The sequence below is a fragment of the Pseudomonas sp. R15(2017) genome (assembly GCF_002112685.1).
GTDB lineage: Bacteria > Pseudomonadota > Gammaproteobacteria > Pseudomonadales > Pseudomonadaceae > Aquipseudomonas > Aquipseudomonas glycinae.
Genome location: NZ_NEII01000012.1, coordinates 184,686 through 229,712 on the forward strand (window position 1 = coordinate 184,686; position 45,027 = coordinate 229,712).

The following is a 45,027-nucleotide window of genomic DNA, read 5'->3' on the forward strand; positions in this document are numbered from 1 at the left end:
CACTTTTCTCTGGTCGTCCTCGGTCTCTGAATTGAATGCGTCTCCCGGTGATGTTCTCAATTTCGTCGACGAATTTCAGGTTTCCAGTCAGTTGGCCCCGCCGACGTGCTCCTCTTATGAGTTGCAATTCATTGGTGGGTGTCGCCATCTCAACAAACGATTTATAGCGTTCACGCCGTTTGGCATCCGTAAGCCCTGGCTCCATAAAGCAGGGATCTTTTTCCAGCCATGTGGATTCAGAAAAATCGCATAGACGCAGAGCAAAACATGACCAACGATAATCTTCTGCTAGCGCCACCATGCGGGCTCGCTCTGGGTTTAGCTAGATGTAGCGACCGCAAGCCAATAGATAGGTGTCGGATTGAACGACGCTGGATTGGTAGCGACGTTCCCACAGCGTCCCGGTCCTCCCCTCAACCTTGTTGCGATACCGGGTCATCCGCCCGGCGAGGGCTTTCATGAGCTGTCCAAGGCTGGACGTTGATTCCCCTGGGGGGGCGAGCAGCAAGATGGATGAAGCTTAGAAGGTGGCGACGTATAGACAAGCAGGATGTGTCAGAGAATGTATCCGCCTGAGCTGAGGGAATGAATTAAATAAGTCTGTCTCTGCGACTTCTTATGGTTTTTCAGAATTTTGGTTGTTCTGAATCAGTATTAAAAACTGTTATTTCTGTCAGGTGTGGTTGTGGCTGTCTCTGCTGATACTTTGATTGTGGATGCGCAGAAAATAGATCTGTCCACCTTGTTTTTGTCCCCTCTGTTTGCCCTTGTTTGTCGTTAAGGAGAAAAGTCATGTTTTTACGAGTTGAAGAGGAAGTGTCAAGTCCATATGGTCCCACCGATAAAACTTGGCAGTACGGATATAGCAAAGATCAGCTAAATGAACTTAAGGAGTATTACAGGGATGGAATGCTACGTTACGTTGTCCGGGCAACGTGGAGTGTCGAGAATAATGGATGGATGGTGGAGCACGTTTCGCTGGAGGCCTATAACAGCTATAAATCTAAAGGGAGGGTTGGTTGAATCGATTTGATTTATCGTGTTTTATTGTTTTGAGGGTGGGTTTAGTAAGTGGCTATGGCTACTAAAACGCTTTTTATCAAATGGGGGCGGGTTTATTTAATCGTCCCCTTTTGACGTTAAGTTATTTTCTCTGGTCGTCCTTGTTCTCTGAAAAGAATACGTCTTCCGGTGATTTTTTCGATTTCGTCGACGAATTTCAGGTTTCCAGTCAGTTGGACCCGCTGAAGCGCAGCGCTTGTGAGTTGTAATTCATTTGAGGGAGGGGTATCTCGACGACTTGTAGCGTTCACGCCGTATGGCATCGGCAGGTCCTGGATCCAGGACGCAAAGGTCCTTATGAAGCGACTTTCCCATGGCGTGCCTGTCCGCCCCTCAACCTTGTTGCGATACCGATTCATCCGCGCGGTGATGGCTTGCATGAGTTGTCCAGAGTGCACGGCGCTTCTCCGGGGGCGACAGGCAGGTGGACATGATTGGTCATCAAGCAGTAGGCAAAAACTTTTATGCCCAATGCTTCCTTAAGCTCGAACAGGTCAATGTATCCGCCTGGGGGGGAGGGAGTCACTAAATGAATATGAGTTGTTTGCTTCTTATGATTTTTTAGAATTTCTGTGGTTCTGAATAAGTATTAAAAACTGTCATTTCTGTCAGGTGCGGCTGCGGGTGTTTGTGTTGATACTTTTGGTAGGTGGGGTTGGAAAATAAATCTGTCCCCGTTGTTCAATAGAATTCAAGGAGGTGCGGCAATGGCTACTAAAAAGCTTTTGGTCACGGAGTTACCTGAGGGGGCGACGCCTGAGAGTGTCAAGGCTGCAATTCAACGCAAATATGATGTGCGTGTGTTAGAGGTGGGACCTGTTAGTCGCAAGGGAAGTATTACGTCATTACAGGCTGTCTACGTCCCCGCAGATGATTTATCTGACCCTGCTGCCGCTACTACTTTTGCACAATTAAATCAAAATGGGTCGAATTCAGAATGAAGGGGTGAAGGTTACTTTAATCAAATAAAAAGCAGAGTAAAGGTAGGGTTGGCAAATAAATCTGTCCCCTTTGTTGCTGTTCCCTTTGTTGCTGATGTGGAGAAGGACATGGAAAACACCAAAAAAATCACCATATTTGACTTGGCGTTGGGATTCAATCAATCAGCCTTGTGTGAGCAGATTGCGAAAAAATATGGGGTTAGGGTTGTTGGTATGCAGTTCGCCCCGGATGGAAAGAGCGCTATTGCGTCTGTGGTAGCTCCGCAAACTAATAGAATAAGGAGGGTGGATTTGGAGGGGTTGGAGGAGTTGGAGGAGTTGGTGGGGTTGGCGCCCACAATCAGTTATAAAAGTTTGATGGCGTAATAAGCAACAGAGTAAAATTGAAAAATAATAAAAATCAAAATAATCAAAAGGGGACAGATTTATTTAATCGTCCCCTTTTGATCTTGATTGGCAGCAAAGATAACTTTCGCTGGTGCGACCTATTCCGTCGGCACAATGTTATCCAGCACCTTGTTCACTGCCAGTTCCGCCAGCATCACGATCTGCGCGATGCCCTGCGCGGTTTTGCGGTGGGGGCCCTGGAGGGCGTCGACGAGGTTGTTGAGCATCACGTTGGCCGAACCCAGGGTTTCGCAGGCGTCGGCGAGCAGGGATTCGTTGTTGCTGGCCGGGTTGGCCTGGTAGAGGCGGTTGGGGTAGTAGGGCGCGGCCATCATGTGGGCTGAGATCGGGCCGAGGTGGTAGTCGAGGGCGCGGTTGGCGGCTTCGTTGAATCTCTTGGAGTCAGGGCATTCGTAGGGGGAAGTTGGGTCGGTGATGCTGGCCGGTGCGATAACCGGGGGATTTGGAGAAGGTTTGATCATTTTCAGGTTCCGAAATGATGCTGAAACCGCTTCTCTGCTAAAAGAAGGGTGGCAGCTGGACGCAGGTTAGCAGACCGGGGAACCTAAGGAAGCCGGCGCGCCGAAGCGCCCTGCGTACAGCCGCCATCAAATGCAGGCATAGAGCCTGATTGATAGTGCGCATACGACCTTAGGTTGACCACGGGCTGCTAAACCCGATCACTGCGAATCAGTGACCCGATCCAAGTTACCGGCCGACCCCAAGGCGCACAAGCCGGCGGATTCTGGCGTAGCGGTAGGCTCTGGCGCAAGGATTTGTAGGCATCCGGACGCATTCCGACATGTCTTTAAACGGCACGATCCAAACCTGTTTATCGATCCTCTACCAAGGAGGAGAAGCCTGACGCTTTACGCCCCAAAGCCATTCGTCGCCAGCCCCGCACTCATCACGCCGACGCTCGCTCAAAAGCTGCATGACCAAAACCATCAACGCCCAAGACTTGCACATCGACCTGCATCCGCTGAACGAATCAGCCCTGTTCAAATGGCTGCTCGCCAGTTTCCTGATGGGTAAACCAATCCAAACGGGCAGGGTACTGTTTTGATTGCGTCGTCGATCTTCATCGGTTGCGCCGGCTGGAGCCTGCCCCGCGAATACTGGCCGGACTTCCCGGAGCAGGGCACCCACCTGCAACGCTATGCCGCGCTGCTCGATGGTGTGGAAATCAACAGCTCCTTTTACCGTCCGCACAAGCTGCAAACCTATGCCCGATGGGCCGAGTCGGTGGCGGACGGATTTCGCTTCTGCGTGAAGATGCCAAAGTCGATCAGCCATGAGCGACGCCTGCGGGACTGTGAGCGTGAGCTCGACGCCTTTCTCGAACAGTGCTCGGGGCTGCGCGATCGTCTGGGTTGCCTGCTGCTGCAGTTGCCACCGTCGCTGACGTTTGACGAAGCGCTTGCAGAGGCCTTTTTCATCGGCTTGCGCCAGCGCTATTCCGGGGCCGTGGTGCTGGAGCCGCGCCACGCATCCTGGGCCGCCGCCGAACTGTTGTTGATGGCGTATCGCATCGCACAAGCGGTGGTTGATCCCTCGCGAATCAGCACCGATGCAGCTCCGTGCGGCTGGCCGGGCGTGCGCTACTGGCGGCTGCACGGTTCGCCACGGATCTATCACAGCCCCTATGATTCGGCGTATCTGGAAACGCTCGCCGGCGATTTGCAGGTGGCGGCTGTCGATGGCATCGACACCTGGTGCATTTTCGACAACACCGCCAGCGGCGCGGCACTCGGCAATGCGCTGGAACTGCGGCGGATACTGGCGCAGGGCTGACACACCGCGTCGGGACTTCCCACCGGCGACCGGGTCTGTAAACTGGCCGCCCGAAACGGCGCGCGATGGCGCCGTCCTCACTGCCAGCGAAGGACTTTCCCATGGCCAACCAAGACATCACCTACACCCCGGACCCGGATGCAGACTCGATCTCTTCGGACGTGACCGAATTCAACGGCATCCTGATGTCGACCCAGATTCCGACCCGTGCCGACGGCAGCCTGGAACTAGGCGACGTCACCGCGCAAAGCGAATGCACGTTGCAGGCACTGAAAGTGGCGCTGGAAAAGGCCGGCAGCTCGATGGACCGCGTGCTGCACCTGACCATTTATCTGACCGACATGGCTGATCGCGCTGCGTTCAACGAAGTGTACAAGCGCTACTTCGCCAAGCCATGGCCGGTGCGTGCGGCGGTCGGCGTGGCGGCGCTGGCCGTTGAGGGGATGAAGGTGGAAGTCACCGCGATGGCCGCCAAGGCCTGACTTCAGCACAGTTGCTCCCCGCAGGAGCAGCTGTTCCAAGTCAGTCATTCATTGCTGCTGTATTGTGCCGGCGTTTTTACGGGCAAACTTCCCTACAGACCAGCGCAGCCAATACGGCCGCTCCGAGCCTGGCTGCGCTTCGAACTTTCTATTAAGGCTATTAATCGTCCAGTGGGCCGGTGGCATTTACAAAAAGTTTTGCGTTTTTCACATGGTATTCGGCGCCTTCATAAAAAACATGCATTTCAAAGTTTGCTTTAATAGTGTTGCTGATCCTGTCTCTTTCGAACGTAACCTTTCCGTTAGAACCCAGCACGATATAAAAGCCTGCTGTTAGGGAGCCCGTTACAACGTCAGTACCTTCGCGCTCTATTGGGTATGTACCGTCGTTCAGCGTTGTGGGGAATATGATCCCGAGCTGTACGAGTTCCCCATTTGTCTCGCTACGACCCAGGACACTTAAAGAACCTGGGACTAACGAAGCATAGATGAATTTGGTAGCTGAAAACTTTTCCCCTACGCCCGGAATGGGTGGGCTGAACGTTGCCTCGAAATAATTGTTCCTTACTGAATGTGCATCACCGGGCGTCATGTCTTTTTCATTAATATTTAATGCTTTGTAAATTTCAGTGTTCATCATCGATATCCTTTTTTATGAATCGAAAAATGGAGCAGGCATTGCAATACGCTGGAGTGCCTGGGGAAAGCGTGCTTCATATAATCCGACTCAACAACTGACAGAACTTACAGTTATGCCATTCCTGAAACTGTGCTAGTGCCTTTATGCATCACATCGCCCCATGGGTGCCGGTCAGGCCTTTCGCAGGTACAATGCGCGCCTCGACCGTGACAGCCTGACTAAAAACTATATATGTCCTTGCCCAAACATCACCTGGAACTGCTCAGCCCCGCCCGTGACGTGGCCATCGCCCGCGAGGCCATCCTGCATGGCGCTGACGCGGTGTACATCGGCGGCCCGAGCTTCGGCGCGCGCCACAACGCGTGCAACGAGGTGAGCGAAATCGCCGAACTGGTGGAATTTGCACGTCGCTACCACGCGCGCATCTTCACCACCATCAACACCATCCTGCACGACAACGAACTGGAGCCGGCGCGCAAGCTGATCCATCAGTTGTATGACGCCGGCGTCGATGCGCTGATCGTCCAGGACCTGGGCGTGATGGAGCTGGACATTCCACCCATCGAGCTGCACGCCAGCACCCAGACCGATATCCGCACCCTTGAGCGGGCCAAGTTCCTCGATCAGGCCGGTTTCTCGCAACTGGTACTGGCCCGTGAACTGAACCTCAAGGAAATCCGCGCGATCGCCGATGAAACCGATGCCGCCATCGAGTTCTTCATTCACGGCGCGTTGTGCGTGGCGTTTTCCGGTCAATGCAATATTTCCCACGCGCAGACAGGGCGCAGTGCCAACCGGGGCGACTGCTCCCAGGCCTGCCGTCTGCCGTACACCCTGAAAGACGAAAAGGGCGGCGTGATCGCCTACGAAAAACACCTGCTGTCGATGAAGGACAACAACCAGAGCGCCAACATCCGCGCGCTGGTCGAGGCCGGTGTGCGTTCGTTCAAGATCGAAGGTCGCTACAAGGACATGGGCTATGTGAAGAACATCACCGCCTATTACCGCCAGCGCCTCGACGACGTGCTCAACGACCGTCCGGACCTGGCCCGCGCCTCCAGCGGCCGCACCGCGCATTTCTTCATGCCGGACCCGGAAAAGACCTTCCACCGTGGCAGCACCGACTACTTCGTCAGCGAGCGCAAGATCGACATCGGCGCGTTCGATTCGCCGACCTTCACCGGTCTGGCGGTGGGCGTGGTCGAGAAAGTCGGCAAGCGTGACATGCAGGTCATCACCCACGAGCCGCTGTCCAACGGCGACGGCCTCAACGTGCTGGTCAAGCGCGAAGTGGTGGGGTTCCGCGCCAACATCGCCGAAGCCAAGGGCGAGTTCGAGGAAGAGGGCGAGAAGCGCTACCGCTACCGCGTCGAGCCGAACGAGATGCCGGAAGGCCTGTACAAGCTGCGCCCGAACCACCCGCTGAACCGCAACCTCGACCACAACTGGCAGCAGGCCTTGCTCAAGACTTCTGCCGAGCGTCGTATCGGCGTGAGCTGGTTGGCGAAGTTGCGTGAAGAGCGTCTGGAACTGACCGTGACCAGTGAAGAGGGCATCAGCGCCAGCGTCGCGCTGGAAGGCCCGTTCGGCGTCGCCAACAAACCGGAGCAGGCGCTGGACACCTTGCACGACCTGCTTGGCCAACTCGGCACCACCGAGTACCACGCGACCTCGATCAAACTCGATGCGCCGCAAGCGTTCTTCATCCCGAATTCGCAGCTCAAGTCGTTGCGCCGTGAAGTGATCGAGGCGCTGACTGCCGCCCGCGTTGCCGCCCACCCGCGCGGTTCGCGCAAGGCCGAGACCACGCCACCGCCGGTGTACCCGGAAGCGCACCTGTCGTTCCTGGCCAACGTCTACAACCAGAAGGCTCGCGACTTCTACCACCGTCACGGCGTGAAGCTGATCGACGCGGCGTACGAAGCCCATGAAGAGGCGGGCGAAGTGCCGGTGATGATCACCAAGCACTGCCTGCGGTTCTCCTTCAACCTGTGCCCGAAACAGGCCAAAGGCGTGACCGGCGTGAAAACCAAAGTCGCGCCGATGCAGCTGATTCATGGCGACGAAGTGCTGACCCTGAAGTTCGACTGCAAACCGTGCGAGATGCACGTGATCGGCAAGATGAAGGGCCACATCCTGAATCTGCCGCAGCCGGGCAGTGTGGTGGGGCATATCAGCCCTGAGGATCTGATGAAAACGATCCCGCGCGCGCCGCACTGATTCAGAGGCAATAAAAAACCGGTGACGAAAGTCACCGGTTTTTTTATGCCCGCCAGAAACTCAACTGGCTTCGAAGCGCGATCCCGTTGGCGGCGCCGCTTCGCCACTCAACGCATCGACCATTGGCGGATGTTCCTGTGCTGCCTGACGCAGATCTTCGGTCACCCGCAGTTCGGCGCCGGTTGGCGAGAACGTCGCTGCCGCCGCAAACGGGGCCGGGTTGGCCGGCACCGGACGTTTGCCGCGACGCCAGAAGAAGAACGTCACCATGGCCAGGTTGACCAGCGCGAAGGCCCAGAACAAGCCGGTTTCGCCATGGGCGTTCATCGCCGGGGAGATCAGCAGCGGGCTCATCGCCGAGCCCAGCGAATTGATCAGCAGCATGCCCTGAATCATCGGCACCAGGGTTTCGACTGGCGCACGGTCGGCCGCGTGGCTGACCGCAACCGGGTACAGCGCGAACACCCCGCCGCCCAGCAGGAACAGCATCGCCGCGAGCAGGGCCGAGGACAGCGGCACCAGCACGATCACCAGCGACAGCACGGTGCACGCGGCGCACAGCACGGTCAGCACTTGCAGGCGATCCTTGCGGTCGGACCAGCGCCCGACCGGGTATTGCAGCAGCATTGCGCCGAGGATCGTCCAGGCCATCATGCTGCCGACTTCGCCGACGTTCAGGCCAATGCGTTGCAGGTACAGCGGCAGCAGGGTGTAGATCGCCGCGATGGTCACGCCGGAGCCGAAGCAGCCGACCAGACCGGTAGGCGATACGCCCAGCAGCGCTCGTGGCTTGAGTGGTTCGACCTGTTCCAGCAGCGGCGAAACCCGCGGCAGGATCACGATCGGCAGCACCGACAGCGTCGCGAGCATGCCGGCAACCATGAACGGCGCGGTGTCACCCAGCCCGGTGATTTTCCCCAAAAATGCCTGACCCAGCACCCCGGCGCCGTAGAGGACGATCATGTACAGCGCCAGCAGACGGCCGCGAATTTTCGCGTCACCGGCCAGCAGCAGCCAGCTCTCGATCACCAGAAACACGCCGACCGTGGCCCAGCCGTTGATCAGGCGCAGGACGACCCAGCCCCAGGTGTCATAAAACAGCCCTTGCAACAGGATGGTCGCGGCGATCAGCGAGGCGAAGCTGCTGTAGGCGCGGATGTGGCCGATGCGCAGGATCAGCCGGTCGTTGAAGATCGCGCCCAGCGTCAGGCCGATGAAATAGGCCGAGGATACGATGCCGATCATCGTCGCCGATTCGCCGGCGGCGCCCAGGCGCAGGGTGGTCAAAGAAGACAGAAAGCCGTTGCCCAGCGCAACAATGAACAGCCCGAGCAGGGGCGCCAGCGCCATGGCCAGCAAACGCGGTGTCATAAAAACCTCAAGTGATCGAACAGCGGAACGTGCGCCTCTGCGCATGCGAGTGCCAAGCCGAAGTGTGTTGAAGACAAACGACCGCCGAACGGGCAGGACGATTGAGCCTGGCGCACTTCGTGAAAGTCGCCGGCTGTTCAAACCTGAGGGTTGTCATGGCTGCGGGCAGGCGCCGGTCGGGCGACTGCAAGAGGAGGCGCGATTTTAAGCCTTGTGTGGCGTTTGCCAAGGTGCCCGGCCTGCGACGTTGGGACGCAGGCACGTTCGTTCAGGCTGACTGATCGTTCCCACGCTCCGCGTGGGAATGCAGCCCGGGACGCTCCGCGTCCCTTCCAACGGCGGACGCAGAGCGTCCACGGAGGCATTCCCACGCGGAGCGTGGGAGCGATCTACCTTGTGGTGCTTGCGTCGTTTGCGAGTAATTTGCTGCGGCGCCAGTTAGCATGGCGCCATAACAACGAAACGATGGACCCCACCTTGATCGAACGACGCCAATTCAGCGGTGGCATGAAGGGCAAGAACCTTCGCTACCTGAACGAGCCCGCCAGCGGGCCGGGACGCATGACCCGCACCGGGTTCGTGCTGCTGGAGCATTTTTCCCTGCCGGCCTTCACTCAGGCGCTGGACACTCTTGTCACCGCCAATCTGCTGCGCCCCGGTCTGTTTTCCACGCGCACCTTCGGCCTGAGCGACGGCGAAGTGATCAGCGATCTGGGGCTGGTGATCCGCCCGGACTCGCGTCTGGAAACCAGCGTATTGCAGGAACTGGATCTGCTGGTGATCTGCGGCGGTTACCGCACGGAACTGAAGGCGAGCGACGAGTTCATCAATCTGCTGAAAATGGCCGCCGAGGCCGGCGTGATACTGGCCGGGTTGTGGAACGGCGCGTGGTTCCTGGGCCGGGCAGGGGTGCTGGAAGGCTACCGCTGTGCAATTCACCCGGAGCATCGGCCGGCGCTGGCGGAAATTTCCAAGGCGACCCAGGTCAGCAGCGAACCCTACGTGATCGACCGCGACCGGTTGACCGCGTCCAGTCCGTCCGGCGCGTTCCACATGGCCCTGGACTGGATCAAGGGCCTGCACGACAAGGCGCTGGTCGAAGGCATCGAAGACATTCTGGCGTTCGAGGAATCGCGTTACCGGCGGATCAAACCGACTGAAAATATCTGCGTCAGCGCGCCGCTGCGTGAAGTGGTGAAGCTGATGGACGCCAATCTGGAGGAACCGCTGGAGCTGGAACAACTGGCAGTGTATGCCGGACGCTCCCGGCGTCAGCTGGAGCGGCTGTTCAAGGAACAACTGGGCACCACGCCGCAGCGTTATTACATGGAACTGCGCATCACTGAGGCCCGGCGCCTGCTGCAACACACCGAGCTGTCGCAGGTGGACGTGCTGGTGGCCTGCGGATTCGTGTCACCGAGTCATTTCAGCAAGTGCTACAGCGCCTATTTCGGTTATCGCCCGTCCAAAGAAAAACGGCTCGTCAAATGACGAGCCGTCTGGCGTGCCGCTTCAGAGGTGATCGGCGTCGATGATCGCCTGAGCGAAGGCTTTCGGGTCTTCCTGCGGCAGGTTGTGCCCGATTCCACCGTTGATCAGGCGGAACTGATATTTGCCGGTGAAGCGTTTGGCGTAGTCCTCGGGCGCCGGGTGCGGTGCGCCGTTGGCATCGCCTTCCAGGGTGATGGTCGGCACGCTGATCGACGGTGCGGTGGCGAGTTTCTGTTCCAGCGCATCGTACTGGCTTTCACCCTGCACCAGGCCCAGACGCCAGCGGTAGTTGAACACGGTGATGGCGACGTGATCCGGGTTCTGCAACGCCTTGGCGCTGCGGTCGAAAGTGGCGTCGTCGAAGGCCCATTTCGGTGACGCCAGTTGCCAGATCAGCTTGGCGAAATCATGGGTGTTCTTGGTGTAGCCCGCCTCACCACGGTCGGTGGCGAAGTAGAACTGATACCACCATTGCAGTTCGGCCTTGGGCGGCAGCGGGTTTTTGCCGGCGGCCTGATTGCCGATCAGGTAACCGCTGACCGACACCAGCGCCTTGACCCGCTCCGGCCACAGCGCCGAAACGATGTCTGCCGAGCGCGCGCCCCAGTCGTAGCCGCCGAGCACAGCTTGCTTGATCTTCAGCGCATCCATGAAATCGATCACGTCACTGGCCAGCGCCGCCGGCTGACCGTTGCGCACGGTCTTGTCGGACAGGAAATGCGTGTCGCCATAGCCACGGGCATACGGCATCAGCACCCGATAACCCTTGGCCGCCAGCAGCGGCGCGACGTCGTCGTAGCTGTGAATGTCGTACGGCCAGCCGTGCAGGAGAATCACCACCGGACCATTGGCCGGGCCGGTTTCGGCGTACGCCACGTCCAGCAGGCCGGCCTTCACATGCTTGAGCGGGCCGAAGGGCAGATCGGCCTTGACGCTGGCGGTTTCGGTCTTGACCGGCTCGGGGGCTGCGGTTTGTGCCTGGGCGAGCGCGCCGAATTGCAGCAGCGCAGTCGCAAGAATCGACAAGCCCAACAGGCGACGACGGTTTTTCCCGGTAGTGACGGTGGCGTGTGGTGCGTGCTTCATGGCAAGTCTCCTTATGATCGGCGAGGGCCGGGTTCTGACTGAACCCTTCGAATCTGGAGCCCATTAAAGACTGGCCACGTATCTGCGCTGTTTCCGTTTCCGCTGGCTGATGCGCGGGCATGTATCCGGGAGGCGTTCGTACACACTGCGATACAAACCAGCGGCCAACAAAAAGCCCCGAATGTTCGGGGCTCCTGCTTGCCTTGGGTTTTCAGGCCTGAGTAACCTGCTTGGGCCCGGCCAGCGCCCAGGCGATCAGCCCGAACAGCGGCACAAATACGATCAATACGATCCAGACACCTTTGTTGCTGGCTTTTCCCTCACTCTTGCGCACCCTGTTGATCGCCCACAATTCGATGAGCAAAAGCACGACGGCCAGTACGATCCACGTGGTTTCAATTTGCATGAGCTACCTCCTGATGGTCTCTGACTTAGGCGGGCCGTGGCACTCAGGGTTCATTAAATTTGCTGGATCGTCTGCCTGGCTCACGTGCACAAATGTTCTAAACCCATCGGCAAAGTCGCGGTAACGTAGACGTCCTTGACGAACAACCACTGCCTTCGGAGCCTTGCGTGGACAAACGCAACTGGATCGACTTGTCTCAGGATGCCGACACCGGGATCGAGTCGATTCGTGCCCATTTCCAGGGCCATGCCTACGATCCACACTGGCATGACAGCTTTCTGGTGGGCGTCACCGAGCAGGGCGTGCAGCAGTTTCATTGCCGGCGCGTGCGCCATCTGAGTACGCCGGGCAAGATTTTCATGCTGGAACCGGGGGAGATCCACGACGGGCACGCGCCGACGGAGGAGGGTTTCACCTATTCCATGCTCTACCTCGACCCGCACTGGCTGGAGCGTGAATTGCGCGTGCTGTTCGAGCATGCGCCGGACAACAGCCAGCTCGGATTCACCGATACCCTGAGTCAGGATTCGCGCCTGTCCACGGCCATCAATCAGGCCTTCAACGCCCTGCATCAAGGCGACTTGCGCATCGTGCGCCAGACCGCCATCGACACCTTGCTCGGCGCGCTGACATCCCACCTCGACTGGCGCAAGCGTCAACCGTTCGATCCGCGCCTGCCACGCGTGGCCCAGGTGGCGCGGGACTATCTGCATGCGCATGCCTTCGAAGACATCGGGCTGGACGACCTGGCCGAGGCCTGCGGGGTTGATCGCTTTCGACTGACCCGTGCATTCAAGGCCGCTTTCGGACTGGCGCCCCATGCCTATCTGATTCAGTTGCGCCTGGCCCGCGCCCGCCAATTGCTGGCGCGCGGCGAAACACCCGCGACCGTCGCCAGCGCCCTCGGTTTCGCCGATCAAAGCCATCTCGGGCGCTGGTTTCGCCGTGCCTATCACCTGACGCCGGCGGATTACCGCAAGCGCTGCTCAAACCTTCCAGACTGAACCCCGCGCAACCGCGACCATGACCTCCTGTTTTGATTCGGGAGCCCTGTCATGGAATCGTTGTTGCCTTTTCTGCTGTTTTCCTTCGTCGCCTCGATCACCCCGGGGCCGACCAATATTCTGGTGATGAGCCACAGCTCGCGGCGCGGTCTGACGGCCACCGTGCCGATCATCTTCGGTGCGTGTGTGTCGGCGGCGCTGGTGGTGTTGGTGGTCGGACTCGGCGTGGGGGAAACCTTGCTGCGCTATCCCCGCGTGCAGCAGGCGATGGCCTGGGCCGGGGTGTTGTGGCTGAGCTGGCTGGCGTGGCAGATCTTTCGCAGTACGCCGCCCTCGTTGGACTCGGCGACAGCGGCCGATGAAGGCTTCAGCGTGTTCGGCGCCGCAGGGCTGCAATTGATTAATCCCAAGGTGTGGATGATGGCCGTGGCGGTGGTGAGTGTGTTTGGCGGCAACGGCGACGACAGCGCGCGGATGCTGCTGTTGTCGGCGGTTTTTCTAATGGTCTGCCTGCCGTGCATGACGGCGTGGGCGCTGCTGGGCGTGGGCAGCGCGCGGTTCTTTGGCTCGCCACGGGCGTTTCGGCGCATGAATGCCGTGCTGGCGGTTTTGTTGTTGCTGTCGGCTTGGTTGGCGGTGTTGGTCTAGCCGTGGCGTTCGGTCACATAAATTTGAAATGCCCGCCGTTGCCCCCCAGAATCGCGCCCCGATCCGGCCACCAGTGCCGGGCGTTCAAAGTGAAAGGGGTTGCGGTTGAACGAACAGACATTGTCCATGCGCCTGGAGCGGGTGGCGGCGCACGTGCCCGCCGGTGCTCGGCTGGCCGATATCGGCTCGGATCATGGCTACCTGCCGGTGGCGCTGATGCGCCGTGGTGCGATCGCGGCGGCGGTGGCGGGCGAGATGGCCGAGACGCCGTTCCGTTCGGCGCAACGCACCGTGCGCGAAAACGATCTTGAACAGCAGATCACCGTGCGCCTGGCCAACGGCTTGAAGGCCATCGAACCGGCAGACCGGATTACGGCAATTACCGTGTGCGGCATGGGCGGCGAGACCATCCGCGACATTCTCGACGCCGGCAAGGCACGCCTGAGTGGCCGCGAGCGCCTGATCCTGCAACCCAACGGCGGCGAACAACCGCTGCGCCAATGGCTGATGGACAACGACTACCGAATCCTCTGTGAAGAAGTGCTGCGGGAGAACCGCTTCGACTACGAAATCATCGTGGCCGAGCGGGGCGGGCCGGTGGCGTATACCGCCGAGGAACTGTACTTCGGGCCGCTGCAATTGCAGGCGCGCAGTCCGGCGTTTGTCAGTAAGTGGCAGCATCGGCTGCGGCACAAGCAGCAGACATTGGCTCATTTTGGGCGGGCACGGCATGGCGTTTGCGAGCGCAAGGTGCAGGATCTGACGCAGCAAGTGCGCTGGATCACTGACGTGCTGGGGTGAAGCACGCCCAACGCTGATATCATCCAACCACTTTCAAGCAGGCCAAAAAACACCATGAACCGTCAGAAAAAACTGCAACAGCTCTTCAAGGAAAAATCCAGAAAGGCCAATGCCAAACTGGCACCCAAGAGCAACAAGCCGAAGTACATCAGCAAGGCGGATCGTCTGAAACTGGCGACTGAAGTGGTTCCAGAGTCAACTGACACCCCTGAGGCCTGATCGAGCGGGCGCACAGCGATACAGACCCCATCAGGTTTTTCCTCAGGTACTCGGCGGCTTCGCCAGCTCAATCCCCGCCGCCCCCAGCCGTTTGAGAATTTCGAACAACAGATCACTCTTGGTCGTCCCGACAATCCTCGGGCTGGCCACATACCCGGTCACCGTCAACGTAATCCCTTCCGGCGTCAGCTTGCTGAAGCGCACGAACGGTGCCGGTTTCTCGAGGATGGTTTCGTGTTCCTTGTAGGTGTCGAACAGCAGGTTCTGCACCTGTTCGGGGTCGATATCCAGCGGGAACATCAGTTCCAGCGTCGCCACGCCCTGGGCGCTGCCGCCGAGGGTGACGTTGCGCAGGTTCTGCGAGATCAGTTGCGAGTTGGGCACGATCACGATCGAGCGGTCGCTGAGCTGGATTTCGGTGGCGCGCACGTTGATCCGGCGGATGTCGCCCTCGACGCCGCTGATGCTGATCAGGTCGCCGACCTTGACCGGCCGTTCGGTGAGCAGGATCAGCCCGGAGACGAAGTTCTTCACGATCTCCTGCAAGCCGAAGCCGATGCCCACCGACAGGGCGCTGACGATCCACGCCAGGTTGGTCCATTGCACGCCCAGTGACGACAGGGTCAGCAGGATCACCACCGCATAACCGATGTTGGAAAACAGCGTGCTGAGTGAGGCGCACATGCCCGGGTCCATATCGGTCTTGGGCAGGAACTCGTTGTCGAGCCAGCGGCGCAAGGCGCGGATCAGGTAGATGCCGATCAGCAGCGCGAGCATCGCGTTGAGCAAATGGCCGGGGACGATGTTCAGTTTGCGCAGGCCAGCGCCGCCGAGGATCGTGCCGATGTTGTTGGCCAGTTGGCCCAGGGTGGTGCCGATCCCGCCGACAAACAGCGTGATGACGGCCAACAGCAGCAGCGCAGCCCTACCGAAACCGGCCAGCAGGGTCGAGGCCTGTTCGAGACGCCGATCACCCACGCCGAGCAGCTGTTTCAGCGCCTTGCCGCTGGAGTGGCGGGGCGAGAAGAAGTACTCGCAGCTGTCCTTGAGCAACTGCATCAGCAGGTAAAACCCGGAAAACACGATAAACGCCCAGACCAGTTCGTAGGTGATGAACCGCGCCAGCGACACATACCCCGTCAGCAGGGTGCCGAACGACAGCACCATGGCCAGGGTGGCCACGGTGTAAATCACCCCGGCGAAGGTGTTGCCCGCCACTTGCGTATCCCCGGCCGCCGCCAACACTTTGCGCACTTTACCGACGCGCATCAGCAACGTTGTGATGATGACCAGCACCACCAGCGCAATGATGCCTCGGCCTGCGAGCACGATCTGGCTGCTCATGCCGGAGGCGTTGCTGACCTGCACCGCCGTCACCAGCACCAACAGCGCGGCGGCGAGGATTCGCGCAAACGGCTGCAGCGCGTTTGCCACCTCGTCAGCCACCGCCGGCAAGCGCCACGACGGGTGCTCGGTGGACAGCAGGGCGCGGCTGAGCCCTGTGATCAGCACGCAGGCATAAACCACTTTCCCGAACTCATCGGAAAATGTCGCCAGCATCGGCGGCAACGGCACGTGACGGGTGCAGGCGTAATAGAGCAATTGCAGGGCGATGGCGGTGGTTGCGAGTGTCGCCAGCGCGGAAGCGAAAGCCAGCGAACTGCGGCGCAGCCGGCCTTCCGGCATGCGGTGAATGCACACCCACGCCAGCCAGCGATCGGCCAGCCGCCGGCCCAGCGTCCAGACGACGAAGGCCAGCACCACCAGCAGGGCGGTGTAAAAACGCTGGCCGGGTTGCCAGGCTTCGGCACCGGTCTGTTGCACCTGTTCGACGAAAAAGCGCAGACGCTGGCGGTCGTCCGCTGACGGATTGACAAGGGGAGCCCAGAAACCGGGATTAAGAATGCTGTCGGTGCTGAGCGTCAGTTCGCTTTCGAGCAAGGTGCGGCGGATACCGGCGATCTGGGTGATCAGCTCCGTGGCGCTTTGCTTGAGGATGGCGAGGTTCTTCAACGCCGTATCGACTTTGGTTTTTTGCTCGATCAACGTCGCCCGCTGCGCCGCGATATCGGCTTGTTCGGCAGCGACCGCTTCGGCCGGCGCGGCACCGAGCACGCCCAGTTGCACGGCCAGTTGCGCCTGCTGCGGCAACAGCGACGCCGACAGCCGATCAATGTCCAGAATGAACGTCTGCACCCGATCCTGCGGGCCTTCGAGCTGGTTGTAATTGTTGGCGGACGAGATTTGCTGCTTGAGGCCGTCGAGGCGCAGTTGCAGGGCTTGCAGATCGCTTTGCGAGACGCCGGGGAGCGGGGCGCCGACATCGGGCGTGCCGGGCAAGTCGGCGGCCGACACCATCGAGACACCCGGACAGAGCAGCGTCAGGGTGATGAACATCAATGACTTCAATGCATTACGCATGGGAATGGGCGAGTCCGGTTGATCACACAAGCATTGAGGTTAGGTGATCGGGCGCCTGCTGCATCATTTTCTGCTGCTAATCCTGGCTTAATGCGTGTCCGGTGAGATCGCCGGGCAGCCGATTGTAGGCGCCCGTTTTCACGACTAGACTCCCGGCCATGAAACGCTATCTGCGGTTTTGTCTCGTTTTCCTGATCAGCCTGGCGCTTCCCCTCAGCGGGATGGCGGGCGTGCAGGCACCGACAGAACCGTGCCCGATGCAAACCATGGGCATGGCGATGATGGACGGCATGAACATGGATTGCTGCAAGGACATGAAGAGTCCTGCCGACCATGGCTCCCCCTGCAAACCCGGCCAGGAGTGCAAGACCGGCGGCCTGCTGCAAGTCGCGATCCTCAAGCCGCCCGTTACCGTATTCAGCCCTGTCACGCATTCGTTCTTCAGTGATTCCCTGCCGCTAGAGGCCCCGTCCGGGGTCTGGCGACCGCCCCGCACCTGATTCCTGTCTCCCCTTGAAGCTCATTCCGCCCAGGCGGAGTGATTTGGCTGTGCGCGTGTTTTTCGCCGCGCGCAGTGGACGATCACAGGAATCGTAAACATGACATTCAAGTGCAATTGCACGGGTTGGCCTCTGGTGGCCGGCCTTGCGGCAAGCGTGCTCGCGTGGCCGGGTTTCGCCGCCGCGCTGACACTCGATCAAGCGCTGCGGCTGGCCGAAAACAATGCGCCGTCGCTGACCGCACAAGATCAGAAAATCCAGGCCGCCAGCAGCGCGGCCATTCCGGCGGGCGAGTTGCCCGATCCCAAGCTGTTGCTCGGTTTGCAGAACTACCCCGTGGGCGGCCCGGATCGCTGGAGCGTCGATCAGGACTTCATGACCATGCAGATGGTCGGTTACCGGCAGGAGATGCCCAACGCAGACAAACGCAAGGCGCGCATCGAAGTTGCCGACGCCGCTATTGAGCGCGCGGCGGCCGAGCGCAGGGTCGAGCGTTTGAAGGTGCGTCAGGCGACAGCGCTGGCGTGGATCAGCGGCTATTCGGTCGAGCGTAAGGAAGCGCTGTTCCGGGATCTCTTCAAGGAAAATCGCCTGCTGAGTGAGACCGTCCGGGCGCAGATCGCCGGTGGCCGCGCGCAACCTGCCGACGCAGTGACGCCGAAACAGGAAGCGGCCCGACTCGCCGAGCAACAGGACAACCTGACCCTCGAGCGTACCCTGGCCCGAGCCGCGCTCAAACGCTGGATCGGCACCGCCGCCAACGACAAGCCCGAAGGCGGTTTGCCCGTGTGGCCGGTCGATGCCCCGACCTTCAATCATCAACTGCAACACCATCCCGAACTCGCTGCTTTCGCCCCCATGACCCGCGAAGCCCAGGCCAGGGTGCAAGAGGCGGTGTCCGAGAAAAAGTCCGACTGGAGCTGGGAGGTGGATTACCAGCACCGGGGGCGCGAGTTTGGCGACATGGTCAGCGTGCAGTTTTCCTGGGATCTGCCGCTGTTTCCCGAGACGCGGCAGAACCCGAAAATCGCCGCCAGACAGGCCGAGGTCAGCCAACTGCAAGCCGAGCGCGAGGCCCTGTCCCGCGAGCACACCGAACAACTGGAAAACCAGTTGGCCGATTACCAGCGCCTCGATCGGGCCGTACGCCGCACCGAAGAAAGCCTGGTGCCGCTGGCCAGAGAGAAAGTCGATCTGAGCCTGGCCAGTTATCGCGCCGGCCAGGGCGATTTGAACGCGGTGGTCAACGCCCGCCGCGAACTCATCGAGGCCCGCCTCAAACAGATCGACATGGAAGAACAACGCGCGCTGACCGCTGCGCGTCTGCATTTCGCTTATGGGGAGAGCAGCCTGTGAACCGTAATCAATGGAACGGCGTGTGGCTGGCCGGCCTCGCGCTGGCGGTGGGCGTGGGTGGCGGTTACGGATTGGCCTATCAGCGAATGAACGGAGTAGCGGCTTCAGCCCCGGCGCCGAGCACTGAGCCCAAGGCCTTGTACTGGTATGACCCGATGTACCCGCAGCAGAAGTTCGACAAACCGGGCAAGTCACCCTTCATGGACATGCAACTGGTGCCCCGATACGCCAGCGGCGAGGAGGGCAGTGCGACCGTCAGCATTGATCCGGGGCTGAGTCAGAACCTCGGTCTGCGTGTGGCGCCGGTCAGTCGCGGCGCCTTCACCTCAAGCCTCGATGTGAGCGGTGTGCTGGGGTTCAACGAGCGCGATGTCGCGGTGATCCAGGCGCGCACCAATGGGTTTGTCGAGCGGGTTTACGCCCGTGCGCCGGGGGACGTGCTCACGGCTGGCACGGCGTTGGCAGACATTCTCGTGCCGGAATGGACGGCGGCCCAGAGCGAGTTTCTGGCGCTCAGGCGTAGCGGCGATGCCGACCTCATCGCGGCGGCACGCCAGCGGTTGCGACTGACCGGGATGCCAGCAAGCCTGATCGCTCAGGTCGAGCGCAGCGGCCAGGTGCAGTCCGAACTCACGGTCACCAGCCCTTTGGGCGGTGTGCTGCAAGCACTCGACGTGCGGGCGGGCATGACCGTGGCGAGCGGTGAAACCCTGGCGCGGGTCAACGGGCTGAACAGTGTCTGGCTCGCTGTGGCGGTGCCGGAATCGCAGACCGGTTCGGTTGCCGTGGGGCAGGCCGTCGAAGCACGCCTGCCGGCCTTTCCCGGCAGAGTATTCAACGGAACGGTCAGCGCGATTCTACCGGACACCAACCCGGACAGCCGAACCCTGCGCGTCAGGGTTGAGCTGACCAATGCCGACGGCCGATTGCGGCCGGGGATGACGGCGCAAGTGCGGTTGAACCGATCGACCGGGCAAGACAGTTTGTCGGTGCCCAGCGAGGCAGTTATTCGCACCGGCAAGCGGGCATTGGTCATGCTCGTCGAAGACGCTGGGCACTATCGCCCGGTGGAGGTGCGCCTCGGTCAGGAAAGCGACGGCAGAACGGTGATCCTCGAGGGCCTGGCAGAAGGGCAGAGCGTCGTGACGTCCGGCCAGTTCCTGCTCGATTCGGAGGCCAGTCTCAAGGGCATCGTCGCCGAGCCGCTTGAATCGGGCGGGAACGTTTCGGGGAGCCAGCCATGATCGCCGCGCTGATTCGCTGGTCCGTCGCCAATCGTTTTCTGGTGCTGCTGGCGACGCTGTTCGTCACGGGTTGGGGCGTGTGGTCGGTGCAGAACACACCGATCGATGCGCTGCCGGATCTGTCCGATGTGCAGGTGATCATCCGCACGCCGTACCCCGGACAGGCGCCGCAGATTGTCGAGAATCAGGTGACCTATCCGCTGACCACCACCATGCTCTCGGTGCCGGGGGCGAAAACCGTACGCGGTTATTCGTTCTTCGGTGACAGCTTCGTTTACGTGCTGTTCGAAGACGGCACCGATCAATACTGGGCGCGCTCGCGAGTGCTGGAGTACCTGAGTCAGATCCAGAGTCGCCTGCCTGCCGGCGTCAAACCGGGATTGGGTCCGGATGCGACCGGCGTCGGCTGGATCTATCAGTACGCGCTGGTGGATCGTAGCGGCGGGCATGATCTGGCGCAGCTTCGGGCGTTACAGGACTGGTTCCTCAAGTTCGAGCTCAAGACCCTGCCCGACGTCGCCGAGGTCGCTACCGTTGGCGGCATGGTCAAGCAGTATCAGGTGCAGCCCGATCCGGTGCGGCTGGCCAGTTTGGGTATCACTCTGGCGCAGGTGCGCGAAGCCATCGGCAAGGCCAATCAGGAAACCGGTGGCGCGGTGCTGGAAATGGCCGAAACCGAATTCATCGTGCGCGCTTCCGGCTACCTGAAGACGCTTGATGATTTTCGGGCTATCCCGTTAAAGCTCGGTGCTGGCGGGGTGCCGGTAACTCTCGGCGATGTCGCAACGGTTCAGACCGGGCCGGACATGCGTCGGGGCATCACCGAGCTGGACGGCCAGGGCGAAACCGTCGGCGGCGTGGTAATCCTGCGCAGCGGCAAGAACGCCCGCGAGACCATCGCGGCGGTCAAGGCCAAACTCGATGACATGAAAAGCAGCCTGCCGTCCGGCGTCGAGATCGTCACCACCTACGATCGCAGCAAACTGATCGATCGCGCCGTGGAAAATCTCAGCCACAAACTGCTCGAAGAGTTCATCGTCGTCGCGCTGGTGTGCGGGATCTTCCTCTGGCATTTGCGCTCTTCGCTGGTGGCGATCATTTCGTTGCCGGTGGGCGTGCTGATCGCCTTCATCGTGATGCGTTATCAGGGCTTGAACGCCAACATCATGTCGTTGGGCGGGATCGCCATCGCCATTGGTGCGATGGTCGATGCGGCGGTGGTGATGATCGAGAACGCCCACAAGAAAATCGAAGCGTGGCACGCGGCCAACCCGGGGCAGGCGCTCAAGGGCGAGCGTCATTGGCAGGTGATGACCGATGCGGCGGCGGAGGTGGGGCCGGCGCTGTTTTTCTGTTTGCTGATCATCACGCTATCGTTCATTCCGGTGTTCACCTTGCAGGCCCAGGAAGGGCGGCTGTTCGGCCCGCTGGCGTTTACCAAGACTTACGCCATGGCAGCAGCAGCGGGACTTTCTGTGACGCTGGTACCGGTGCTGATGGGCTACTGGATTCGCGGGCGGATTCCGGATGAACGCCACAACCCGCTCAACCGCTGGCTGATCCGGATCTATCAGCCGGCGCTGGACGTGGTACTGCGCCGGCCGAAATTCACTTTGCTGGTGGCGCTGTTGGTGTTTGTCAGCGCTGCCTGGCCGATTTCGCGGCTCGGTGGCGAATTCCTCCCGCCGCTGGACGAGGGCGATCTGCTGTACATGCCTTCGGCCCTGCCGGGTTTGTCGGCGCAAAAAGCCGCGCAACTGTTGCAGCAGACCGATCGGCTGATCAAGTCAGTGCCCGAGGTCGAGCATGTATTCGGCAAGGCTGGTCGTGCGGAAACCGCTACCGACCCGGCACCGCTGGAGATGTTCGAGACCACTATCCAATTCAAGCCCCACGATCAATGGCGTCCGGGCATGACCCCGGAAAAACTCGTGGAAGAACTGGATCGCGTGGTGCGAGTGCCGGGCCTGACCAACATCTGGATTCCACCGATCCGCAATCGCATCGACATGCTCGCCACCGGGATCAAAAGTCCCATCGGCGTGAAAGTCGCCGGCAACGATCTGGCCCAGATCGACGCCGCGACCCAGGCCGTCGAGCGGGTGGCCAAAGGTGTGCCCGGCGTCAGTTCGGCACTGGCCGAGCGCCTGACCGGTGGCCGCTACATCGACGTGGATATCGACCGCAACGCCGCCGGCCGCTACGGGCTGAACATCAGCGATGTGCAATCCATCGTCTCCGGTGCCATTGGCGGGGAAAACATCGGGGAAACCATCGAAGGGCTGGCGCGGTTTCCGATCAACATCCGTTATCCACGAGAGTGGCGTGATTCGCCCGGCGCCCTGGAGCAATTGCCGATCTACACGCCTTCCGGCAGCCAGATCACCCTCGGCATGCTGGCGAAGATCAAGGTCACGGACGGCCCACCGATGCTCAAGAGCGAGAATGCCCGGCCGTCCGGTTGGGTGTACATCGACGTGCGCGGGCGGGACATCGCTTCGGTGGTGGCCGATCTGCGTCGCGCCGTCAATGAACAGGTGAAATTGCAGCCCGGTATGAGCCTGAGCTATTCGGGGCAGTTCGAGTTTCTGGAACGGGCCAATGCGCGGCTGAAACTGGTAGTGCCTGCCACGCTGCTGATCATCTTCGTGCTGCTCTACCTGACGTTTGCTCGCTTCGATGAGGCGCTACTGATCATGGCCACGTTGCCGTTCGCATTGAGCGGCGGTGCGTGGTTCCTGTATTTGCTGGGCTACAACTTGTCGGTCGCGACCGGTGTGGGCTTTATTGCACTGGCCGGGGTTTCGGCCGAGTTCGGCGTGATCATGCTGCTTTACCTGAAGAACGCCTGGGCCGAGCGCGAAGAACTCGGTGATCACTCCGAACGCGGGCTGGTCGCGGCGATTCGCGAAGGCGCTGTGCAACGCGTGCGCCCCAAGGCGATGACCGTGGCCGTGATCATCGCCGGCCTGTTGCCGATTCTGCTGGGCAGCGGCACCGGCAGCGAAGTCATGAGCCGCATCGCCGCGCCCATGGTCGGCGGCATGGTCACGGCGCCGCTGTTGTCCCTGTTTGTCATACCGGCGGCGTATCGCCTGATGCGCCGTCGGCGGTTGCCCGCTGAAAACAAGTCACCTCAAAGCGACGATGCTTCCATCCAGCCGTAACCCGGCGACGAAAAAAAACCGGTGCGAACGTTCGCACCGGTTTTTTATTGTGAGGTCTGGTCATCAGATCGACCGCTGATTGACCCGCTGCATCAACTCTTCTGCCGATTCCTTGCGCTCCGAGTAGCGATCCACCAGTTCCGGGCGATCACGCAGCAACAGCGTGAATTTCACCAGTTCCTCCATCACGTCCACCACCCGGTCGTACAGCGCCGAGGGTTTCATGCGGTTGCCTTCGTCGAATTCCAGATAGGCCTTGGGCACCGATGACTGATTGGGGATGGTGAACATGCGCATCCAGCGGCCCAACACGCGCAGTTGATTGACCACGTTGAACGACTGCGAGCCGCCGCAGACCTGCATCACCGCCAGGGTCTTGCCCTGGGTCGGACGCACCGCGCCGAGGGCCAGCGGCACCCAGTCGATCTGTGCCTTGAACACCGCCGACATTGCGCCGTGGCGTTCCGGCGAGCACCAGACCTGGCCTTCGGACCATTGCATCAGTTCGAGCAGTTCCTGGACTTTCGGGTGATCGCCCGGCGCATCGTCCGGCAGCGGCAGGCCCGAAGGATTGAAGATTCGCGTCTCGGCACCGAAGTGCTCCAGCAGGCGGGCGGCTTCTTCGACGAGCAAGCGGCTGAAGGAGCGCGGGCGGGTCGAACCGTACAGCAACAGGATGCGCGGCTTGTGGGCGCCTTCGTCACGCGTGGTTGTTTGAACCAGTGAAGGATCGAGGTTGGGCAAGTTGGTCATGTCAGCTCCGGTTACAGCGTGCTGATGCGGTCGAGCTCGCGCTTGAGGGCATCACGGTCAAGTTCGGCGAAGGGCAGGGCGAGGAAGGCCCGGCAGCGGGTTTCGATTTGGGCGAGGGTGGCGCGGAAGGCGGCATCAATGGTGCGTTCATCGCCGACCACATCCGACGGATCTTCCAGCCCCCAATGGGCTTTCAGGGCCGGGCCGAAATACACCGGGCAGGCTTCCCCTGCGGCCTTGTCGCACACGGTGATGACGATGTCCGGCGGGTTGTCTTCGAAGGCCTCGTTGCCCTTGCTGCTCAACCCGGCGATGGAAATGCCGGCCGCCTGCAACGTGGTCAGGCTGCGCGGCAGCACCTGGCCCTTGGGGAAACTGCCGGCACTGACTGCTTCGAAACCGGCTGGCGCCAAGTGATTGAACATCGCCTCCGACAGAATGCTGCGGCAGCTGTTGGCGGTGCACATGAATAGAACGCGCATGATGATTCCTCTTTCCAGACAGGCGTTAAACGCTCAGGCGCAGGGCCAGGGCAGACAAGGTGATGAACAGAATCGGCAGGGTCAGCACCACGCCGGTCTTGAAGTAATAACCCCAGGTGATGCGGATCCCTTTGCGCTCCAGCACGTGCAGCCAGAGCAGCGTTGCCAGACTGCCGATGGGGGTGATTTTCGGGCCCAGGTCCGAGCCGATGACATTGGCGTAGATCATCGCCTCGCGTATCACGCCGACGGCATCACTGGCCTGGATCGACAACGCGCCCACCAACACCGTCGGCATGTTGTTCATCGCGGACGACAGCAGGGCGGTCAGAAATCCCGTACCCAGCGCCGCGCCCCAGAGCCCGGTACCAGCCAGATAATTCAGTGTCGTCGCCAGATAATCCGTCAGCCCGGCGTTCTTCAGCCCGTACACCACCAGGTACATGCCGAGCGAGAAAATCACGATCTGCCAAGGGGCTTCGCGCAGCACGCGCCGGGTCGAAATCACATGACCCCGCGCCGCCACCGCGAACAGCAGCGCCGCGCAGACTGCGGCAATCGCACTGATGGGAATGCCCAGCGGTTCCAGGGCGAACAGACCGATCAGGAGCAGCCCCAACACGATCCAGCCGACCCGGAAAGTCAGCCCGTCGCGGATGGCCAGTCGCGGATCCTGCAAGTCATCCAGTGAGTAATGTGTGGGTATGTCGCGCCGGAAGAACCAGTACAGCACCCCCAGAGTGCAGGCCACGGCAACCGCGTTGACCGGCACCATCACCGAGGCATATTCGCTGAAGCCAAGGCCGAAATAATCGGCGGAAACGATGTTGACCAGGTTGGACACCACCAGCGGCAGGCTCGCGGTATCGGCGATGAAACCGGCCGCCATGACGAACGCCAAAGTGGAAGCCGCCGAGAAGCGCAGGGCGAGCAGTATCGAAATCACAATCGGCGTCAGGATCAGCGCCGCGCCATCGTTGGCAAACAGCGCAGAAACGGCCGCGCCCAACAACACCGTAAAGGCGAACAGACGCCGGCCATCGCCCTTTGCCCAACGGGCGACGTGCAACGCGGCCCACTGGAAAAAACCGGCTTCGTCGAGCAAGAGGCTAATGATAATGACGGCAATGAACGTCGCGGTCGCGTTCCAGACAATGCCCCACACCGTGGGAATATCGCCCAGGGTCACAACCCCGCTGAGCAGCGCCAGCACCGCACCGAGCGTCGCACTCCAGCCGACACCCAGCCCCTTCGGCTGCCAGATGACCAGCACGATCGTGAACAGAAAAATGGCAAAAGCGAAAAACATGGGAATCCCGAAAGCCTGAGGCTTAGCAGCAAGCGGAGGTGTTGAGCGGGCGATCGCCCATGGCCGCCAGCCGCGCGCTGTTTTCTTCCAGCCAGACGGTGTTGGCGGCGAGCGTGGTTTCAAGCAGCGTGCGAATCCATGCGGGCAAATCAGGGTTGAGCCGGTAATAAACCCACTGGCCCTGACGACGATCCAACAACAGACCGCATGTGCGCAGTTGCGCGAGATGGCGGGAGATTTTCGGCTGACTGTCGTTCAGCGCGCAGACCAGTTCGCAGACACACAGCTCACCCTCACGGGTGATCAGCAGCGTGGCCCGGGCGCGGGTTTCGTCGGCGAGGCATTTGAAAACGGAGGCGGGGTTGAGCATGACGATGCCTTCAGTACATATGGTTGTCCGAATATACGGATATCCATATGTACTGGGCAAGCCTTAGTTTGATGAGGTGGCAGCTCTCGACCGAAGGTGTGTTTAGCGCAGGCGCCTCAACGCTTACTGAACGCCAACCGCGCAGCAAATAACACGAAAATCATCCCGGTGGTGCGATCCATCCAGCGAACCACCTTCTCCCGGCCCAGAAAACCGGACAGCGGCTGCGTCGCGCCAATCAGCACCAGCGACCAGATCAGCCCGAGCACCACATGAATGCTCACCAGCCCGAACGTCCACGGCACCAGCGGCTGACCTTGCGCAATGAACTGCGGCAGAAACGACACATAGAAAATCCCCACCTTGGGATTGAGCACATTGCCCAGCATGCCCTTCAAAAACCAGCTGCCTCCCGGCTTGCCGTCGGCCTCGGCCGGTGCCAGCGAACGACGAGGGCGCAGCAGCATGTTCAACCCCAGCCACGCCAGATACGCTGCGCCGCAATACTTCAACAGGTTGTAGGCCAGCTCCGACACCGCAATCAACGCCCCCAACCCAAACGCCACCGCCGCGCCCCACAACAGACAACCGGCGTTGATCCCCAACGCTGCACGCAAGGCCTGCTGCTTGCCTTCAACGGTGGCCGTGCGCAGCACCAGCGCGGTGTCGAGACCGGGCGTCAGGGTCAGCAGCGTGGCGGCGAGGGTGAAGGCGAGGAGGTTGTCGGCGATGGACATGGCGCGTGGGTTCCCTGTTCTGGATGGGGGGACGGTAGCGGTTTCAGGCGGGGGGATCCAGCAGGAAAATCAGGCGCGGTTCGATGCGCTCTGGTTGTATCTCGAGGATCGCCAGCGTGACCGGCAACTTGAAACGCCGAGGGCCGGCGCTGCCGGGGTTTACGTAGAGACGGTCACCGCGCCATTCGATGCGGGGTTTGTGGGAATGGCCGGTGATGATGAGCTTGATGCCCGGATCGAGATCCGCGGGGACGTCGGCGATGTCGTGGACGAGGAGTGCTGGCCAGCCGTTTAGGGTGAAGGTCAGGAGGTCGGGGAGGTTTTCGGCCCACGGGCTGTTGAGATCGTTGTTGCCGCGCACGGCGTGGACGGGGGCGATTTTTGCCAGTTGGGCGAGGATGTCCGGGTTGCCGATGTCGCCGGCGTGGACGATCTGGTCACAGCCCTGGAGCGCGGCAAGGGCTTCGGGGCGGAGGAGATTGTGGGTGTCGGAGATAAGGGCGGCTTTCATGGGGGGCTCTCCGTTGGTGGTTCGGGTGGGAGTGGCTGGTTTGGCCGTCTTCTGCCCGTCGCGAGACGGAAGAGAACGACCCGATACAGCTCTCAAAAAAGGGACTGATTCGATTTGTCAGCCGCTTTAGATACCCCCGAAACCGAAAAGCCAGAAAGTTAAAGCTCTGCCTCTATGCCCCTCATAATCCGATTCACTATCAAGCTGTTTTCGACAATAAAACAAACTGATAATGGCTGGGATAAACAATAACGTGAACAACCATTGAAACACGTCTGTTGATTTCAAGGTGATCGCCACAAGTAAATTGGTTAGAGTCATGCCAATAATTAATAAGTTGTATCTAATATGTCGACGCTTCGTTGAAGCAAAGCTTTCCCAATCATAAATCAGCCAGTCGTGGGAAAAGTCGTCGCATTTAGGACACCTAAGGCTTGGCGGAAGCTTGTCTGCGATATAACCGCAGCTAGAGCATCGAACTTTCATGGCGCTATCCTGACACTCTCTCATTAGTTGACATGCCATGTCGTGGTAAGCGCGAGATCTATCGAGGGATGACGCGATAGGGTGACGGCAAGCCCGACTAGGATAAAGAGGGTAGCAGGACACAATCTATTTGCCCGTAGTCTGTCCACCGACTGCTTTTGGCTGTGGATTCAGCCGATAGCTGCCATTCTCCAGGGCAGCTTCGGCCAACGGTCATCCCTCTGTTTTTGCGTACAATCCGTTCGCCGCAGAGAGCAAATGGCAACCACTGAGTAGGCTCACTTCCGCTATTTGCAAGAACCTCAACCCACACTCATGCAGAGTGCATGCCTATATTTGGCCATCACTCTGCACAACTCTTTGATTTTTCTAAGACCTTTTGAAGGGGGGCGCTGGCACACAATATGCGAGGTCTGTCTGGAATACCGTGAGAGTTGCCGACCACGTTCGGCAAAAAAAATAATCCGTGATAGAGGCCTCAAATGAACGCCATCGACCTTTTGAAAACTGACCACGAAAAAGTAAAAGGCATCCTGAACCAACTCAGCGAGTCGACCGATCGGGCATTAAAAAAACGCGCGGATTTGTTGGACAAGCTGGAGCTGGAAATCACCATTCATACTCAGCTTGAAGAGCAGATTCTGTATCCCGCTTTCAAGGAAGCAGGCGGTAAAGAGCAGGATGAGATGTACTACGAGGCAAAAGAAGAACACCGCACGGTCGATTCTTTGGTATTGCCTGATCTGAAATCTACCGATCCTTCCAAGCCGGAGTTCGCAGGCCGCGTAAAAGTCGTCAAGGAGCTTTTGGAACGCCATATCGAAGAAGAGGAAACCGAGATGTTTCCTCAGGCCAGAAAGCTGCTGGGCAAGGCAAAGCTCGAGGAGCTGGGCAAGGAAATGGAAGTGATGAAGGCTTCACTCAAGAAAAGCCACGGCGGGGCGAATATGGCAGCCTGAACAAATAGATGATTCTGCTGCGTAATCATAAGCCCGGCTCAATGCCGGGCTTCTCGATTCCAGCCCCTGCGCGAGGGGAGGCCGTTGTGATCAGGCCACTTGGATGAACACGCCCCAAAAGCCGAGCAGCACCCAGAATGACGCGAAAATCCACGGCGTGCGCACTGAAAACAGCAGTGCCTTGCGATAGCCTTTGTGCGTTGACTCGCGCTCACAGAACAGAGGGGATTCGTCATAAGCCATACCCATCACGGGCTCGCTGCGTAACAGTTCACTCTGTTTGTAGTACCAGTGGTCGATGATGTCGTAAGCGGCGCGGATGCCCGGCCACGCGTTGAGTGAACTCAACACGCCCAATAGCGCGAGGAAGGGAGGCACGACGAGAGTGAACATTTTGCCCCACTCGGGATTGAGATTGCCCATGCTGGAGGCGAAAGCAATGACCAGGAATGACTGGGCGGCGAGATAGGCGTCCGTACGGTTGGCCAGGATGCTGGTCTCGTACTGGATTTCCCGACGATAGAAATCCAGTCGTTCTTTCGGCGAGCCAAACATCTTGGCGTTATGTTCTGTAAGTTCGCTGTCGCTGGTATGACTCGTCAGTATTCTTGGCACGAAGAAACGTCCTGGTATTCGAATCCGGAGAACATTCGGAGACGTCGGTCAGCGAAAGGTTCACCTTGTGCGATGAACAGTAAGCGAGCGCAAGGGAGAGGACTGGACGGGTACATCGGCGAGGCATTATGAGGTGCGCTCATCAGTCCTGCAGAACCGTTGAGCGCGAAGTGATTTCAGTTGCCTGCGAGGTTTTCTCGAACCCACTGTTCGGCGCTGGTGACCTGAATGGATTGCTGTTCGTTGAACGTGCCAGCTTTCGGCCAGGCCACGCCTCTGCCTTGTGCAAACACGGCGCGATACTTTTTGATGTGGTGGGTGGGATCTTTTTCGAGTTCCTGGATCAGGTGCTCGACAGTCCAGACGTTGCGTTTGAACGGACGTTCCAGCACCCGTTCAAGGATGCTCGCCACTTGTCCGTAGGTCACGGTGTCGCCGGAAAGGTAGACGATCTGATTGCGAAAACGAGGTTCAAAGAAGACGATTTCGGCGGTCAGCCTGCCGATGTCTTGCGGTGTCGTGAGCGTCACGCTGTTGTCGAGACTGCCCAATGCGTTCACGGCGTCGTTGTCGAAGTCCACGACCTCAAACACCGGCTCGAACAGGAAACTGGTGAACATGCCCGTCGAGATGATGACCCACTCGGTTTTATCCTGGGCGCGAAGCAACTCGCGCACATCGAGCTGAGCATCAAACAGATCCTGCGGACTGCCTCGCCCGATCACCTCGAAATCCACACCAAACTGCCATGGAAAGTAGCGCTTCACACCGGCCTTGAGCGCTGCGGTGGCAAGCTTCATCGGCGTTTCCCGACCCGCGACCATGCCTGCACAGCCGATGACGGTATCGAATCGTGCGAAAACTTCAGCCAGTTGATCGATCGAATCGCTTACCAGATCGGCGGCGACCATTTGAATACCCAGACTCCGCAGCTCATCGATTTCTGCCTTTTTCTCGGGCACCTGAGTACCGATGGTTGAGGCTCTGAGAAGGACACTGATTGTGGAACCGGGTGCGCGTTTTGCGACCTGTGCGAGATTGCGCAAAACCGGCAGGCCGAGTTCGCCGGCACCGAGTACGAGAATCGATTGGGGGGAAAGCTGTATGACTTCGGTCATGATGTCTCCTGAAACCTGCTGTCTGTAAGATGGGCAAATACTTGCACCATTCGACAGCGCCAGTAAGAAGGCACACGTGTGATACCGGGAGGAGAAATGACCGACCAAGAGACTCTTGGCCAGGCAGAGAGGATCTGCCAGACGCTCAGAGACGATGATGACGGCGTCCGGCGAGAAGTCCTCACGCATGCCGGCAGTCGCTGGTCGTTGGGCATCCTGCACGCCCTGGGTGTGTACGGCACGATGCGCCATGCCGAGATCAAGCGACAGATGAGGGGCGTGACTCAGCGCATGTTGACCAAGACGCTGCGCTCACTGGAGCGTGATGGTCTTCTGATTCGACGGGAGTTCGGTGAAGTTCCGCCACGTGTCGAATACGAACTGACGCCACTGGGCATGGGACTTTTGGTCCGTATGTCGCCTGTGTGGACGTGGGTGGTCGAAAACGTCGATGACATTCGCAAGGCACGCCGTGCTTTCGACAGTCAGGTTGAGCAAAAACCTTCGTGGCAAGTCCCTACGCCCATGGCGGTCGATTCAGAGGTGCCTTAGGACGCTATTGTCCTGCCTGACGACGACTCACCGCGAGCATAACCTCACAACTCGATCGCCCAGGTCTGACTCACCAGCTCTTTGCCGAAGCTGTGAATCGGCTCTTCCTCGACCAACTCAAACCCCGCCCGTTGATACAACCGGCGGGCATCCACCAGATTGCTGGTGGTCCACAGAATCATCTTTTTGTAGCCGACATCCCGGGCAAAACGCAGGCATTCCTCGACCAGTCGATTGCCGATCCCCAGGCCCCGCGCGCTGGCATCGACGTAGAGCATGCGCAATTTAGCGGTGGTTTCGTCGTGGCGGATGACGAATACCGAACCCACCACCTTGCCGTCCTTCTCCGCGATCCAGCAGCGCTCGCCGCTGGGGTCGAATTCGCGCAGGTACTTGGCGACGACCTCTGCCACCAGCGCTTCGAACTCTGAATTCCAGCCGTATTCGCGGCTGTAGATCGCAGTCTGCTGATGCACCACCAGGCCCATGTCGCCGGGTTGCGGATCGCGCAGCAGATAGGTCGTCGGCTGGCCGCCCTCGAGCAGCGTCTGTATTTGCCTCATCGAGGCGATCAGTTGCAGTTGCTGCGGTTCGGACAGGCGTTCGAGCAGGGTGATGACTTCTTGTCGCGAGGCCTGTTCCAGCGGGGCGAGGATCTCGCGGCCCAGGTCGGTAATGTGCAACTGACTGGCGCGGGCGTCGGTGATGGAGGGGACTTTCTGGATCAGGCCTTTTTTGTCGAAACCACTGATGAGCCGACTCATGTAGCCCGCGTCGAGGCCCAGCATCTGGCGCAAATCGGTGCTGGTCAGATCGCCCTGGGACGCGAGTTCGTAGAGGATGCGCAGCTCGGTCAGCGAGTAGTCGCTTTGCAGCAAGTGTTCCTGCAACACGCCGATCTGATGGGTGTAGAAGCGGTTGAACTGCCGGACGCTGTCGGCGCGGTCGGTGATCGTGGACATGGCGTGATGCTCATATGTTTGCCTAAGGCAACTATATAGTTGCCTTAGGCAAGCAAGTCAAATGAATGACTTCACGATCCCGAACGCAAAGTCCCCCGAATCGAACCGCTCAGTCGTGTCCATTTGTATGTTTCTGAGTCTCACCGTTTCCAGATGCGTTGAGTAGAGCGCTTCGGAAAACCAGGTGATCAACAGGGAGCGCCGGCGTGCACCGCTGGAGTTCAGGCTGCCGGCGTGGATCAGATCGGCATCGAAGATCAGGATGTCGCCCGCGCTGCCCGTCAGTTGCACCGATCGGGACTCGTCAGTGAAATCGAACGCAAACTCGCCCTGTGCAGGACGGTGGCTGCCGGGGACGATGCGGGTTGCACCGTTTTCCGGGCCGTAATCATCGAGGTACACCAGCGCGTTGACGGTGTCGCCGGGGCGTTGCGCCGACAGGTCGCGGTGCAACTGCTGGTGGCCGCCATTGATGAGTGGTTCGCGGCCCTCGACCTGAGAGAGGAAGAAGCGTTCGTCGATCAACGCGCCCACCACGGTCAGCAACTGTGGCAATCGGCATACGGCTTGAACGGTCGGGTCAGTGTCCAGCTGCGAATGGCGCCAATCGATGCCGCGGGGCACGGGCCATTCTGCGGAAGGTTTCACGCCTGCATCGAACACCGTGCGAAGCGTGTTCAGCCATGCTGGCGCAATTGCCTGGCGCAGCAGCACGTAGCCGTTGCGGTGGAGTTGCTCGCGGTCTGCCACAGATGCCCTCGACTTTGTTGGCTACCGCAGAGCTTAGACAAAAGCGAGAGAGGAATCCGGACGGATGAACGGTGTGCGATCAGTGGCGTCGTCCATCCCGCGTGACCGCAATGACAGGGCCATCTCTCCATACCTGTAAAAAAAACTGACTAGAATCCAAACACACACATTCATTCAAGGAACGACCCATGTCCGGTTTACGCACGTTGATTGCGACCACGACCTGTATTGCGCTGCTGAGCAGTTCGTTGACAGCGCTGGCCGATCCGGGCAACGGAAAGGGGCAGGGCAAAGGCAATCCTCATAACAGCCAGGATCATGGCAATCAGGGGAAAAAAGGCGGGGGCGGTTATCAGGGGCACGGCCCGAGTATCGATCGCGCCGGGGTGATCGGGATTGTGGACGGCTATCGTGACTACTGGACCCCGGGCCCGGCCTTGCCTCCCGGCATTCAGAAGAACCTGGCGCGGGGTAAACCGCTGCCGCCCGGTATTGCGAAGAAGCTCGATGGTCGACTGGTCGGCAGACTGCCGCACTACGACGGCTACGAATGGCAGCAGGTCGGCACCGATCTGATCCTGGTCGCGCTGGCTACAGGGCTGATTTATGAAGTGCTGAATGGCGCCTTTGATTGAAAAAAAGATCTGTCCCCATATGAAAAAGCCCGGCGGATAGGGCCGGGCTTTCGTCGGGTATTGCGGTAAAACCCAGCATTCAGGCGTTACGGCTTTCGATCAGACGGTCAGAACCACCTTCGGCTACCGCATCACTGAACAGCGGATCGGTTTCGGTCGCGGCAACGGCGTCACTGAACAGTGGATCAGTTTCGGTCGCAGCTACGGCATCGCTGAACAAAGGATCAGTTTGAGTCGCAGCGGCAACAGCATCGCTGAACAGTGGATCGGTTTCAGTCGCCGCAAAAGCGTTCAAGGCGAAGAGCGAGAAGGCGATGCCGAGGATTGTTTGGCGTTTCATGGTTCTGTACTCCGTGTGCAGTGGGTTGGTATGGAGCAGATCCTACGCTTTGGATTCGATATGAGAACTTCATTGAGTTAATGGTTGTTATTGATGCGGTCAATGGGAGTGCTCGGCCCGGCCACCGCGGGCTTGTTTTTACGTCTTGAAAAAACGGTCAGGCCGGTATGGCGCCAGGGCAGGTGAAACCTGATCGTCGATCAGCTCGTCACTGACCAGGCGGCCTGCGACTGCCGCGAGTGTGACGCCAGGGTGCATCGTACAAACGTACATTGCGCCGATCCCGGGCAGATAACCGATGATGGGCACGCCGTCCGCAGGCATGGGCCTGAGCCCGATACACGCCAATTCTGGCTCAATGGAAATGATACCCGCCAACTCGTTGCGGATGGCCGCCGCGGTTCGTTGCGCTATGGCTTGCGGGCGGTTCTCCAGGGAGTTGTCCAGATAGTCTTCCGCCGCCAGCAAGATCCCTTGCGAATCCTGTCTGACTTCCATCTCAGGACAGGAGATCAGGGTATTCACCCGATCGGGTTGCATCCTGTAGCGGATGAAAACAGCGGGCGAGGCCTCGATCGGAAGGAATAGGTTCAGAGTTTCAGTCAGTTGCTTGATGCCCGTTCCTGCGGCCAATATGACCACGTCAGCTTCGATGGCACCCGTTGCGGTTTCGACGCCAGTCACCGTTGCATCGCGGAGGGTAAAACCCTGCACTCGGGTATGCACCAGTACCGTCGCTCCAAGAGCCTGAGCACCGGCGATCAACGCATGGGTGGCTTGCACGGCGTCCAATGTGCCTTCCTGTGGATTGTAAAAGGCTTGTCGAGGGGGATTTTTGAGGTTCGGCTCAAGGTCGAGAATTTGTGCTTGAGTGAGCAGGTTGGCTGACGCTTCCAGGTCTGTGCCGGGCGGATAACTCAGGGCGCCCGTCCAATGAATCTTCAGGTCCGGCAGTTCCGCTTCGAGCCGGTGATACTCCTGGATTGCCGCAGCGCGCAGTTGCGCAATGGGATCGGGCCCACTGTGCGACGTGTTGATCCACGCAAACGAGCGCCCGGTCACGCCACTCGCGACCTCACCGGCCTCGATCACAGTGACCTGCGCACCTTTGCAAGTCAGGTGATAAGCGACGGACGCACCCACGATGCCGGCACCGATGACAATCACACGCCTTGCACTCTCTGTTTTCAAATCAACCTCCAGGTTGTCGATTCGCAATGGTATGAAGCCTATTTCATCCGTCCAGCATTCGGATCAATCGGTTGCCGTGCCGGCGTTCAAATAACCCCGGCCCGGCCTGAACTTCGTTCAGGCCATGTATCCCCCGACTCCATCCCACAACAGCTTCAATGCCGTGACCACCAGCAAGCCATAACAGGCGCGGTACATCTGACGCTGGTCCAGTCGGGCGTGCAACCGCCAACCCAGCCAGACGCCGCTGGGAATGGCGAGCAAGCTGACGAGCATCAGTGTCAGCACGTTGCCGGTAGGTTTGGCCAGCAGCAGCCATGGCACTGCCTTGAGAAGATTGCCCACGGTGAAAAACAGGCTGGTCGTTCCGGCATACATCTGCTTGCTCAGCCCCAGCGGCAGCAGATAGATCGCCAGTGGCGGCCCGCCGGAATGCGCCACCATCGTCGTGATACCCGAAGTAATGCCGGCAGCCACGGCTTTGGACGAGGAGCGCGGCCGCACTCGCACTTCTCCGCCCGCCTTGAACCACAAACCGACAAACAACAGCGTGATCGCCGCCATGACGATGGCGATGGCGCGGTGGTCCAGTACCCGGAAAAGCAAATAGCCGGCGCCGATGCCGACGATCAAACCTGGTACCAACAACTTCAGGTCGGGTTTTGACCAGGTGGAAGGCTTCCAGTAGCGCAGGCTGAACAGATCCATGGCGACGAACAATGGCGCCAGCAGCCCGCCAGCCGTGATCGGGTCCATCACCAGCGACAGCAGCGGAATCCCGACAATCGCAAAGCCGCCGCCGAACGCGCCCTTCATGAAGCAGATCAGGAACACGCCGGCGAAGCTGACGAGGAGGGTGGTGAGGGTCAGATCCACGGCGTGTGCTCACTTCATTTCGGGCGGGGAGTGGCCTTAATTTCGCTCACGGTCTGCAGGATGAACAGTTACAGTTTCGAGGCCGATCCACGGACCAGTTGCCAACTGCATCGAATGTGGGCCTTGGGCAAAGTTCGGCTTGGGGAGATAGGGGCATATGCGGCTTGAAGACATCCTGACCGAAGACCTTTACGTGGTGTTCTGCGGAATCAATCCGGGGTTATTGGCGGCAGCGGGTATCCGGCAAGAAGTCGATCAAGTGGGGGCTGCAAGAGGACACGTTCGGCGGCGCTAACGTCTAGATTCTGCCCAATCCCAGCGGGCGCAATCTGGCGTTCAATCAGGTGCAACTGGTGACGGTGTATCGTCGGCTTTACCTGGCAACACGCGAAACCATGATCGACTCCCGGTCCGGGATGGGCTTTATATAACGCAGCTCGTATTCCCCATTTTTTGATGACGCGCAAGGAGCGGCCCTTGATGGATTACCTGATTCGAAACGCTACGAATGCAGATGCGCCAGCGATCAGTCGAACGATCCTCAGTGCTTTGCGCGAGTCTAACGTTCAGGACTACTCCGCCGAAATCATCGAGCAAGTGACGCAAAGCTTTTCTCCCCCGGCGATCCTTCATCTGTTGAGTGAGCGTCAAGTCCTGGTGGCTACAGCCGGCAGCCATATCATTGCAACAGCGAGTCTGGATAACGACACTGTCCGAAGTATGTTTGTCGACCCGCGCTATCAAGGAAAGGGTATCGGAAGACACCTGATGGAGAGGCTTCAATCACTTGCCATCAATGCAGGTCTGAACCAGCTGCGTGTGCCTTCTTCAATCACTGCAGAAGGCTTCTATGCTTCGCTTGGGTTTGAAAAGGTACGAGACGAGTTTCATGGGGCGGAGCGCACGATCATCATGGCGAAGGCATTGGAGCTGTAGGCCTCCGTTGTTTAAAACAAAAACGCCCAAGGGTTTGGCACGTCCTGGATGATTAGGACGGCTTACTGCCTTGGGCGGGATGTGGGTGACGGGAAAAGGATACGGCTTGAGGGGCGAGCCCTGAAAGCCGGCGCTTTCTGGTGAATTTGTAGGCACTTGCTCAAGGGGGTGTAGGCTCGAGTAACAACAGAAAAGCAAAGAAAATGCTGCCGTTACAGTCGAGGTCGTTGCAGCTTGATCCACTCTTGTACTGTCGGACGCTGCCATTGGTGCTGCGCGTAATCCTCCAATTGAGCCGGCACCGTGTCCCCATTGAGTATCAATCGGTTCAGCATCAACGCGAGATCAACATCGGTGATCGACCATTCACCAAAAAGGTAGTCCGGATTGTCGGCCAGCAGCCACTGAGCTACATCAATCAACTTTTGTTTGGCAGCCTCGGCTGAGGCTGACAACGGTCCGTATTTCTGACCATAGAACACGACAAGGGTAGAGCGCTCCTGTCGGATCGGGAGCAGATCACTGCGTAGCCACGCTTGAACTTGCCTCGCTGCCGCGCGCTTCTGTGGGTGCCCTGGGTAAACAGGTGTTTGGGGGAACACATCTTCCAGGTATTCGGTGATCGCCGAAGATTCCGACAACGCAAAGTCGCCCTGCACGAGGGTGGGCACTCTCTGAGTCAGCGAAAGACGGGCGTAATCGCTGGCCTGGTTTTCCAGTTTGTCCAGGTCCAGGGTGCTCATTTCGAACTCGATTCCCTTTTCTCGAAGGGCCACAAAGCACGACATTGCGTAGGGACTGGTGAATTGAGCATCGACGTAAAGGCGCAGGCTTGAGTCATTCATAGCGTCATCTCCATATGCAGAATGGCCACGCTAAAAGATTGGGCGCCTTAAAGAAAATTCATGTTTTTTATGGGGGCATTCCTGTCAGGAATGGGGGCGGTTCTATTATCACGCCACGGATAAATAGATCTGTCCCCATGTTTATTCGATCCAGTCCTTGAACGCCGTAGTCGTCGCCGTATTGAACCGCGCCGACGGCCGCACCAGGTACACCCCCGTGTCGGCATCCAGTTGCCACCAGTCCATCAAAAATGACCCGCAGCAGGATCGCTTGCCGCTCCACAAAAGGCCGGGTGTAGCCGATTCGCCGTTAATGCCAACACCGGCTGTGCGCCTTCGCCAACAGTTACCGCCAGTGAACAGCTCAAAATCCATCAGAGATCAACTCGCACAGAACCAAATCAAAACCTTGGTTGCGTCGCGCAGTGCTCCCGTTTTTCCGCGTCAAGGAATCGCGGTTTGACACTATTAGGCCATCTCCTATCGTTCTCCGCAGACCGCATCCATGGACCGGATGAGCCGGACAGCCTTCGCGGGCGCGGTCGCTTATGCGATTCCAAAAACAAGGAGCCTCAAAATGTCCAGTGCTACCCAAACCATTGACGTGCTAGTCAATGTCGATGCCGATTACCTGCTTGCCCATCCCAACGACGTAGGCGGTGCGATCTCCATGCTGGTGACGCGCGACGCCGTCGACCCCAATGCCAGTGGCAACACCGGCGAAGGCGGCGACGAGTTGTGGATCGACGTCAAACCCGGCGACAACATCCGCTGGCGCGCCACCACGCTGTCGCGCAACTTCGACCGCATCGCCCTGATCAAAAACGTCCAGAGCGGCGACCCCCACCAGGGCGGCGATTACAAAGGCACCATGTCGACACCGCTCACCTACAACATTCCCGGCGTAGTGCCTTACCTGAACAAGGCTGCCAACGGCGGAATCTCCAAAACCGATGTGATCTATTCCATGTGGCAAGCCACGGCCGAGAATCCGGGCAAACTCTGGTACCAGATCACCTTCGTCCTGCTCGACCGCGACCTGAACCAACTGGGCCCGCAACACACCTGGGACCCGTACATCACCGTCAATAACCAGTAACCGAAACGCAAACAGCCCGGCGCGGCATCCTTCGTCATTGACGAGGGTGCCGGGCCGGGCTGTTTACATTGCAGATCTTCTGAGCCAGATGTTTCCAGCGGCAAAAACGGACTCAACAACTCCCGCTGGAGACAAGCTTTCGACGACTGCTTACGCGACTTCGACGTGATCCAGCGCCTGATTCACCGCCAGCTCGGCAATCATCACGATCTGCGTAATACCGATCGCCGTCTTGCGATGCGACGGATCGAGCGTGGCCGCGAAATTGCTGAGCATCTCACTGGCTGCACCGAGGTTTTCGCTGGCGTTGGCCAGCAGGCATTCGGTGTTGAATTTCGGATTGGCCAGGTACATCCGCTCGGGCTCGTTCAAGGACGACATGATCCCGGCGGCGGGGAAGAGGTAGTGATCCAGCGCGCGCTCGGCGGCGTCGTGGAGTTTTTTGGAGTTGGGGGATTCGTAGGGGGAAGTGGGGTCGGTTTCGGGAGGGTTGGGTGTTGGTTTGATCATGGTGAAACTCCTACATCGTCAAATGGGAGCCGACACTCTCGCTACCAAACGATGGGTGGCGGCCATGCTCAGGTTGGTAGACCGGGACGTAGGAACCGGCGCGCCCGAAGACGCCCTGTGCATGACCACCATGACGCGGAGTCTTTCAGACACTGCACATCATGATGCTTATGCAACCTACGATAATCCGGGGCTACCAAACCCCATCACTGTTTTTCAGTGACCGGGAAACGATAAGACCCGCGTCGTAGACGCACAAGCCGGCGGATTCTGGCGTAGTCGTAGGCAATGACGCAAGGCGTTGTAGCCTTGCGGAAGTTACGGCGGGTTGCTTTAAACGAGCCTGTTTAAGCGCTCAAAGTAGAGGGCTTATTTCCTAAAAAACAGTCCGGTCCCTCATTGGCTGAAAGAGAGAGGGCGAAGTTTTTTGGAGGTCGGAGAAGGCGGGGGCGTGCGAGTAGTTCGCAGCAGAGAGAAGCGCTTGGCACGGAACCAAGCGCTCAGGGTAGGGCGGGGCACTTACGGCTCCACCCTGATGCTTCAGTTTTTGCTGGCGTTCAGCTTGCGCAGTTCTTCGTAGGTCGCCGACTGGACGAACCAGAAGCCGGAAATGATGCACCAGCACAGGGTGCCGGCCACGAAGATACCCAGCGCCGGCAAGAACCCACTGGTGAAAATCGCGACGATAGCGACCAACCAGATGAATGCCAGGGAGAGATAGAGGACGGTGTTGTTGACGCTGATGACGAAGTCTTTCACGGGGCATATTCCTTGCGGGATGTAGAAAAAATCCCCCTCTCCGGGGGGAGGCGCGAGCATGCTATCACAGTGCCTTCATGGGGCGAGAGAAGGGAATGTTTATCTGAAAAAATCCTTCCCTTTATCCAAGCAAAGCGAGGCGAACTCATTGTCTAGAATTAGCTTGCTTCTTTTCTTGATAAAAAACGAAGGTGGTAACTATAGCTTTCAGAACTTTCTTCCATGTATTGTAATATTTGTCGGCGGAAAAATTAATTTTTAGATCCAAAGCTCGACAGGGGGGAACTTGAGTGAAGTCTTATTAATTTGTGGACGAAGGTGGCTGTTGTGGTTGGTTTGGGCTAGAGCATATGAGCACGTTAAAAGATGGAGGATTGATGGAAAATTTCGATGCAAGCCTGTTTACTCACTCTGATGCTTCGGACGCGTTGCCGCTTGAGAGGTATCTTCTCGCACCAAGAGCAACCGGTTGTTATGTTATAGGGGAAAAATTTAACAGCGCTGATCAAATTATTAGGAATGATACTAAGGACGCCTACTTGCCTGTAGGTTTTCCAGATAACTTTAGACCTATATATGTAGGTATTTCGGAGTCTCAGAAAAGTGGTATTCGCTCTAGATTGAGTTGCCATTACAGGGGGCGGGGGAATAAGACAGTCAAAAAATATTTAGCTGAAGGTAGAAAGTTATATTTTATTTATTTTCTTGGTACGTATTGGGCTTACCAACTGGAATCTAATCTAGACTGCTTACGATCTACCGCTAATCTCGAGCATCTTCAGTTTGAGGGGAATGTGAGATTAGAATTTACTAGGGCAGCGCGCCGGACGCGTAAAACTTTACCTGTTATAGTGCAAAATAATTTGCCAGCAGATTATGACCCAAGAACTGATTATATGTAATTCTTGGTTTTGGATATTTTGTGCGCTATTAATGAGCGTGCAAGGTGAGCTAGGAGGTGTTTGACAGTACTTGCTTCAGCTGAATGAATGCGCTGTTAGGTTGTGATAAGAAGAAACACGGTGGGTGTAGTGTGTGCGGTTGCCCGCCGTCTCTATCAAAGCCGACGAGACCTAATATATCGAATGCGAACACTCGACGTCATAGGTAGCCACCTTGCGGTGTAAAGCCCACCGTGTTTCTCGATGCCAAGGCTATCGAATCAGTAGCCGCTTAGCAATTCCTTTTTCTCCAAAACAGTCAATAAGTCAAAACTATGCCAATTTACGAACCAAATGTTTTTATCAAAAAAATCCATTAGCACCTTCAGTTTTGCTTTTCCAGGTTTTGTGCCGGTTACAGATTCGCACAATCGGATAGCTGTAGCGGATCGAAAGTTTTTATCAATATAGGGGCAGGAAAGAATGTCCATCAAAAGATGAAATTTGTGCGAGTTTATGCGTATGTCGTCAATTCGATTTAAATGTTGATCTATGCTCGATGTTATTTTTTTTCGAGTTTCTCGATATAGATGTTCATCGCCGATGTAGTAGAGAAGTGTGATGATCTCGAAATAGTCTAGGGGTTCGGCATTATCAATTTTTGCGATTCCTTGCAGAGCTTCTTTGGGCAAGAGATATTGCGGGCCTAACTCTTTGCAAAGGACAAGTATATTCATTGCCTCAAGAAGGTTGATATTGTTGTTTTTGGATAAAATTCCCAGGTAGCCACTGCTGGAAAAAAATTCTTTACATAAGTTATAAATTGTATTTTTTATACTGTCTATTTCTGTTGGTATATGTTTTTCATAGAATGTGCAAGCTAGTTTTGCAGCAATGCAAAGCTTTACAGATGATTTGTGACTAGGGTTTATACTGTAGAAGTGAAAAATTGTTCGAATGGAAAAGTTAAAAAAATGAGAGAAACCGGTTAGGAGATTTTCTATTCCTTCAGTCCGATTTATATTTTCATCTGTTGCGCTGATTATGCGATTGCTTAGCCAGCCTACTACATAAGCACTAACTAATTGATAGGCGTCTGAATCAGAACTGCATGCAGCTTTGATGTCGTCTATAAAGTGAAGGGTTAGTGTTTTTTGATTGGGTAGCTCTCTTGGTGAGCCATAATTTTCTCCTGAAAAAAGAGACTCCCTAAGAGTCAGTAGTCTGCGTTGTACAGCTCTTAAAGACTTGGTTTTAGGAGTGATGAATGGGCGCTCTGCCTTTAGGGTTTTGGCCTCATTGATATTAAGTTTGTAAGCTTTACATTCGGCTTCGACAGTTTGCGCGATTTGGCTTGATACTGAGTCTGAGTTGGTAAATATAAAGTAGTCGTCTACATAGCGACGCATTGAATAATCCAAGTCTACTTTTAATCCGTGTGCTTGAAGTTTTTTTTCAATTTGCTCATCTATTTCTTGAAAGATGATTTCCGCAAATATCCTGCTGACTTCGGGTCCTATCGGTATTCCCGCTGTTTCATTATAGTTAGAGCAACGCATTGTTAGGTCGAAAATGTCGCCGAATACTCCGTCAATTCCAATGTGCCTTTTTGTATATTCTTTGGTTTTGACCGCCCATGCCACTGAATGAGTGTAAATGCTATCGAAGCATTTAGAGATGTCCATTGAGCAAAATTGGGAATATTTCTTTTCTAATCTGAGATAATCAAAAGATTCAAAAAATTTATGTAGGCGGGTGTTTTCGCCATAGGCAAAATAAGTTGTTAGATATCTGTCTTTTAATTCGTTCTGAGATGAGGTGGTTTCATCGGAACGGTATTTTTTAATGTTTTCCTGTGGGTTCTTTATATAGTATTTACTGGTGATTTTTTGAGGGGCTCGCAGAGTGAATTTGCTTTTTTTGCAGAATAACAAAATTTGATCATCGAATTTTTTATAAAATTCGACAAAGTGAAGTTGAGATCGAGGATGCATCAAGGATAGGGTTCTAGGTGACTCGAAATCTTTCCGGATGTTGTAAATGTATGGAATCGAAAATTTTAGATCCTTTTCGTCTTTGAGAATTGAATTTAGTAGTTTTTGAATTTCTTCAGACCTCGCCGGAAGTGTCTGAAGTTGTTTGTAAAATCCAAAATTATCGAATATTACTGGGGTTTCATACGGACAGGTTTCAGTTAATAGAATACGGTAATAATCCTGTTTTCTCACTCTTTGAGTTTGCCGCTTGGTGCTCATAACCATACCTTCTTAATGACTTCGAAGCTCTTGTACGAAAAAGAGTGAAATCTTCTGTTGGTAAAACCTAAACTGAAGCTGTAGCCGATTAGTTGCTTTCGTTGAGCCAAAGATAAAGCACGCTTTATGCGTAATGAAAGCGGATTTTTTTCCGAAAACATCAAGCCTCTGAGAAAACCGTCTAGCCTCAGAAGTGCGCAATCATCGTCAGTGTTTTTATGGATGTAGCTATAATATATGCCAGTCTTGATGGTGATTTTTGTGCTGGGATCTCTTATCTCGTAGTTTCCGGTAATGGCACGTATTCTATTTTTTAAAAGTCTGAAATCAGCTGAGGTTTTTTTGCTTGCGATGTAACCTGTAAAAGACTTGACTAGTCTGTCTTGTATTTTACGTATTTTGTTTTCTGAAATGTCGACGAGTATTTCCCGGCGCGAGGTGCCTAAAGCTATTTCTTTTGTGGAATTGTTGGAGATCCTTATGTTGTATCCCAGGTAGCTGAGTGAAAAATATTCGTGTGTTTGTGCGTTCTTTTTTTTAGATTGGTAAATTGCAGGAACAGGGATAAAGGAGCGCTTCTCTCCATCATGCAGGCAAAGTTCTTCAGGTAAAGTTTCAGTTACAAGTTCGTCGAAGTTTTTTTGACTTAATTTTTCGGATGTTATTATCAAGATGTCATCGACAAAGCGCGAGAAGAAAAAGACATCGTTGTTGTGGCGCATGCTTTGGTCGAAACTCAATAATCTTAATTCTGCTAAAGCTCCACTTATTGCTAATCCGCGAGGTAGGCCCTGTACTTCATATATGTCGAGTATGAGGAATAGTCTTTTTATTAGTAGTATAGTCTGCCATGTGCAAATGCCATCTGCGATTAAATTTTCCAGAAGAAGCTTGCGATCAATACTTTCATAGAAGCTTTGAATGTCGTATCTAAATACATTAAAAGCTACGCATTCCTTCATTATTGAGATGGTGTTGCTTATGAGGAACTGTCTGTGGGATTGTGTTGCCGGATACGCAGCTCTGATGTTTTTTGCTAAAAGCCTAATGATTATAGTGTCTGAAATATCTCCAAAACCATAACCTGATTTTTTTCCTAGACTGAAGCTTCTTAAGCCGGAAGAAAATGCTAATCCTTTCGTAAGTCTCTGAGACGATTCCTCACCAATTTTTTTACGTATTGAAGAGTTGTGAAGGCTTGCATTTTTGCATTTGTCTGAAAAGTTTATGCGGCGACGCAAATTGGTAGGGGTATAAGGTTGTTCATTCATCGCTACAGTCCTTGTAACCGTATTCGAAGAGGGAAGCTAATGAAGCAGGTTAGGCCGATACATGTAATAGTCACGGTATCAGACGTGATTTGAAATGCCAATGCCGGTGTTTATGCAGGGCATAGAACGCTAGCTATCATTTTTAATGCATGCAAAAAAATTGTTTATTTTGAGTTGAGTTAGGATCACAACGACTCTGCCATAGTGCCGTGAAGCTACCAACGTCTGAAACATGCAATTTAAGCGAGTTGGTTACCTGATAGCTGTTTATAGCGGTTCGACAGCCTCCGTACCATCAGCACAAATACCATCCTAAATCTAATTCGTCGGTTTCTGTCTATTTATCAAATAGTTAGATGGTTGGATTATCGCTTTCTTGGTCGGGCATATACCTACCCATAACAAGTGGCGAAAAAGATTTGACGTGGTCAGAGTCACCGAAATCTACGCCTCAACCCACCGCCCCCGACTCCAAGCACTCAACGAATCCACCCCCCACACAAGCACCAACATCGCCAAAATCACCGTCCCCGCCTGCGCCTCCTGAAACAAACTCAAGCTCACATACAACATCTGCCCCAACCC

At 57.2% G+C, this 45,027-nt stretch carries 44 protein-coding genes and 5 pseudogenes; 21 read left to right on the plus strand and 28 right to left on the minus strand.

The features are described 5' to 3' along the window. Both CAF77_RS29795 and CAF77_RS29800 read right to left on the minus strand, forming a co-directional pair. Nucleotides 1-505 (minus strand): annotated as a pseudogene (locus CAF77_RS29795) (transposase); the annotation flags it as partial. A gap of 862 nt (nucleotides 506-1,367) precedes the next feature. Then, nucleotides 1,368-1,558 (minus strand): annotated as a pseudogene (locus CAF77_RS29800) (transposase); the annotation flags it as partial. Between the two features lie 331 nt (nucleotides 1,559-1,889). Between CAF77_RS29800 and CAF77_RS29585 the strand changes: the two are divergent. Together CAF77_RS29585 and CAF77_RS23490 are read left to right on the plus strand one after the other, a co-directional pair. After that, nucleotides 1,890-1,979, plus strand: a pseudogene (locus CAF77_RS29585) (hypothetical protein); the annotation flags it as partial. A 132-nt stretch (nucleotides 1,980-2,111) separates the two neighbouring features. Continuing rightward, the gene (locus CAF77_RS23490) at nucleotides 2,112-2,369 is read left to right on the plus strand and encodes a hypothetical protein (protein WP_085655357.1); all 258 of its coding nucleotides are present in this window, start codon (nucleotides 2,112-2,114) and stop codon (nucleotides 2,367-2,369) included. A gap of 119 nt (nucleotides 2,370-2,488) precedes the next feature. Here the strand turns inward: CAF77_RS23490 and CAF77_RS23495 are convergent, their stop codons facing one another. Next, complete coding sequence (locus tag CAF77_RS23495) at nucleotides 2,489-2,872, minus strand: DUF6124 family protein (protein ID WP_085655356.1); 384 nt, start codon at nucleotides 2,870-2,872, stop codon at nucleotides 2,489-2,491. A gap of 452 nt (nucleotides 2,873-3,324) precedes the next feature. Between CAF77_RS23495 and CAF77_RS29145 the strand changes: the two genes are divergently transcribed. The 3 genes from CAF77_RS29145 (at nucleotide 3,325) to CAF77_RS23505 (ending at nucleotide 4,666) form a co-directional block, all read left to right on the plus strand. Beyond that, complete coding sequence (locus CAF77_RS29145; RefSeq protein ID WP_371915545.1) at nucleotides 3,325-3,456, plus strand: hypothetical protein; 132 nt, start codon at nucleotides 3,325-3,327, stop codon at nucleotides 3,454-3,456. Further along, nucleotides 3,453-4,184 (plus strand): DUF72 domain-containing protein, encoded by a 732-nt coding sequence (locus tag CAF77_RS23500; protein ID WP_085655355.1) that lies wholly within the window; start codon nucleotides 3,453-3,455, stop codon nucleotides 4,182-4,184. Before CAF77_RS29145 ends, CAF77_RS23500 begins: the two co-directional genes overlap by 4 nt. Nucleotides 4,185-4,285: 101 nt before the next feature. After that, nucleotides 4,286-4,666 carry a RidA family protein gene (locus tag CAF77_RS23505; protein WP_007955413.1) on the plus strand — a complete coding sequence of 127 codons (381 nt, stop codon included), beginning with the start codon at nucleotides 4,286-4,288 and terminating at the stop codon, nucleotides 4,664-4,666. 160 nt (nucleotides 4,667-4,826) lie between these two features. On the opposite strand, the gene CAF77_RS23510 is transcribed toward CAF77_RS23505, so the two are convergent. Continuing rightward, nucleotides 4,827-5,303 carry a hypothetical protein gene (locus CAF77_RS23510; RefSeq protein ID WP_085655354.1) on the minus strand — a complete coding sequence of 159 codons (477 nt, stop codon included), beginning with the start codon at nucleotides 5,301-5,303 and terminating at the stop codon, nucleotides 4,827-4,829. A 234-nt stretch (nucleotides 5,304-5,537) separates the two neighbouring features. Here CAF77_RS23510 and CAF77_RS23515 point away from each other — a divergent pair, with 234 nt between their 5' ends. Continuing rightward, complete coding sequence (locus CAF77_RS23515) at nucleotides 5,538-7,526, plus strand: U32 family peptidase (protein WP_011333806.1); 1,989 nt, start codon at nucleotides 5,538-5,540, stop codon at nucleotides 7,524-7,526. Between the two features lie 60 nt (nucleotides 7,527-7,586). Here CAF77_RS23515 and CAF77_RS23520 read toward each other — a convergent pair whose 3' ends face one another. Next, entirely contained in the window at nucleotides 7,587-8,897 is a 1,311-nt protein-coding gene (locus CAF77_RS23520) for an MFS transporter (protein WP_085655353.1), read from the minus strand. Nucleotides 8,898-9,362: 465 nt separating this feature from the next. Here CAF77_RS23520 and CAF77_RS23525 point away from each other — a divergent pair, with 465 nt between their 5' ends. Next, nucleotides 9,363-10,388, plus strand: coding sequence for a GlxA family transcriptional regulator (locus CAF77_RS23525; protein ID WP_085655352.1), 1,026 nt, complete (start codon nucleotides 9,363-9,365; stop codon nucleotides 10,386-10,388). A gap of 21 nt (nucleotides 10,389-10,409) precedes the next feature. Here the strand turns inward: CAF77_RS23525 and CAF77_RS23530 are convergent, their stop codons facing one another. Together CAF77_RS23530 and CAF77_RS23535 are read right to left on the minus strand one after the other, a co-directional pair. Beyond that, nucleotides 10,410-11,474, minus strand: coding sequence for an alpha/beta fold hydrolase (locus CAF77_RS23530; protein ID WP_085655351.1), 1,065 nt, complete (start codon nucleotides 11,472-11,474; stop codon nucleotides 10,410-10,412). A 211-nt stretch (nucleotides 11,475-11,685) separates the two neighbouring features. Further along, nucleotides 11,686-11,880 carry a PLDc N-terminal domain-containing protein gene (locus CAF77_RS23535; RefSeq protein WP_039773123.1) on the minus strand — a complete coding sequence of 65 codons (195 nt, stop codon included), beginning with the start codon at nucleotides 11,878-11,880 and terminating at the stop codon, nucleotides 11,686-11,688. A gap of 167 nt (nucleotides 11,881-12,047) precedes the next feature. On the opposite strand from CAF77_RS23535, the gene CAF77_RS23540 reads away from it, so the two are divergent. The 4 genes from CAF77_RS23540 (at nucleotide 12,048) to CAF77_RS23555 (ending at nucleotide 14,552) form a co-directional block, all read left to right on the plus strand. Continuing rightward, a complete protein-coding gene (locus CAF77_RS23540; RefSeq protein ID WP_085655350.1) occupies nucleotides 12,048-12,884 on the plus strand; it encodes an AraC family transcriptional regulator in 837 nt (278 codons plus the stop codon). A 51-nt stretch (nucleotides 12,885-12,935) separates the two neighbouring features. Continuing rightward, nucleotides 12,936-13,532: a LysE family translocator gene (locus CAF77_RS23545; protein WP_085655349.1), complete on the plus strand. Its 597-nt coding sequence runs from the start codon at nucleotides 12,936-12,938 to the stop codon at nucleotides 13,530-13,532. Between the two features lie 105 nt (nucleotides 13,533-13,637). Continuing rightward, nucleotides 13,638-14,333 (plus strand): tRNA (adenine(22)-N(1))-methyltransferase TrmK, encoded by a 696-nt coding sequence (locus CAF77_RS23550; RefSeq protein WP_256576179.1) that lies wholly within the window; start codon nucleotides 13,638-13,640, stop codon nucleotides 14,331-14,333. A 54-nt stretch (nucleotides 14,334-14,387) separates the two neighbouring features. After that, nucleotides 14,388-14,552: a DUF2986 domain-containing protein gene (locus CAF77_RS23555; RefSeq protein WP_084776984.1), complete on the plus strand. Its 165-nt coding sequence runs from the start codon at nucleotides 14,388-14,390 to the stop codon at nucleotides 14,550-14,552. Between the two features lie 42 nt (nucleotides 14,553-14,594). Here CAF77_RS23555 and CAF77_RS23560 read toward each other — a convergent pair whose 3' ends face one another. After that, on the minus strand, nucleotides 14,595-16,973 hold the full coding sequence (locus tag CAF77_RS23560; RefSeq protein WP_085655347.1) for a DUF3772 domain-containing protein: 2,379 nt from the start codon (nucleotides 16,971-16,973) through the stop codon (nucleotides 14,595-14,597). A gap of 158 nt (nucleotides 16,974-17,131) precedes the next feature. Between CAF77_RS23560 and CAF77_RS23565 the strand changes: the two genes are divergently transcribed. The 4 genes from CAF77_RS23565 to CAF77_RS23580 all read left to right on the plus strand — a co-directional run bounded on the left by CAF77_RS23565 (nucleotide 17,132) and on the right by CAF77_RS23580 (nucleotide 23,240). After that, a complete protein-coding gene (locus CAF77_RS23565) occupies nucleotides 17,132-17,473 on the plus strand; it encodes a hypothetical protein (RefSeq protein WP_085655346.1) in 342 nt (113 codons plus the stop codon). Between the two features lie 99 nt (nucleotides 17,474-17,572). Next, nucleotides 17,573-18,829, plus strand: a complete 1,257-nt coding sequence (locus tag CAF77_RS23570; protein WP_085655345.1) for a TolC family protein — start codon at nucleotides 17,573-17,575, stop codon at nucleotides 18,827-18,829. Further along, nucleotides 18,826-20,073 carry an efflux RND transporter periplasmic adaptor subunit gene (locus tag CAF77_RS23575; protein ID WP_085655344.1) on the plus strand — a complete coding sequence of 416 codons (1,248 nt, stop codon included), beginning with the start codon at nucleotides 18,826-18,828 and terminating at the stop codon, nucleotides 20,071-20,073. The genes CAF77_RS23570 and CAF77_RS23575 overlap by 4 nt, the downstream gene beginning before the upstream one ends. After that, nucleotides 20,070-23,240: an efflux RND transporter permease subunit gene (locus CAF77_RS23580; protein WP_085655343.1), complete on the plus strand. Its 3,171-nt coding sequence runs from the start codon at nucleotides 20,070-20,072 to the stop codon at nucleotides 23,238-23,240. The genes CAF77_RS23575 and CAF77_RS23580 overlap by 4 nt, the downstream gene beginning before the upstream one ends. 63 nt (nucleotides 23,241-23,303) lie before the next feature. Here the strand turns inward: CAF77_RS23580 and arsH are convergent, their stop codons facing one another. From arsH to CAF77_RS23610, 6 genes are all read right to left on the minus strand, one after another. Continuing rightward, entirely contained in the window at nucleotides 23,304-23,993 is a 690-nt protein-coding gene (gene arsH / locus CAF77_RS23585) for an arsenical resistance protein ArsH (RefSeq protein WP_085655342.1), read from the minus strand. An 11-nt stretch (nucleotides 23,994-24,004) separates the two neighbouring features. After that, the gene (locus CAF77_RS23590) at nucleotides 24,005-24,475 is read right to left on the minus strand and encodes an arsenate reductase ArsC (RefSeq protein ID WP_011333821.1); all 471 of its coding nucleotides are present in this window, start codon (nucleotides 24,473-24,475) and stop codon (nucleotides 24,005-24,007) included. 25 nt (nucleotides 24,476-24,500) lie between these two features. After that, nucleotides 24,501-25,784 (minus strand): arsenic transporter, encoded by a 1,284-nt coding sequence (locus tag CAF77_RS23595; protein ID WP_085655341.1) that lies wholly within the window; start codon nucleotides 25,782-25,784, stop codon nucleotides 24,501-24,503. Between the two features lie 22 nt (nucleotides 25,785-25,806). Then, complete coding sequence (locus CAF77_RS23600) at nucleotides 25,807-26,154, minus strand: metalloregulator ArsR/SmtB family transcription factor (RefSeq protein WP_085655340.1); 348 nt, start codon at nucleotides 26,152-26,154, stop codon at nucleotides 25,807-25,809. A 116-nt stretch (nucleotides 26,155-26,270) separates the two neighbouring features. Further along, on the minus strand, nucleotides 26,271-26,891 hold the full coding sequence (locus tag CAF77_RS23605) for a LysE family translocator (protein WP_085655339.1): 621 nt from the start codon (nucleotides 26,889-26,891) through the stop codon (nucleotides 26,271-26,273). Nucleotides 26,892-26,934: 43 nt separating this feature from the next. Continuing rightward, nucleotides 26,935-27,402 (minus strand): metallophosphoesterase family protein, encoded by a 468-nt coding sequence (locus tag CAF77_RS23610; RefSeq protein WP_085655338.1) that lies wholly within the window; start codon nucleotides 27,400-27,402, stop codon nucleotides 26,935-26,937. 968 nt (nucleotides 27,403-28,370) lie between these two features. Here CAF77_RS23610 and CAF77_RS23620 point away from each other — a divergent pair. Further along, nucleotides 28,371-28,847, plus strand: coding sequence for a hemerythrin domain-containing protein (locus CAF77_RS23620; RefSeq protein WP_085655336.1), 477 nt, complete (start codon nucleotides 28,371-28,373; stop codon nucleotides 28,845-28,847). Nucleotides 28,848-28,937: 90 nt separating this feature from the next. Here the strand turns inward: CAF77_RS23620 and CAF77_RS23625 are convergent, their stop codons facing one another. Both CAF77_RS23625 and CAF77_RS23630 read right to left on the minus strand, forming a co-directional pair. Next, entirely contained in the window at nucleotides 28,938-29,462 is a 525-nt protein-coding gene (locus CAF77_RS23625; protein WP_064381903.1) for a hypothetical protein, read from the minus strand. Between the two features lie 176 nt (nucleotides 29,463-29,638). Continuing rightward, nucleotides 29,639-30,580 (minus strand): aromatic alcohol reductase, encoded by a 942-nt coding sequence (locus tag CAF77_RS23630; RefSeq protein ID WP_064381902.1) that lies wholly within the window; start codon nucleotides 30,578-30,580, stop codon nucleotides 29,639-29,641. Between the two features lie 96 nt (nucleotides 30,581-30,676). Between CAF77_RS23630 and CAF77_RS23635 the strand changes: the two genes are divergently transcribed. Beyond that, nucleotides 30,677-31,132, plus strand: coding sequence for a helix-turn-helix domain-containing protein (locus CAF77_RS23635; protein WP_064381901.1), 456 nt, complete (start codon nucleotides 30,677-30,679; stop codon nucleotides 31,130-31,132). A 44-nt stretch (nucleotides 31,133-31,176) separates the two neighbouring features. Here the strand turns inward: CAF77_RS23635 and CAF77_RS23640 are convergent, their stop codons facing one another. Together CAF77_RS23640 and CAF77_RS23645 are read right to left on the minus strand one after the other, a co-directional pair. Next, nucleotides 31,177-32,094, minus strand: coding sequence for a helix-turn-helix domain-containing GNAT family N-acetyltransferase (locus tag CAF77_RS23640; protein ID WP_085655335.1), 918 nt, complete (start codon nucleotides 32,092-32,094; stop codon nucleotides 31,177-31,179). 57 nt (nucleotides 32,095-32,151) lie between these two features. Next, nucleotides 32,152-32,844 (minus strand): phytanoyl-CoA dioxygenase family protein, encoded by a 693-nt coding sequence (locus CAF77_RS23645; protein WP_085655334.1) that lies wholly within the window; start codon nucleotides 32,842-32,844, stop codon nucleotides 32,152-32,154. 188 nt (nucleotides 32,845-33,032) lie between these two features. Between CAF77_RS23645 and CAF77_RS23650 the strand changes: the two genes are divergently transcribed. Beyond that, the gene (locus CAF77_RS23650; protein WP_085655333.1) at nucleotides 33,033-33,479 is read left to right on the plus strand and encodes an anti-virulence regulator CigR family protein; all 447 of its coding nucleotides are present in this window, start codon (nucleotides 33,033-33,035) and stop codon (nucleotides 33,477-33,479) included. A 79-nt stretch (nucleotides 33,480-33,558) separates the two neighbouring features. On the opposite strand, the gene CAF77_RS23655 is transcribed toward CAF77_RS23650, so the two are convergent. The 3 genes from CAF77_RS23655 to CAF77_RS23665 form a co-directional block, all read right to left on the minus strand. Then, nucleotides 33,559-33,819 (minus strand): hypothetical protein, encoded by a 261-nt coding sequence (locus CAF77_RS23655; protein ID WP_085655332.1) that lies wholly within the window; start codon nucleotides 33,817-33,819, stop codon nucleotides 33,559-33,561. Between the two features lie 138 nt (nucleotides 33,820-33,957). Further along, on the minus strand, nucleotides 33,958-35,010 hold the full coding sequence (locus tag CAF77_RS23660) for an FAD-binding oxidoreductase (RefSeq protein WP_085655331.1): 1,053 nt from the start codon (nucleotides 35,008-35,010) through the stop codon (nucleotides 33,958-33,960). 117 nt (nucleotides 35,011-35,127) lie between these two features. Beyond that, nucleotides 35,128-35,886 carry a sulfite exporter TauE/SafE family protein gene (locus CAF77_RS23665; RefSeq protein ID WP_085655330.1) on the minus strand — a complete coding sequence of 253 codons (759 nt, stop codon included), beginning with the start codon at nucleotides 35,884-35,886 and terminating at the stop codon, nucleotides 35,128-35,130. Nucleotides 35,887-36,366: 480 nt separating this feature from the next. Between CAF77_RS23665 and CAF77_RS23670 the strand changes: the two genes are divergently transcribed. Beyond that, complete coding sequence (locus CAF77_RS23670) at nucleotides 36,367-36,822, plus strand: GNAT family N-acetyltransferase (RefSeq protein WP_085655329.1); 456 nt, start codon at nucleotides 36,367-36,369, stop codon at nucleotides 36,820-36,822. Nucleotides 36,823-37,034: 212 nt separating this feature from the next. Here the strand turns inward: CAF77_RS23670 and yfcF are convergent, their stop codons facing one another. After that, complete coding sequence (gene yfcF, locus CAF77_RS23675; RefSeq protein WP_085655328.1) at nucleotides 37,035-37,667, minus strand: glutathione transferase; 633 nt, start codon at nucleotides 37,665-37,667, stop codon at nucleotides 37,035-37,037. 141 nt (nucleotides 37,668-37,808) lie between these two features. Continuing rightward, a pseudogene (locus CAF77_RS29595) lies at nucleotides 37,809-37,904 on the minus strand (LysR family transcriptional regulator); the annotation flags it as partial. A 340-nt stretch (nucleotides 37,905-38,244) separates the two neighbouring features. Between CAF77_RS29595 and CAF77_RS23685 the strand changes: the two are divergent. Then, nucleotides 38,245-38,766: an AidA/PixA family protein gene (locus CAF77_RS23685; protein ID WP_011333846.1), complete on the plus strand. Its 522-nt coding sequence runs from the start codon at nucleotides 38,245-38,247 to the stop codon at nucleotides 38,764-38,766. A 150-nt stretch (nucleotides 38,767-38,916) separates the two neighbouring features. Here CAF77_RS23685 and CAF77_RS23690 read toward each other — a convergent pair whose 3' ends face one another. Both CAF77_RS23690 and CAF77_RS23695 read right to left on the minus strand, forming a co-directional pair. After that, nucleotides 38,917-39,276, minus strand: a complete 360-nt coding sequence (locus tag CAF77_RS23690) for a DUF6124 family protein (protein WP_039773181.1) — start codon at nucleotides 39,274-39,276, stop codon at nucleotides 38,917-38,919. Between the two features lie 540 nt (nucleotides 39,277-39,816). Then, nucleotides 39,817-40,035: a hypothetical protein gene (locus CAF77_RS23695; RefSeq protein ID WP_011333849.1), complete on the minus strand. Its 219-nt coding sequence runs from the start codon at nucleotides 40,033-40,035 to the stop codon at nucleotides 39,817-39,819. A 377-nt stretch (nucleotides 40,036-40,412) separates the two neighbouring features. Between CAF77_RS23695 and CAF77_RS29155 the strand changes: the two genes are divergently transcribed. Next, nucleotides 40,413-40,937: a hypothetical protein gene (locus CAF77_RS29155; protein ID WP_139831620.1), complete on the plus strand. Its 525-nt coding sequence runs from the start codon at nucleotides 40,413-40,415 to the stop codon at nucleotides 40,935-40,937. 260 nt (nucleotides 40,938-41,197) lie between these two features. Here the strand turns inward: CAF77_RS29155 and drt3b are convergent, their stop codons facing one another. The 3 genes and pseudogenes from drt3b to CAF77_RS23710 all read right to left on the minus strand — a co-directional run. Further along, on the minus strand, nucleotides 41,198-43,171 hold the full coding sequence (drt3b, locus tag CAF77_RS23700; protein ID WP_170929011.1) for an antiviral reverse transcriptase Drt3b: 1,974 nt from the start codon (nucleotides 43,169-43,171) through the stop codon (nucleotides 41,198-41,200). After that, complete coding sequence (gene drt3a / locus CAF77_RS23705) at nucleotides 43,168-44,442, minus strand: antiviral reverse transcriptase Drt3a (protein WP_085655326.1); 1,275 nt, start codon at nucleotides 44,440-44,442, stop codon at nucleotides 43,168-43,170. The genes drt3b and drt3a overlap by 4 nt, the downstream gene beginning before the upstream one ends. A gap of 444 nt (nucleotides 44,443-44,886) precedes the next feature. Then, nucleotides 44,887-45,027: pseudogene (locus tag CAF77_RS23710) on the minus strand (phosphonate ABC transporter, permease protein PhnE); the annotation flags it as partial.

What these genes read in the sequence shown, in the direction of transcription:
- CAF77_RS23630 (WP_064381902.1), bottom strand. Translation starts at nt 30,580, where the DNA reads ATGACCGAAGTCATACAGCTTTCCCCCCAATCGATTCTCGTACTCGGT.
- arsH (WP_085655342.1), bottom strand. Translation starts at nt 23,993, where the DNA reads ATGACCAACTTGCCCAACCTCGATCCTTCACTGGTTCAAACAACCACG.
- CAF77_RS23620 (WP_085655336.1), top strand. Translation starts at nt 28,371, where the DNA reads ATGAACGCCATCGACCTTTTGAAAACTGACCACGAAAAAGTAAAAGGC.
- CAF77_RS23520 (WP_085655353.1), bottom strand. Translation starts at nt 8,897, where the DNA reads ATGACACCGCGTTTGCTGGCCATGGCGCTGGCGCCCCTGCTCGGGCTG.
- drt3b (WP_170929011.1), bottom strand. Translation starts at nt 43,171, where the DNA reads ATGAGCACCAAGCGGCAAACTCAAAGAGTGAGAAAACAGGATTATTAC.
- CAF77_RS23690 (WP_039773181.1), bottom strand. Translation starts at nt 39,276, where the DNA reads ATGATCAAACCAACACCCAACCCTCCCGAAACCGACCCCACTTCCCCC.
- drt3a (WP_085655326.1), bottom strand. Translation starts at nt 44,442, where the DNA reads ATGAATGAACAACCTTATACCCCTACCAATTTGCGTCGCCGCATAAAC.
- CAF77_RS23600 (WP_085655340.1), bottom strand. Translation starts at nt 26,154, where the DNA reads ATGCTCAACCCCGCCTCCGTTTTCAAATGCCTCGCCGACGAAACCCGC.
- CAF77_RS23655 (WP_085655332.1), bottom strand. Translation starts at nt 33,819, where the DNA reads ATGAAACGCCAAACAATCCTCGGCATCGCCTTCTCGCTCTTCGCCTTG.
- CAF77_RS23565 (WP_085655346.1), top strand. Translation starts at nt 17,132, where the DNA reads ATGAAACGCTATCTGCGGTTTTGTCTCGTTTTCCTGATCAGCCTGGCG.
- CAF77_RS23670 (WP_085655329.1), top strand. Translation starts at nt 36,367, where the DNA reads ATGGATTACCTGATTCGAAACGCTACGAATGCAGATGCGCCAGCGATC.
- CAF77_RS29145 (WP_371915545.1), top strand. Translation starts at nt 3,325, where the DNA reads ATGACCAAAACCATCAACGCCCAAGACTTGCACATCGACCTGCATCCG.
- CAF77_RS23605 (WP_085655339.1), bottom strand. Translation starts at nt 26,891, where the DNA reads ATGTCCATCGCCGACAACCTCCTCGCCTTCACCCTCGCCGCCACGCTG.
- CAF77_RS23530 (WP_085655351.1), bottom strand. Translation starts at nt 11,474, where the DNA reads ATGAAGCACGCACCACACGCCACCGTCACTACCGGGAAAAACCGTCGT.
- CAF77_RS23650 (WP_085655333.1), top strand. Translation starts at nt 33,033, where the DNA reads ATGTCCGGTTTACGCACGTTGATTGCGACCACGACCTGTATTGCGCTG.
- CAF77_RS23570 (WP_085655345.1), top strand. Translation starts at nt 17,573, where the DNA reads ATGACATTCAAGTGCAATTGCACGGGTTGGCCTCTGGTGGCCGGCCTT.
- CAF77_RS23595 (WP_085655341.1), bottom strand. Translation starts at nt 25,784, where the DNA reads ATGTTTTTCGCTTTTGCCATTTTTCTGTTCACGATCGTGCTGGTCATC.
- CAF77_RS23590 (WP_011333821.1), bottom strand. Translation starts at nt 24,475, where the DNA reads ATGCGCGTTCTATTCATGTGCACCGCCAACAGCTGCCGCAGCATTCTG.
- CAF77_RS23525 (WP_085655352.1), top strand. Translation starts at nt 9,363, where the DNA reads ATGGACCCCACCTTGATCGAACGACGCCAATTCAGCGGTGGCATGAAG.
- CAF77_RS23490 (WP_085655357.1), top strand. Translation starts at nt 2,112, where the DNA reads ATGGAAAACACCAAAAAAATCACCATATTTGACTTGGCGTTGGGATTC.
- CAF77_RS23555 (WP_084776984.1), top strand. Translation starts at nt 14,388, where the DNA reads ATGAACCGTCAGAAAAAACTGCAACAGCTCTTCAAGGAAAAATCCAGA.
- CAF77_RS23515 (WP_011333806.1), top strand. Translation starts at nt 5,538, where the DNA reads ATGTCCTTGCCCAAACATCACCTGGAACTGCTCAGCCCCGCCCGTGAC.
- CAF77_RS23535 (WP_039773123.1), bottom strand. Translation starts at nt 11,880, where the DNA reads ATGCAAATTGAAACCACGTGGATCGTACTGGCCGTCGTGCTTTTGCTC.
- CAF77_RS23495 (WP_085655356.1), bottom strand. Translation starts at nt 2,872, where the DNA reads ATGATCAAACCTTCTCCAAATCCCCCGGTTATCGCACCGGCCAGCATC.
- CAF77_RS23510 (WP_085655354.1), bottom strand. Translation starts at nt 5,303, where the DNA reads ATGAACACTGAAATTTACAAAGCATTAAATATTAATGAAAAAGACATG.
- CAF77_RS23560 (WP_085655347.1), bottom strand. Translation starts at nt 16,973, where the DNA reads ATGCGTAATGCATTGAAGTCATTGATGTTCATCACCCTGACGCTGCTC.
- CAF77_RS23635 (WP_064381901.1), top strand. Translation starts at nt 30,677, where the DNA reads ATGACCGACCAAGAGACTCTTGGCCAGGCAGAGAGGATCTGCCAGACG.
- yfcF (WP_085655328.1), bottom strand. Translation starts at nt 37,667, where the DNA reads ATGAATGACTCAAGCCTGCGCCTTTACGTCGATGCTCAATTCACCAGT.
- CAF77_RS23640 (WP_085655335.1), bottom strand. Translation starts at nt 32,094, where the DNA reads ATGTCCACGATCACCGACCGCGCCGACAGCGTCCGGCAGTTCAACCGC.
- CAF77_RS23580 (WP_085655343.1), top strand. Translation starts at nt 20,070, where the DNA reads ATGATCGCCGCGCTGATTCGCTGGTCCGTCGCCAATCGTTTTCTGGTG.
- CAF77_RS29155 (WP_139831620.1), top strand. Translation starts at nt 40,413, where the DNA reads ATGGAAAATTTCGATGCAAGCCTGTTTACTCACTCTGATGCTTCGGAC.
- CAF77_RS23610 (WP_085655338.1), bottom strand. Translation starts at nt 27,402, where the DNA reads ATGAAAGCCGCCCTTATCTCCGACACCCACAATCTCCTCCGCCCCGAA.
- CAF77_RS23545 (WP_085655349.1), top strand. Translation starts at nt 12,936, where the DNA reads ATGGAATCGTTGTTGCCTTTTCTGCTGTTTTCCTTCGTCGCCTCGATC.
- CAF77_RS23505 (WP_007955413.1), top strand. Translation starts at nt 4,286, where the DNA reads ATGGCCAACCAAGACATCACCTACACCCCGGACCCGGATGCAGACTCG.
- CAF77_RS23685 (WP_011333846.1), top strand. Translation starts at nt 38,245, where the DNA reads ATGTCCAGTGCTACCCAAACCATTGACGTGCTAGTCAATGTCGATGCC.